This is a genomic window from Halovibrio variabilis (assembly GCF_007991175.1).
GTDB lineage: Bacteria > Pseudomonadota > Gammaproteobacteria > Pseudomonadales > Halomonadaceae > Vreelandella > Vreelandella variabilis.
In genome coordinates, this window is record NZ_BJXV01000010.1 from 57,672 (window position 1) to 115,342 (window position 57,671).

Below are 57,671 nucleotides of genomic sequence, written 5' to 3' on the forward strand. Positions count from 1 at the left end.
ACTCGACGGTGGTATGGCACCCCAACAACGACCTGCCCAGCGACACCCCCGCCGACGCCGCGCGCCGCTTTATCTGTGTGGAAGCCGCCAATACGCGCCTGGATCCGGTCTGGCTGGTACCTGGTGCTCAGCATTTGCTAGGCACCAACCTCAGCCGCGGTTAATCGTCGGTTCATCCATACTTTGCTATCGTACGCCCATCATGACTTGAGCTAGGGAGATCCGATGGATCCGCAACAATGGCTAGAAGCCGCCACGCTGGCGTTTAATTTAATCGGTATGGTGGTGTGCTTGTTCGGCCTTACCCTGGCGCAAAAGATGACCCGCCGCTGGCCAGGCTACACGCTCGCGGGGGTCGGTTTTTTGATCGCCACCCTGCCAATGCTGTCACAACTGGTATTAATGTTTAGTCAATGAAGGCTAGTCAAGAGCCGCAAAGGGATCGAAAGGATGCGCCAGCCGTTAAGTCGCGAACTGAGCAATTTGTTGGAGCGTGGAAGGGATCGCCAGTTGCGCTTAGCGGTCACCGGTCTCTCCCAAGCGGGGAAAACCGCTTTTTTGACCTCGCTGGTTAATCAGCTGCGCCATGCAGGCGTCGAGGCGCGGCTCGATTTACTCCCCGCTGCCCGGGAAGGCCGCTTGTTGGGTGCCCAGCGGCTTAACCAACCCGACCTGGGTGTACCGCGGTTTCCCTACGACCCCGGCATGGCCGCGCTACGCGATTCGCCGCCGCGCTGGCCGGAACCCACACGTGGTATCAGCGAGTTACGCTTACAGCTGCGCTACCGCCCGGCCCGCAGCGGCTGGCTAACCCCTGAAATTGCCCACCTTACGCTGGACCTATTTGACTACCCCGGCGAGTGGCTGCTCGACTTACCGCTGCTGCAGCACGACTTTTACAGCTGGAGCCAAGCCCAAGCCCTGCATCAAGGCGAACAGCGCCGTGGCCTATTTAGCGAGTGGCTGGCGGCGGTAGAACAGCTCGACCCCGCTGGCGAAGCCGATGAAGCCCAGCTCGCTGCCCTAGCTGACGATTACGCCCAGGGTTTGCGCCGCGCCAAACAGGCGGGGTTTTCCGACTTACAGCCAGGGCGTTTTTTACTCCCCGGCGAACTGGAAGGCGCGCCGGTGCTGCAGTTTTTTCCACTGCCGCAGCTCGACGCCTCTCAAGAAGCGCTGGAAGCACTGCCCGCCAGCAGCCTTTACGCTACCCTGGCGGCACGCTTTCGCTACTATCAGCAGCAGGTGGTTAAGCCCTTTTATCGCGATCACTTCCGCCGTTTTGACCGCCAGATTGTGCTGGTGGATGTGCTTGGCGCGCTCAATGCCGGGCCTGAGCGGTTCGAAGACCTTTCCCGCGCGCTGCGCCAGTTAATGCACAGCTTTGACTACGGCAAGCGCAGCCTGCTCACGCGAATGTTCGCGCCTAAAATTGATCGCCTCGCGATTGCCGCCACCAAAGCGGACCACGTGACACCTGATCAGCACGGTCACCTGGTGCAGCTGTTAGAGGCCTTGCTGGCTGAACCGCTTAAAGACCTGCGCTTTGCCAATGTGCCGGTCAAAGCGCTCTCGCTGGCAGCCATTCGCGCCACCGAAGCCCGCGAGGTGACCCATGAAGGTAAGCGCTCACCAGCGCTACGCGGCACCACTCTGGAAGGCGAAGAGGTGCTGGTCTACCCCGGCGATGTGCCTAGCCGCCTGCCTAAAGCCGACTTTTGGCAGCAGCAGGGCTTCGACTTCCCCGGCTTTCGCCCCATGCACACCCCCTCAGAAGACCTGGATCATATCCGTATGGATGCCGCCATCGACTGGCTGATTGGAGATAAACTGACATGACCGACCCACAGCCGCGTCGTCACTTTAAATTGGACGACAGCGACAGCCCCAAAGAAGCGGCTGACCCAGCGTCATCCCTGCGCCAGCGCGAGGCCTTTGCCAGCGCCAACGAGAGCCACCCCCTGGCCCCACTTCCGGAAGACAACGCGCTGCCAGCGGCCAGTTTAGGGGCGCCGCGCAAACGCCGCTGGGGGCTAATATTTGCCCTGGTTGGCGGTGCTGGGCTGGGTACCGCTGAGCTGATCACCGGCTTACCAGATGCCATGGCGCAATCACAATGGCTCACCATGGCCTGGCAGCTGTTCGGCATCAGCCTGATCGGTCTGGGGGGAATCTCGTTGCTCAAAGAGCTGGGCCGTTTGCGCCGCCTGAAACGCCACGACAAACTGCGCGGCGATCTTGCCGAGCTGCCACAGCGCTCTCCAAAACAAGCCCAGGCTATGGCCGGGCAGCTTAAGCGCCAACTCAAACTCGCCGACGATGACCCCCACTGGCTGGCCTTTCAACGCGCCAGCCAGCCCCACCATAGTGGGGAGGAGATTCAGACGCTGCTGCGTTATCATCTGCTGGCACCACGTGACCGCGAAGCCCAGCGTTTAATAACCCGCATGTCCGGCGAAACCGCGATTATGGTGGCGATCAGCCCGCTAACGCTAGTGGATATGGCGCTGGTGGCCTGGCGCAGCTTAGCAATGGTCGATCGGCTCTGCCGCCTTTATGGGCTTGAACTAGGCTACGCCAGCCGACTGCGGCTGTTTCGAAACGTGCTTCACAATATGGCCTTTGCCGGGGCCAGCGAACTGGCCACCGACGCCAGTATGGATATGCTCTCGCTGGATTTAGCCGGGCGCCTTTCCGCCCGTGCGGGGCAGGGCTTGGCTACCGGCCTGCTGAGCGCGCGCTTAGGCCTGCGCGCCCAGCGCCTCTGCCGTCCGGTGCCCTTCAGCGCCGATGAGCAGCCCAAAATCGCTGATTTACGCCAAGATTTATGGCGGCAGATTAAACGACTCGATAAAGAGCCTGCCCCCGCCCAACGCGCGTAGCGGTTAACTGGCTAATCACACGCTAAGGCGCCCCATCGTGGGCGCTTACGCGATACGCTGCTCGGTCTCGGCATCAAATAAGATCGCGCGGCCCATATCGACACGCAGCGACAAGCGCTCCCCGGCGACTACCGCGCATTTCGGTCCAACGCGAGCGGTTACTTCCTGTTCACCCAGCGGTAAGCGCAACAGTATATCGGCGCCGGTTGGCTCTACCACTGCAACGCTGGCGCTCAGCAGCGTTCCTTCGGCTTGCGAGGTTAACCGCTCATCTTCTTCGCTGAAGTGCTCCGGGCGCAGGCCAAGAATGACCGGCTGGTTAAGCCGCTCGGCCATGTCGGGAGCGATACGCGCCTCCGGCCAGGGCAACACCAGTTCCTCCTCACCCGGCGTGGCAATCCGCAGTTGATAACCGCCGTTGCTATCTTCAAGCGTGGCGCGAATAAAGTTCATCGACGGCGAGCCCATAAAGCCGGCCACAAACATATCCACCGGGTTGTTGTAGACCTCATCCGGCGAGCCCAGCTGTAGAATATGACCGTCACGCATCACCGCGATGCAGTCGGCCAGGGTCATGGCTTCGACCTGGTCGTGGGTGACGTAAACAATGGTGGTACCCAGGCGCTGGTGAAGCTTTTTGATTTCGGTGCGCATGTCCACGCGCAGCTTGGCGTCCAGGTTGGAGAGCGGCTCATCAAACAGATACACCTTTGGCTCCCGAGCCAGCGCCCGCCCCATGGCTACCCGCTGACGTTGCCCGCCGGAAAGCTGAGCAGGCTTACGCTCCAGCAGGTGAGTAATCTGCAGCAGATCGGCTACCCGCTCTACGGCGGCCTCCCGCTCGGCTTTGGGCACCTTGCGCATTTCCAGCCCAAAGCTGATGTTCTGGCGCACGCTCATGCTGGGATAGAGGGCGTAGGACTGAAATACCATGGCGATATCGCGATCCGCGGGGGGGCGCCAGGTGACGTCTTCACCATCGATATAGATATTGCCGGACGTCACCGGCTCTAGTCCGGCGATAGCGTTCATCAGCGTGGACTTACCGCAGCCAGACGGCCCGACCAGAATCAAAAACTCGCCGGAATCGATTGAGATGCTGACGTCTTTGAGCACCCGCTCGCTACCGAACTCTTTGCGCACGTTGTGTATTTCTAACGCTGCCATAATGAAAATCCTATTTTTGTTAGGCTGTTAAAAACTAGCCTTTAACGGAACCGGCAGTCAGCCCGCGCACGAAGTATTTTCCCGCCAGCACATACACCACCAGGGTGGGCAGCGCGGCAATCATCGCCGCCGCCATATCCACGTTGTACTCGCGCACGCCAGTGGAAGTATTGACCAAATTATTGAGTGCCACGGTAACGGGCTGAGTGTTGTGGGCCGAAAACGCCACACCGAATAAGAAGTCGTTCCAGATCTGGGTAAACTGCCAAATCACTGAAACCACAATAATCGGCGCGGAAACCGGCAGCAGAATGCGCCAGAAGATGCGGAAAAAGCCCGCGCCATCCAACTTCGCCGCCGATACCAGCTCGTTAGGGATACCCACATAGAAGTTGCGGAAAAACAGCGTGGTGAAGGCAATACCAAATACCACATGCACCAGAATTAACCCGGCGCGGGAGCTGGAGATACCCAGCCAGCCCAGCGTTTGCGCCATGGGCAGCAGTACCACTTGGAAGGGAATAAAACAGCCAAACAGCATCAGCGCAAAGACTAATTCCGAGCCTTTAAAACGCCATTTGGTCAGCGCGTAGCCGTTGAGGGCACCAATCGTGGTGGAAATCAGCACCGCCGGAATCACAATCGCAAAGGAGTTCCAGAAGTAGCCACCGACGCCATCGCAGCGCATGCCGGTGCAGGCTTCTCCCCAGGCTTTCGTCCACGGCGCAAGGGTCGGGTTTTGCGGCAGCGACAGCAGCGACCCAGCACTGATTTCACTGAGAGGCTTCACCGAGGTCATCAGCATTACCACCAGCGGCAGGATATAAAACAGTGCGGCGAGTATTAGTACGCCGTAAAGCAGCCCTCGACTTAGCCGCGCAGCGGGCGTCTGACGACGAATCACATTAGCCATGCTTGCGGCTCCTTAATTCGGAGTAGAGGTAAGGAATTAAAATCGCCAACACGCCACCCAGCATTAGCATGGCACTGGCGGAGCCTAGGCCAATCTGAGCGCGGGTAAAGGCGTGGGCATACATAAAGGTGGCGGGTAGATCGGTGGCGTAGCCAGGCCCGCCGCCAGTGAGCGCCACGACCAAGTCAAAGCTCTTAATCGCGATATGGGCCAAAATCATCACTGCGCTAAACACTACCGGGCGCAGGCACGGCATCACCACGCGCAGATAAATCCGCGGCAGGCTGGCGCCATCCAACTGGGCCGCTTTGATAATGCTGTCGTCGATACCTCTGAGCCCGGCTAAAAATAGCGCCATCACAAAGCCTGACGCCTGCCACACGGCGGCAATCACCAAGGTATAAATCGCCATGTCCGGGTCAGTAATCCAATCGAACCGAAATGACTCAAACCCCCAGCTCTGCACCATGGCCTGGATACCTAACTGCGGGTTCAGCAGCCATTTCCACACCACACCGGTGACAATAAAAGAGAGCGCCATGGGGTAGAGGTAGATCGTGCGCAGCGCGCCCTCCTGACGAATTTTCTGATCGAGCAGTATCGCCAGCAGCGCGCCAATCGCCAGGCAAATAACGACGAACAGCACGCCAAAAATCATCAGGTTGGTAGACGCCACCCACCAGCGTTCGTTTTGCATTAGCCGGGCATACTGACCAAAGCCGACAAAGTCATAGCTGGGCAGCATGCGCGAACTGGTGAGCGAGAGTACAAAGGTCCACAACATAAAGCCGTACACAAAGAACAGCGAAATCGCCACCGACGGTGCCAGCACCAAGCGTGGCAGCCACGCCTGAAAACCGCCGGATGGCGTCGGCCGTTTAGCGACAGGAGCCAAGTCCGTCGCAGGGGTATTTTTCATGGGAGGTGTCTCTAATGGAGAAGTGTCCTTGCCAAGCAGCATAGGCGCCGCCGTTGCGACGGCGCCTACTAAAACGGCGGTAAGCTTAGCGCTAGAAAGAGGCCGCTTGGGCAGCACTCACCATCCGTTCTGCTGCTTCTTCAGCGGGCATATCGGCATCGTTGAAGTAGTTGGTCACCACGTCGAAAATAGCACCCTGAATATCCGCGCGAACCGCCATACCGTGGGCCATACTCGGCACTAAGCCACCCTCTTCGGCGGTACGCTGGAAATCGGCCAGGGACTGCTGGGCACAGCTATCGAATTCGCTCATGTCCAGATCAGGACGCGCCGGAATCGAACCTTTGGCAAGGTTGAACGCTTCTTGGAAGGTGGGTTCAAGCACTAAACGCGCCAACGCTTGCTGCGCTTCACGCTCCTCGTCGTCGCTGACCCGGAACATGGCCAGGCTATCGATATTGAAGGTAAACGCATTTTGGGTGCCCGGCGCTGCCGCGCACAGGTAATCTTCCCCGGCGGTTAGTCCAGCCGCGGTGAACTCCCCTTTCGCCCAATCGCCCATCAGCTGAAAACCGGCCACTCCCTGAATTACCATGGCGGTGGCAATGTTCCAGTCACGCCCGGGCATACCTTCGTCCATCAGCTCACGCGTCCGTTTGAAGTCCTCAAGGGCATCGATCATTTGTTCGCCGCCCAGTGCTTCAGGGTCTAGCTCTACCAATGCCTGCTGATAAAACTCACTGCCCTGACCACCTAATAGCACGCTTTCAAATACCGTCGCGTCCTGCCACGCTTGGCCACCGTGAGCCAGCGGCACGAAGCCTGCTTCGCGGATAGCCTCGCCTGCTTCGAAAAACTCATCCAGCGTGGTGGGCATTTCTACCCCTGCTGCTTCCAGCACTTCCGGGTTGGCCCACAGCCAGTTTACCCGGTGCACGTTGACGGGTACGGCCACGTATTGGCCGTCGTGGCGCATGATATCGGCCACCACGTCAGGGAGTAATTCATCCCAACCTTCCGCATCGGCAACGCTATTCAGGTCACCTAGCAACCCCAGCTCACCCCACTCCTGAATCTCGGGGCCTTTGATTTGGGCGGCGGAGGGTGGGTTACCCGACATAGCGCGGGATTTAAGCACCGTCATGGCGGTTTCACCGCCCCCACCGGCCACGGCAAAATCTTGCCAGCCGTAGCCTTCGGCTTCCATTAGCTCTTTAAGCACATTGGCAGCACGGGCTTCGCCACCTGATGTCCACCAGTGGAGTACTTCCACTTCATTAGCGTGAGCAGTAGTGGCGAGCGTAGCGCCTGCCAGGGCAAGCGCAAGGGTAGTTTTCTGCAACGTCGACATGGAGTCACTCCTTATATTGTTATTGTCCTCTCGGACGTTTGACAGCATAGAGGTTACGCCAAGACTGACCGTAACGGGAGTTACCGTTTACTGCATAGTGTTGAAGGTTTATTACAAACCGGTAATAGTTTCCTGACGAGGGAGCGTTAAGGTCACTACCAGCCCTTTTACCGCATGGTTGGCAAGCGCAATGTCGCCACCATGTGCCCGGGCAATATGGCGGGCGATGCCTAATCCCAGGCCACTGCCGCCGGTGTGACGGCTGCGTGAGGGCTCAAGGCGAACAAAGGGTGAAAACACCCGCCCTAGCTGGTCTTCGGGAATGCCGGGGCCGTCATCGCGAATTTGCAGGGTGACAGACGTACCCTGGTCGCTTAGCTGCACATCGGCCTGTTTGCCATAGAACACTGCGTTCTCAAGCAGATTTGCCAGACAGCGTTTAAGCGCTAGCGGCTTGGCGATTAGCGGTGCAACAGGGTGAGCTTTTTTCTCAACCGTTACCTGTCCTCCCTGCAGGCTAAGCTCTTCGGCCAGCTCTTCAAGTAGGAGTGTTAAGTCAACGGGCGCTGGCTCTTCGTGTAGATCCAAGCCTTTCACCGAGGCCAAGGCGCCCTTCACTAAGCTGTCTAATTCATCCAGCGAGGCGCAAAAGCGCTCGCGCTGGTGGTCGTCATCGAGCATTTCGGCGCGCAGGCGCATCCGGGTTAAGGGCGTTTTTAAATCATGGGAAATCGCCGAAAACAGCCGTTCACGCTCCTCAATCTGCTCGCGGATCCGCCGCTGCATACGATTGAACGCCACTGCCGTGGCGGCAACTTCCTTGGGGCCGCTCTCTTTTAGCGGCGGCATATCCAAATCATCGCCCAGTTGATTCGCTGCCCGTGAAAGCCGCGCCAGCGGTCGAGTCACGCTAGTGATGCCCAACAGCGAGAGTGCCAGTACGCTCAGCAGTACCAATAGCCCGACCAGCAAACGCTCCTCAGAGAGCCAGCGATAACCGCTGAAAATATCCGGCACGCCCAGCAGCGTGGCAACGTAAAGCCAAGTGTTCGGGGCAAGCTCCAGTTGGACCACTAGAATCGGCGGCGAGAGCGGCTCCATCAGCAGGCTGTGCTGCCCCCAGCGAGGCGGCAGGTCGTAAAGGAGCACTTCATTATTGAACACCCGCAGATCTTCCGGGCGGGAAAACTCGACAATGACATCGTCAATATTGAGTTGTTGGGTGAGCACCGAACGCACATTATTTACTACCACCTCTTTTTCCGGCCCCGAGCCGATATCGTCGACGATCAGCCTGCGTTCGTTAACGCTGACAAAAAAGCGCGTACCGCCCATATTGCGCAGTTGATCCAGCACGATATGGCGATAATCGACGGGCAACGAGCGGAAAAATTTCATGGTGGAGGCGATGCTAAACGCCATATTGGTGGAAAGCTCATCAAGCTGTGCCAAGTGGCTGGAGCGTACCTGGGACGTCCAAATCGCGTAGCTGGCCCCCTGAGCGGCCAGCACCCCGGCAATCATGATGATCACGAAGCGTCCGCGTAGCGAAGCCGGCAGCCAGCGGGCCAGCCTACGACGTATTTTTACCCACTTCACGGGTTTCACGTTAATGCATCTACCTGGGCGGTTAATACGTAACCCGCGCCGCGCACTGTTCGAATCAGCTGGGAGTGCTGGGCATCTTCTCCCAGCCGCTGGCGCAGACGACACACATGAACATCGATGGAGCGGTCTAGCGGCGGCGCATCACGCCCGCGGGTAAGCGCGTAGAGATCATCACGTGTCAGCACCGTTGCGGGGTGGTCTAAAAATACCTGCAGTAGCTGAAAATCAGCGCCCGAAAGCGCCGCACGCTCCCCTTGAAGGCCGATCAGTTCGCGGGTCATGCGATCAAGCTGCCAATTGCCAAAACTGACCCAACGCGCCTGCCCGGCAGGCAGTACAGGTGGTGTACTGCGGGTGCGGCGCAGCACCGCTTTGATGCGCGCCAGCAATTCGCGGGGATTAAACGGCTTGCCCAAATAGTCATCAGCACCCAGCTCAAGGCCAAGGATACGGTCAGTCTCATCGGCACTGGCGGTGAGCATGATAATCGGCACGTCGCTGTGCTTTCTGACATCGCGGCAGATGGTAAAACCGTCGTCACCGGGGAGCATTAGATCAACAATCAGCAGGTCGGCGGTGTGTTCAGCACGCAGTGCGTGCAGCGCTTGGGCACCGTCCGCCGTGAATACCCGGTAGCCATGACGCCCCAGGTAGTCAGCGAGCAGTTCACAAATTTCCGGGTCGTCATCGACCACAATCAAAGTAGCAGGGGGTGTCGTCATCGCAGCGGTTTTCGCCCTACGCTATTGTCGTTTTGGGCCTTGATGATGGTGGAGGGAACAGTGCATCTCAAGCCCTCTTCGACTAATGATGAAATCACCTGTGGCTACGCTATTTCTGAATACTAATAAGAATGCTAACAAAAAAATACAATATTTACTTAACGCTTTTGTTTGCTTAGCCGATTAATAATGTAGATATAGAGCAATAACCAGCGCTTTCGTCACTATCATCGGCCACATATTTGATGGCGATGAAGCAAAGCCACAAGGAGGTATCGCAATGACAATCGGTATTGGTTCATCTACCCCGGCGACGTCGCAAACGACTTCTGGTAGCCGCACCCAGGATGTATCAACCAAGGGAGCTGAACAAGGCGAAAACGCAACGCCTACTTCTGGTTCATCGAAGCCATCAAGCCAACTTTCCACTTTGGCTCAGCAGTTAAGCGACAGCGCCCTGCGAGCCGAAGAGCGTGATGCCAGCCTGGATCGTAAAGCACTAGGCCAAAAAGCAGATGCGTTGCTTCAGCCAATAACTCGGGACTTTCATCTGCACCGTGCAAAATATGATGCTGAAGTACCTAACACCGATGACCCCGAGCTACTGGAAAGAGCAAAACAAGCCACCTCGTTTGTAAGCGGCAAAGGCAGCAACCCCTTTAGCGGCCTATCGCAAGATCAACTAGCATTGGTTATTTATGATGATAGCGGCACGTTTACTGCCAATGAGCAACGGGCGGCTTGGCTAGAGGGGCGTGCACAAGAAACTGCATGGAAACAGGCGGTTGTTGCTCGAGGCAAGCTGGAGTATGAACAAACCGGCAAGATGACCGAATTCTTCAAAGAAGTGCTAGGTAATTACAACGAGCTGCCCCCTATCATGCAGGCACAATACCCCGACTTCTATGCCCCACGTCTTGAGCACCTGATCGAGATGGACTTCAACTTTATGACCCACCGCGCCGAAGGCAAGGGTGCCCCTGAAGATATTTTTGAAATATTAATGTCAAGTGAAGACTTTGCCAATCTTGGTAAACGCTTTGCTAACTCATCGGTTAGTTGAAAAGAGATAATTGGGGTTTGATTGGTAAGAACGATAAAAAAGTTAACGAGTGCAGCGTATTACCGCAATTGAATTGATGCGCTATGAGTGAAGTAAGTAGCTCGAAAAACCACTTGCAATGACAGGCATTAGCTTTCGGGCATCGGTTTCAGCCCTAGACTCATCCCGCCCGTTAAGTGCCTACGCAAAATAAAATCAGGCATAAATTACTGTTAAGCTACTGATTTATAAAACACTCTATACGAAGGACCTTATACATAGACACTTAATAAGAAAATCTACATAAAGATACAAAATATTCTTAACATTTTGGGTTAAACTGCCGATAGTAACTATAATCATTAATAAACACATAGGGCTTCTACCTAGTGCATCTACACACGTAATGACTATTAAGCAAAGCCACAAGGAGGTATTGCAATGACAATCGGTATTGGTTCATCTACCCCGGCGACGTCGCAAACGACTGCTGGTAGCCGCACCCAGGATGTATCAACCAAGGGAACGGAACAAGGCGGAAGCACAACGCCTACTTTTGGTTCTTCGAAGCCATCAAGCCAACTTTCCACTTTGGCTCAGCAGTTAAGCGACAGCGCACTACGTGCTGAAGAGCGTGATGCCAGTTTGGATCGTAAAGCACTAGGCCAAAAAGCCGATGCGTTGCTTCAGCCAATAACTCGGGACTTTCATCTTCACCGTGCAAAATATGATGCTGAAGTACCTAACACCGATGACCCCGAACTACTGGAAAGAGCAAAACAAGCCACCTCGTTTGTAAGCGGCAGAGGCAGCAACCCCTTTAGCGGCCTATCGCAAGATCAGCTTGCACTGATTATTTATGACGATAGCGGCACGTTTACGACCAATGAGCGAAAAGCCGCTTGGAAAGAAGAGTATGACCAGGAAACAGCAAGAAGATTAGCGGTTATAGCTCGCGGTAAATTGGAGTATGAACAAACCGGCAAGATGACCGAATTCTTCAAAGAAGTGCTGGGTAATTACAACGAGCTGCCCCCTATCATGCAGGCGCAGTATCCCGATTTCTATGCGCCGCGCCTTGAGCACCTGATCGAGATGGACTTCAACTTTATGACCCACCGCGCCGAAGGCAAGGGGGCTCCTGAAGATATTTTTGAAATACTGATGTCGAGTGAAGACTTCGCCAACCTTGGCAAACGCTTTGCTAACTCATCGGTTAGTTGACCAGAGACAATAGCAAAGGCGAGACAATTAAATCCTTAATGATATGTCTCGACCATTTGCACTAAGGAGGCTATTCGACAACGGAGTTATATCAGATCCAAAACAATTATTTTCCAATGGATTAATGACTGTTGCGGCAATGATATAGCAATGTCGTATTTTGTTTTAAAACGGGGTCACTATAAAGTGAAAAACCATTATTTTATTGAGGGAAGATAGATCATGAAAATACGCAAAATTACGCTAGCTCTACTTGCAGTAGGCTCATTGGCTATATCTGCAACAGCCTATGCTGGGCCACCCGTTAATATTACTTTCAAGCACTTAGGAGCGAGCAACTCACCCGCTGCTGAATACACCATAATTAGCCAAAATGAATCGCTAACCTATGCTTACTCTAGCCCCAAACCCAGAGAATCAGTAGATCCAGGAGATATTGATGCATATACTGTTACCAATACACTCTCCCCCACCATCAACATGGCGGCTGTGCGCTACCGCATGGGTAGCAAAAGCTGCGAGTTTTACACTGCCTATGTTCCAGGAGTAGGTTCAATGCCTCCTACGTGGAGCAAGCAGGCACGTTCTAGCGGAGGAGCCAGATGCCAAGCCAATATTACTCGTACGAATTTTAATGACCACTCTTGGGATATTGAATTCACGATGAGGTAAGCTAAAAAACCAACAGGCTCTGCTTATGCTTAAATTTGCAGAGCCTTTTCCTGTGAAGCCAGGCATTCGAATGGAATAAATCCTTACATTCCACTGATTTTTATCTTGAAGGCCACCAAGCCTTATAACTGGCAACTTTTTTACATCTTCTTCAGCAGTTATGACTCCATTAAAACCATATACTCTGTATATTTATACTGAAGTGGATAAGCTACAGTAAATATGGAAGCAATGTGAAGCCATCAGAACCAGTTGATGCCGTTGAAAAATATATGAGACGAGATAAACCGGTGATCATTTCTTTGGATGGCATCACCTATAGTCATCGAACAGGAGAGCAAGAGCTTTGCGTATTGAAGGATGTCACCCTTGATATAATGCGTGGCCAGTCATGCGCCATTGTTGGAAGCTCGGGATCCGGAAAGAGCACGTTGCTCAATATTCTTGGCCTTCTCAGCCGCCCTGACTCTGGCGAATTCCATTTTGTTGGTTACGATATGTGCTCAGCGAGCTCAGATGTCTTGGCATCAATCCGCAATCAGGAAATCGGCTTTGTCTTTCAGTCCTTTAATTTACTATCACGCCTAACCGCTTTAGATAATGTGGCATTGCCGCTCTCCTACCGCGGCTTTTCTCGTAACAAAGCGCGTCAGCATGCCTTGGATCATCTCAAGCAAGTGGGTTTGGAGGATCGCGTTACACACCTGCCCAGTGAGCTTTCAGGCGGACAGTGCCAACGCGTAGCCATTGCCAGAGCATTGGTCGGCAACCCCAGCTTGATACTTGCAGATGAACCAACGGGAAACCTTGATAGCCAAACTGCTACCGAAATACTAGACATTTTACTTGCCTTAAACCGAGAACAGTCAGTCACACTTATCGTAGTGACACACGATATAGCCATGGCCAACCACTTTGATAGAAAGTTAGAAATCCGCCAGGGGAAAATGCACGAAGTCGCTGTAGCTAGAGACGACAAACATGTATAAGGCAAGTAGTCATATCAAGGTTACTCAGATATTCAGCGAATCTATCGACAATCTAAACCTGTCGAAGCGACGCTCTATTTTAGCGCTCCTCGGCATTATAGTGGGGAGCTCATCAATCATTGCGCTACTCACCATCGGTGGAAATGCCGCCGATGAAGCCGTTCGCATTTTCAAAAATATGGGAACAGATATATTAGTCGTCGGTTTTCCCTACTCACACCAGAATCGCCAGCCTTTACCTTCAACGCTTGACTCCCAAGCACTGCGTAAGGCCGTACCGGGCATCAGTCAGATTGCACCTATCACTTTGCATTCGGCACAGCTAAGCCATAATGGGCAAAATACCGATGCCAGCCTCGTTGGAACAACCCAAGGTTTGGCTGATGCCATAGGGCTTAAATTTAATGCTGGTCGCGATCTCTCCAGGTATGACCATAGAGAAACTTTTGCGGTGGTTGGTGCCCGAGTAGCCAAGGATTTAGGTTCATTAGGTAATCCTCTAAGAGTAGGCGATTTAATAAGGATTGATAATTACCTGTTTAATGTCATCGGCATTGCAGAGAGTTTGCCCGCTACTCCCTTGATCCCCATCGTACTGGATGAGTCAATACTCATCCCCATCGAAGGAATGAAACGCTTGCGCCCTGCCCCTGAAATCACCGGCATTATCATCAAGGCAGATGAAGCTGATTTGGCCGCTTTAGCTGAGGTGCTAAATAGCTATTTGACTCAAACTTTTAATGGTAGAGAGGTTGATGTACAGATACCTCAGCAGTTGTTGGATGGTTTAAGGCACCAAGCCAGCACGTTTTCTTACTTACTCGCTGCGCTAGGAGGCATCTCATTGTTAGTGGGCGGCGTAGGGGTCATGAACGTCATGCTGATGAGCGTGGCCGAGCGTAAACGAGAGATTGGCATCCGTATGGCATTAGGTGCTCGCCAGCGAGATATCCGAACACTATTTCTACTGGAAGCAGTCAATCTATCGATTGTTGGCGCAATAGCCGGCGCACTGCTTGGCGTTGCCATTGCTTTCTCATTCACACACTTTTCCGGTTGGGAATTTACCTTATCGATAATGGCGTTACCGTTAGGTGTAGGCTGCTCTCTTTTGACAGGGATTTTTTTTGGATTATACCCAGCAATATCAGCTTCTAAACTTCAGCCAGCGGAGGCACTGCGTGCTGAATGAATCACGATACCTGAAAGCAGCCACAGCAATGTTGATGATGTTTAGTCTTTCCGCTGGAGCCTGGACGGATGACGTTTTACTGCCATCAACACCCGTAATGAATACTACAGCAACTATACCTAAGCTACCTGCCAGCGAGATACTGGAGCTGACATTGACAGAAGCAGTAGCCCTAGGGCTTCAACAGAACCGCACTATCCGCAGCGCCTATTTGCAACGTATTTCTCAGCGTTTCGATTTGATAGTGGCGGAGGATCAGTTTGATCCTCAGTTGAGCCTTCAGGGACGTTATATCGCCACTCAGCGTGATGATGACCATGAACAGCTTGGAGAAGTATCTCCTACAGTATCAATCAGCGGATCGCTGGGTACACGCTTTAGCCTTTCCTGGACGGAAGCCCTAAATCAAAGTGGGGAAGTGGGGAGCAATCATAGCCGAGGTGTCACCTTCACGGTTGTTCAACCACTTTTGCGTGATGCTGGAAAGGATGTGGCGACCGCCCCTCTACGTCTTGCACGTCTAAGTGAACAAGTGCACCTCTTGGGATTGCAGTCCACTGTCTCGCAGGTGGTAACGCAAATTGTGCTTTCCTACCGTGAGTTGCTACGCGCACAGGAGCAATTAATTATTGCTAAGGAAGCACTTGCTCGTTCACAACAACTAGCCGAGGTGAATGAAGCGCTAATTGCTGCAGGTCAGATGGCAGAGTTTGACATCCTGCAAACACAGGCCGATATGGCGAACAGGGAATTAGAGGTAGATGAAGCGATTAACCAACGTGAAGCACGCCGTTTAGAATTGCTGCACCTACTCGGTCTTGATATCAATACAGAGCTCCAGGCCAGTGATCCGCTCACAGCGCAACAGGTAAGCCTTGATTCAGAAGAAGCCCAACACATAGCTAAAGAGCACCAGCCGGAGTATTTAACTCAACTGATTGCACGGGAACAGGTTGATATTCAAGCGGAATTAGCACACAACCAGCGTTTGTGGGATATCTCCCTGGTGGGTGGCGCTAGCCAGTTGCAAAATCGATTTGATAATAGCGACTATGCTAGTGATCGGCGCTGGGATGCCTACGCAGGAGTGCAAATGGAAATCCCCATCGGCGATGCAGGCCAGCGCCGCGACGAGGTACAAGCACGAGTGAATGTTCTCGATCAAGCGTTACGCCTCACTGAAACCGAGCAAGCGCTCGCACGGGACATTGATGATGCCGTTCGAAGCCTGGATGCTCAATGGCGACAATACCAACTCGCACAGCGCGCTGCTGAGCTCTCGCGGAGAGCGCTGGAGCTAGAGCGTGAGAAGCTTTCAGTTGGTCGCTCCAGTAATTTTCAAGTATTGAGCCAGGAGGCAGATTTGCGAAATGCTCAATATGCCAGCCTCAACACTCTAATCGCTTATCTCAACGCACAAACCCAGCTCGATTTGCGGTTGGGCATGACTTTGGAGAGCTGGGACATTGCGCTCAATGACTAAATCCCTTTGGAAGAAAACACCCTGGCTGCTGCTTCCCGTGGCGATAGTAGCTTTATACTGGCTGAGTGAGCAGAGCAATCCAGCAATAGCGCAAGAGCAAGCCACTTGGCTGCCGGTGGAACCGCAACCAATCGTGCAGCAAATCGGATTGGTGGGACGGGTAGAGCCTGCTGAGCTACTCAGCCTAAATGCCCCCTTCGAAGGCGATGTGTTGGAACTGGCGGTGGCAGAAGGCAGCCAGATGACAGAAGGTGATGTTCTGCTAAAACTGGATACCACTCAGATCAATATTCAATTGCGCGAGGCATTAGCACAACGCTTGCAGGCACAGCGCGCATTCAATGATTTGCAGAACTGGGAACAGGGGCAAGAAGTCGCTCGAGCGCGGCGGACGCTCTCCAGCGTTCGTCTCAATCTCAACGACACCGTACGGCGTTTAAGCGAGAGCCGTACTTTGCTTGAAAAGGGCATAGTGCCGCGCATGGAGGTGGAGTCTCTGGAACAGCAAGCCACCATACAACAGCTCGATCTTGAAGCCGCCGAGTCTGAGCTGGCTTCCACACTTGCCCAAGGGCTAGGCGAGAACCGGCTCATCGCAGAAATGGAGTTGGAGAACGCCACAGCACGTCACGAAGCTTTGTTAGCCCTGCATGAAAAGCGCACACTGCATGCTCCATTTTCAGGGGTTGTTATACCTCCATCCAGCCAAGATAGAGAGGTGAAACACGAGCTGTTACAGAACGGCACTCATGTCACTCAGGGCCAACCTCTGTTCACTCTAGCTAGCACAGAGAGAGTTCGTATCGTTGCTCAGGCCGAAGAAGTTGATATCAATATACTTGAGCCGGGGCAGCCAGTAACCATTACTGGAGACGCCTTCCCGGATTTTGAACTGCAAGGCGAGCTCTCTTTTATCGGCGTACAGCGTATGGAGTCCCAAGGCTATGAGAACGGCGCTAGCTATCTGATCAATGTCAGCGTACCGCCTCTTACGCTTGAACAGCAGCGCTATATACGCCTAGGCATGAGCGCTCACTTACACATCAATACCTACCTGAATGACGCAGCCATGATCGTGCCTCCAGAATCCATTCGCCAGGACAAAAATGGCAGCTACATCGAATTCCGAGCCTCTTCGCAAGACGAGCCCAAGAGAGTTGAAATTGAGATCGGCCAAAGCACACCTAGCGGGGTTGAGGTATTTGGTCTATCACACGGGCTGGTGAGGCTATAAATGGGTATTTCAGATTTACACACTGCAATAGGAGGGCGACAGTGCCTCAATCGACCGTTGTCATGGCGCTAGCGCCTTCCTCTGGAACAGAAACCGCCCACAGCGGATGACCTTGTTCTTATTTTAGCTCTCGGCTTGGGCAAACGAGACCTGATTCATCGGGAGACCATGATTAGGCTTTGGCAGGAGGATCAAATTCTACACCGCTCATAACTGTCAGACAGCTACTAGGGGATTTATGCCGCGTTTCCCTAATATTGGACGCGGGGAATTAGCAGAAGATAAACGGCAGTCACTGAAAAAATAATAATATTTACTTAACTTTTTGACTTGCCTGCCGATACTTTATGTAGGCATCAAGAAATAGTCGACGTCTTGATCGCTCAACCAGCCATCTAGTATTGGTGAAAGAAAAATACTTGGGGAAAATCATGAAAATCCAACGTAACTTGTTTTATCTTGCGCTATTGCTCACGCTCTTCTTTATCTCTGGCATAGTGAGTGCTTCGTCACGCGGGGGAACATCGGAGATTACTATAGTAAATCACTCTCCTTACCCTCTTCAAAAAACTTCTGGATCGTGGGATGCACCCAGCACTATTCCAGCAGGGGGTACCGAGACTATTGCTCTAAGACACAGCTTTATTGTCATTGACGATGAGTTCGAAGCGACTTACAAGCGAGTGGGTGGCACAGGAAGCTGTGAGTTCACTTCCCGGCTCTATACGGTGGCAGCAGGCTCATATTATGTTCCCGCTTACGAAAGCAGCTCCAATAGAGTGGGAAGCGGCCCTAGTTGCATGGATAGGCTGAGTAGACAAAAGTGGTCCGAGCCTTACCAATATACCGCAACTTTTACTGTTTACTGATCACCGACTGCCCTCGGATCGGTAAAGCCGAGGGCACTATTCGTCAATTTATAAGCGGAGACAAGTCGTGAAAACACACTCTTACGCCTTTAGCCTTTTGAACACCAATAATCATTATAACGAAAAAGTGCTAGGGCGCGGCACCATGAGCGCCAGCCATATCAATTCACCAAATTATTATGGATTTCAGGCTGGCGATTCTCCTCTGATAGAGGGCTCATCCAGAATAGGCAGTAGCCATTCCCTGACCAAGAGCGAAGAAAAAAGCGCCGTGGTCAACCTCTCTTCCATGGCGATGGAGATGTCAAAGATCCTCTCGAAGGAAAATACAGCAACCGTCTCTCCCGCCGAATTTGATGCTTTTCTAGAAAAAATGCATGGGCAGCTTCAGGAAATGGTCGGACAGGAAGCGGGCAAGGTAGCGGAGGTACTGCTGGAGCGCCCGGACAGCTTCGACAAAACCCGGCTTTCTATCGCCGAGCAGGCGGCCAACCACTTGATGTCGAAATTTTATAATAGCGACGAGCCGTACCCGCAAGCATCTTCCGAAAACCCTTTTGCCGAACTGGATAGACATTCGCTCTCCAAAATCGCCTTTGATGACTCTGGCGATTTTACATCGGCAGAGCGCTATCTAGCGTTTCTACAGATGACGGAAAACGATACTGACTTCAGAAACCAGGCGTTTGAATTGCGTGACAACGCCTATGCAGCGGAAGGTGACTACGCCGGCGCCTCCATGGCTCACATGGCCAGGCAGACAGATGCCAAGTTGATCTCCGGAATGACAGAGGCAGAGAGAGCTTGGCGCGGTGTGTCGGCAGTTCCCGAAGAAAACAAGCTAGCTCAAGCAGATAATGGGAACCTTCCTGAATTACCCGCCTATACGAATGGAGTAAAAGCATCGCTGGAAAGTTTTTTCGTCGTAGAGGGCGATGAAAACGGGGGTGTGTTGCGCAGCATCGACATCAGAACAGTGCTTGAAAACGAAGAAGAAGGCATGAGCCTGCTAAAGATGGCGCTGCGTAGCCTTGAGGAAGAACGTTAGTAAGACAGCCTCTTCATCACATGGAAAGGCATATCAACTAGGGAGAGTTAAACGATGAAAGTCGAAGACCATAGGCCATATTTCTACATACAATCAAGGAGCTAAGCAAGTATCCAACACCCAAGGTAATAGTTAACAGTAACAAGCGTGCCGATGATGTTAAGACGCTCCAGCATAGCGAGAGTACTAATGTCACCATTAGTGGTAAAGCCTTACTATTGTCACGGCTTTTTCTTACTGAAGACATCACCAGCGAGCCACCAGTGCTGTCTTGCTCTAAAGGTATGAATGAATATGTAATGATGCTTCCTCCTCATTTTCTGACTCAGGATGATCGAAACCTATTGGCGGAGATATATGAGTTTACTCAGGAGCAAGGGGCAGATCTAAAGCATGTGGACAGGCTAGCAACGGATCTTGGATGGTATCGGAAATGTAATGATGGTGTAGCAGTAGCAAACTTTAACGATGGTCGTAGCTATGATCTCGAAGGCCGAGTGCGAACCGCCAGCTTTACCGATGCAGATGCTGCCACCGTAGACCGCATCCAGAGCAGCGGCGATATTAGCTCTACAAGGTTAGACAAAGGTTTTCTGAATTATATTCTTGATCCTGGCTACGGCTTTACTCACAGCAGTGACTTTGAGTTTCTTGAGCAGATGGTCTCTAGATTTTCAACTAATGGCAGCGACACCACCCCTCTCGACCCTAAGTTCCCTAACTTTGCGTATAAGGCAAACAACTACGTCATACATACTTCCGATGAGCCAGCAGCTGATTTTTTTCGAGAAACGTCCAATGCTGAGGAAGATGCTTCACGCGAAGCACTCATGGCCGATGCCAAAGCTCTCCCTCAACAGCTTAATCAAAGTCTGCTTGAGGCTTTTATTGGCAAGAACGATGAAAAACCCACTGAACGTAGCTTTATAATGAAAATGTTTGATTGGCTGAAACCGTCGGCGAATAAGTAAAGCGTCACGTCAGTTTTTAAACAACTCATCAAGGGAGTTGGCAGTCAAGATGGTAGCCGACCACTCCTCCAGCTACGCAGGCGTCGCTTGTCCCAAACGCTGTTCTACCCATATAGGAAGCTCACCAAATTTGAGGCCAAGCTGCTTGCGCAGAATGCGTTGGGCTTCTTCTTGCCGCACTTCCAAACGCCCTTTTTTGACCAATTTCTCTAAGTTCTCTGCCAACATATCTTTATCTTCCACCAAACTAGTGCTAAGTATTCTAAAATCCACACACCGGGATAAACGTCACTAGCACCTAAAGCCCAAACCGCTCGCGCAACAGCACCGCTACGGCCGCTTCGCCGTGATGGCCTATCTGGCGTGCGGTACTCAGATGCCCGGCCATCTCCGGATGCGAGTTCAACATGAAGTGCGGCTCGCCCACCAGGCTCAGCATCTCGACATCGTTGAGGTTGTCGCCAAAGGCCAGGCAGTCTTCAGGCTCAATCAAGAGTCGTTTAAGCAGGGCCGACAGCGCCACACCTTTGTTGACGCCCCCCGCCATGATCTCCAGAGACTCGCTGGTTGAGTAGGTCACGTGCAGCGAGCCGTCGCTGGTCTCACGGATCATAGTCTCGATCTTGAGCAGCGCATCGGGAGGTCCACCATAGAGAATTTTGCCGATCCCCTCGGTAGGCATCTTTTCAGGAGGCACGACCTGATAGACAAAGCCTGTGGCGGCGTGCATTTCCAGATGGCTTGGTGACTCGGCGTCGATATACCAGGCGTCATCCATATAGAGGCTTAAACGCACGCCCTCCGGGCGCGGTAGTTGAATCAACGCCGCGGCCTGCCGGGGGTCCACATGGTTGGCATCCAGCAACTGATCGTCCGGGTCGTGGGTGTAGGCGCCGTTACTGCTGATCAGATGCGCGTGCACGTCAAGCTGATCTCTGAACACCCGCATGTCGGCATAGTGGCGGCCCGAGGCGAGCACTAAATGGTGCCCGTGGCTCACCAGCGTTCTCAGGACCTCAATGGTGTCTGCGTGTAATCGATGATCGCTGCCCAGCAGCGTGCCATCCAGGTCAGAAACAATCAATCGCGGCGTCATAACATGCTCCCCTAAGTGAATGGTTAGCTTAACCGATCCCGCTCTGGCGGTGTAAAGCGTTAGCGTTGATGTGGGTTAATCACCATCAACTTCCGTAGCGGACAATTGGCGCAGCCTGCGGGAATCCGTATAGTGGCACCCTAACTCTCGCCAACTGATTGAGCTCATGCTTCAGAACAACGCCATGCTTGCCCAGCTCAAGCAACAGATTCGTCAAACCACCCCCCGCGCTGAAGGGGTGATCAAAGCTACCGACAAAGGTTTCGGTTTTCTCGAAACCGACGACGGTGAATCCTATTTCGTGCCGCCCCCCGCCATGAAGCAAGTGCTTCACGGTGATCGGGTGGAAGCGGTTATCCACGAGAACGGTGACAAAAAGTCCGTTGCGCCCGAAAAGCTGATTGAAGCTGGGTTGGATCGGTTTGTCGCCCGCGTGCAGAAGCGCGAAGGACACCTAGCCGTGGTGCCCGACCATCCGTCGATTAAAAATGTGATCAAGGCGCGGCTTAAGAACAGCCTTGATGAAGCGACCATTGCCGATGGCGACTGGATAGTGGCCCGCTTGGTACGCCATCCGCTGAAAACCGACGACCGCGCCTTCTTTGCCCAGATCGACGAGCTGGTTGCTAAAAGCGACGACCCGGCGGTGCCGTGGCGCGTTACGCTGGCCCGCCATGCGCTGGAGCAAGAGTGCCCTGATGCGGGCACCGACTGGCCGCTAATGGATGAAGGCCTTACCCGCGAAGACCTGACCGCCACGCCGTTTTTCACCATTGATGGTGAAAAGACCCGCGATATGGACGATGCGCTGCACGTCGCGACTCGCGCCGAAGGCGGCTGGCAGTTGAGCGTGGCAATTGCCGACCCCACCGCCTATGTGGAAGAGGGCCATGCGGCCGATTTAGAAGCTCGCACCCGCGCCTTTACCGTCTACCTGCCCGGCCAGAACGTTACCATGCTGCCGGAGCAGTTAGCGGACGATCTCTGCTCGCTATGGGAAGGTAAAGAGCGCCCCGCGCTGGCCTGTACGCTGAATATTAACGCCGACGGCAGCCTGGGCGATTACCGCTTTTTTGCGGCCAACGTTAAGTCTCACGCCAAGCTCGTTTACGACAACGTTTCAGACTGGATCGAAGGTCAAGGTGACTGGGCGCCCGCGGATGATATCGCCGAGCAGCTCACTGCACTGCGTGATTTGACCGAAGCGCGTACCGCGTGGCGTAACGAACACGCCCTGGTGTTTAAAGACCGCCCCGATTATGTATTTGATCTGGATCCTGCGGGTAACGTATTGGCAGTGCGCACCGAAGAGCGCCGCATTGCCAATCGCATGATCGAAGAGTCGATGATTGTGGCCAATGCCTGCTGCGCAGATTTCCTGGCTCAGCATATCGGACACGGTATCTTTAATGTGCATCGCGCCTTTGAGCCCGAAAAAGCCGAGGCTGCCCAGGAATTCCTGGCTGGTCAGGAGATCGTGGTTGAGCGCGAAGCGCTGACTGAGCTTGCCCGCTACACCGAGCTTAAGCGTGCGCTGGAAAGCCGCGATGACGCTTGGCTGGACGCACGCCTGCGCCGCTTCCAGGGCTTCACCATGATGTCCGCCCAACCTGGCCCGCACTTTGGTTTAGGCTTGGCCGCCTACGCCACTTGGACCTCGCCGATTCGTAAGTACGGCGACATGGTCAACCACCGCCTGATCAAGCGCGTATTGAAAGGCGAACAGGCGCCTGCCGAAGCTACCCAGCAGCTCACCGAGCAGTTGACGGAGCGTCGCCGCCTGAACCGTATGGCCGAGCGCGATGTAAAAGATTGGCTCTACGTGCGTTACCTGACGCCTGCCGCGCAGAACCAGGACACTTTTGAGGCTGAGATCATGGCCATCAATCGTGGCGGTATGCGCGTGCGGTTACTGGAAAATGGCGCAACGGCGTTTGTGCCCGCCCCCTTGATGCACAGTGACCGCAGTAAAGTGGTGATTGACGATAAAGAGGGCCGTATCCAGATCGAAGGCGAAGAACGTTACAAGCTAGGCGATCCGCTACGCGTAGTGCTCACCGAAGCCCGCGAAGAGACTCGCTCGCTGGTGGCGCGCCCCGTCGTTTAAGCTCTCAAGCGTTTGCCCTAATAACAACGGCGCCTTAGGGCGCCGTTGTTGTTTCAGGGATTACCACTCAGTTTTCGATTGAATTAGAACTCAGCTTGTTTGACAGCTGGGGACAAGGCTATGGCGGGTTTGTGCCCTGATGCCTTGTTCAAGATTGCCTCATCTATTTGGAAAGAAGCCACCAGTTCGCGCAGCCGCCCAGCCTGCTCCTCTAGTGAAAATGCCGCCGTCGTCGACTGTTGAACCAGCGTACTATTTTGCTGAGTAGTAGAGTCCATTTCGGTAATCGCCGTATTAATCTGCTCAATGCCACTACTTTGTTCGCGAGTAGCAGAGGACACCTCGGCCATCAGCATGGCGAGGCGCTGGATCATCGCTTCCGTTTCTCCAATCGTTGTTGCTCCGCGCTCCGCTTGATCAGAACACAGCTTTATTTTGCTACGCGTATCATCCAGCATGCTGCGAATCTCGCTGGCTGACGCGGCACTGCGGCTTGCCAGCGAACGAACTTCGGTTGCCACTACCGCAAACCCACGACCTTTCTCACCGGCACGCGCTGCTTCCACGGAGGCATTCAGGGCCAGAATATTGGTCTGAAAGGCGATCGCATCGATGGCCTCAACGATCTTGTTCATACTGAGCGAGGCGGCCGTCACTTCACGCATCAACTCCACGCTAAGCGCGACTTCCTCACCGCCACTCTGCATCTGCTGTGACGCACTATGGGCCAGCGTATCGGCCTCTTTGGTTGAATCGCTGTTCTGGCGAACCGTTGCCGTCATCTCTTCCATGCTGGAAGCTGTTTCTTGCAAGGCAGCCGCTTGCTGCTCAGTACGAGCGGCGAGCTCCTGCCCGCCTTGGGCTATCTCATTGGCCCCGTTCAGGACATTTTCGCTCGAGTCGCGCAGTGAAGCGACCAGAGTAGTGAGTTCCTTGCTCATTTCGGCCATGGAGACCAATAGCTGAGTGGTTTCATCACGCCCTGTGGCAACGATATCGTGGCGCAGATCGCCTTCCGCTACGCGCTGGGCAACCTCAACCGCTCGCCGCAAGGGCAGCACGATACTACGCGTAATGGCAATGGCCAGTGCCGCAGCCATCAACAGCGCCACCCCGGCGAAGATACACAGTTGCCAAAGTGCCAAGCGGTACTCCGCGTTTATCGCCTCGTTCGCGGCGTTAACGCCCGAATCAGCCACCAGGCTGATTTCGTCCGCCAGCTCCGCCAGCCGGTAAATACTTTCTTTATGCTCACCGAAAGCCTGGTTGGCTTGGGAGGTATCAGCAATGCTACCTCGCTCAATCTGACGATACACCGCCATGAAGCCCTCTTCGTAACCCTGAAGAGCATTTTGTGCCTGTTGGTACAGTGCCCCCAGGCTTTCTTGATCAGCAATTTGGCTGCCTAACTGAAAGGCGGTCTGGATGTCCTCTACTGTCGTAGCCCAACGCTGCTGATAGTCCACTACCCGCTCGGGACTGTCGATATTGATAAAGATATCCTTTTCAAAGCGTCGTGCAAGCAACGCCAACCGCTGAATCTCCGCAGCATTGCTGGCTAGGGCCACATCCGTGTCCAAGGTTTTTTGAGCCGTATCCTTAGTGACGGTGATCCCTACCACCCCCGCCACTAACGTGCCCAAGAGAAATAGCGAAACCAAGCCAAAAGCCAATGCTAGTCGTGTACCGATCTTGAAACGTGAAAGCATAGAAACTTCCTAGTGAATAAGAGAGGTATAGATATCGGCCCCCCAAAAGTAACCTTTAATTCTATATATATAACAAATATTACTAATATATAGCTCCCTTACCCTGGTTGGAGGAAGTATCCACCCTTGCAGCGCTCGGTTTTCACACTGCTGCTTGCAAACGCCGCTGTCGCCAAACTGACTTATTTCTCCCCTATGGTGAAACGATGACACTTTTAGGTTTGGAGGTTAGCTTGCACATTGCCGACGTGACGATGTTTTATGCCCCCGCCAGCGGCGGCGTGCGTACGTATTTACAGGCCAAGCACCGCGTTTTTTCGCGCCTCCCTCAACTGCGTACCAGCCTGCTGGTGCCGGGCGCTGAGCGGGATAGTCTGGGCGACCATCACACTTTACCGGCGCTCCACCTGCCCCTAGGCCAGGGCTATCGATTCCCGCTGCGGCGCACGCCCTGGCGCGATGCGTTGATTGATTTAAAGCCCGATATTATCGAGGCGGGGGACCCTTACGTGACCGCCTGGGCGACGCTGGAAGCGGGCCAGCGACTGGGTGTGCCGGTAGTCGGTTTTTACCACTCAGACCTACCGCGCTTAATGGGCGACCGCTTTGGCCGCTACGCTGAGAAACGCTTAATTCGCTACGTGGCTCATCTCTATCGCCAGTTTGATAGCGTGCTGGCGCCCTGTCACGCGATGGCCAACCGGTTAGAGGAATGGGGTGTACACAACGTTCGCGTTCAGCCATTAGGTGTCGACTTAAGCCAATTTCACCCGCAGCAATACGACGCTACTTTTCGCCACAGCATGGGCATACCCAACGATAAAAGGCTGCTGATCTTTGTAGGCCGCAATTCCCGCGAGAAAAATATTGATGTGCTGCTGGAGACAATGCGGCAGCTAGGCCGCGCTTATCATTTATTGCTGATGGGCCCTGGTATGCCGCATCAGGTTCCCAGCAACGTTACCGTCGTGGATCGCTGTTGCGGCGCTCACGAGGTGGCAAAAGCACTCGCCAGTAGCGATGCACTGGTCCACGCGGGCACCCGCGAAACCTTCGGCTTAATCGCCCAGGAAGCGATGGCCAGTGGGATTCCCGTGGTGGCCGCACGCGCCGGGGCACTGGCAGAAAATGTGCCGCTGGGAGCAGGCATTCTGTGTCGACCGCTTGACCCTAGCGCCATGACCGAGGCTTGCCTGGCACTGTTCAGCAACGACGTCGCCGCTAGCGGGCGCTATGCACGCCGCCATGTGGAGCGTCATTTCAACTGGGATAGCGTTATCTACGCATTGCTTGATCACTATCATTCTCTTTGTCACGGTAGCCAGCAGTATGCTCTCCCCCAACACCGATAATCGTCGGCTGTTCAAATGGCGCCCAGTGCATGGCGTGATGATCGCCATAGCGCTGATGGCGCCGCTACTGCTCACCGCTTGGCTGGGTGGTGCTGAGGCACTGCAGCGCGTCAAACACTTCCCGCTTAGCTTGCTCGTACTCATGCTGGCGCTTGCTTTTACTTGCTGGAACCTCAATGCGGCAAGGTTACGGCTAATGCTGGGCGGCCGTGCCGGGCCACTTGGCCAACGCGGCGCGCTAGGCATTGAGCTGGCCTCCAAATTCGCCCTTTGCGCCACCCCAGGCGGCAGCGGTGGCCCCGCCACGCTGCTTTTGCTGCTGGCCCAGCGAGGCTTTCCAGCGGCCAAAGGTGCCGGGGTATTTTTGGTTGATCAAGGCTGCGACCTGCTGTTCTTTATTGCCATGTTGAGTGGACTGGTGCTGTTTTCATTGGTCAGCGACACCCAGTGGCCCCATCAAGCCTTGGTACAGTGGGCGCTGGTCGGCTTAGCCTTAGTCGCAGCGCTGGTCAGCATTGTGATGGGCTTTTTACCCCGCCTATTACGCTCAAGAAGCCTGAAAGCCCCTTGGCCAAGCCGTTATCGTCGCCGTTGGTTGGTGCGCCGTTTATTGAGGTGTCGCTATGCGCTAAAGATCACGCTTTCGCTGCCACGTACCACGCTGCTTGCCATGATGCTGCTGACCACAGCCCACTGGCTAATGCGCTATAGCTTGCTCTATTTAGCGGTGCTGGGAGTGGGTGGTCATGCCGATTGGATGTGGACGTTTCTAACCCAGATGCTGGCCATGGCCGCCAGTCAGTTTAGTTTTCTACCCGGCGGCGCGGGGGCGGCTGAAGTCGGTGTGGGCGGCCTATTGTTACCTTTGATGGAGCGTGACCAGGCCGCCGCCGCGGTATTGGTGTGGCGGCTAGTGAGTTACCACCTCTACTTAGCGGCGGGCGCACCGCTGTTTATTTTATATAGCTACCGACTGCTACGCCGCTCGCCGACAGCGTAGCGGTGATCCGACAAGACAGGCAGGCGTAGCACTTTCTAAGGGCACGGGGTTGCCAATAATGCTGAAATATGTGTAAATATACGAATAAGCATATTTATATATTTCTATATGTATAGAGGAAAACAGCATGTCAACACCCGAACAAGCGTTAGCCGCTCCCCTTTTTGAATCCTTCACCATGGGGCCAGTCACCCTGGCTAACCGCATCGTCATGGCCCCCATGACACGCAACCAGTCACCCAATGGCATACCGGGCGACAACGTGGCGGCCTACTATCGCAGTCGCGCCGAAGGGGGCGTTGGGCTGATCATTACTGAGGGCACCTATATTGATCATCCCGGCGCCAACGGCTACCCGGACGTCCCCGCCTTTCATGGCGAGCAGTCACTGGCTGGCTGGCAGCGCGTTGTAGAGGGTGTTCACGCCGCCGGTGGAAAGATTGTTCCGCAACTATGGCACGTAGGCCGTGAACGCCGCCCAGGCGTCGAGCCGGATACTAGCGTACCCGGTTTTGGCCCGATGGCGATCAGTGAAGACGGCGTAGAAGTTGTCCGCGCCATGACCGAACAGGACATGCTTGACGTGGCGGCTTCCTTTGCTCGCGCCGCGAGCGATGCTCAACGCCTTGGCTTTGATGGCATCGAGCTACATGGCGCCCACGGCTATTTGATTGACCAGTTCCTATGGTCTGAGAGCAATCAGCGTACAGATGCCTATGGCGGTAGCCCGGAAAATCGACTGCGCTTTCCACGCATGATCGTACGCGCCGTGCGTAAGGCAGTTGGTCCGGATTTTCCCATCCTCTTCCGCTTCTCTCAATGGAAGCTGTCTGATTACACGGCCATCATTGCTGAAACGCCCGAGGCGCTGGGCGAGCTCCTCAAGCCGTTAGCCGATGACGGTGTCGACATCTTTCATGCCAGTACGCGCCGCGTCTGGGAACCCGGCTTTGCAGGCAGTGACAAAACGCTGGCGAGCTTGACCCGGGAATTGACCGGCAAGCCGGTTATCGCCGTGGGTAGCGTGGGGCTGGACAAGACGTTCCGCACCGGCCACTTCACGCGCACGGAAGACCCGACCTCGAAAAGCCGCGTCAATGTCGAAGAGCTGGCAATGTGGCGCTCGCGCAATGATTTTGATCTGATCGCCATTGGCCGCGCCCTGCTCTCTGACCCTCAATGGGCCAACAAAGTGCGTGATGGGCGTCTTCAAGAGCTTTCGGATTTTGACAGCAGCGCCCTTGAAGAACTGGTGAGTTGATACACGTTGGTCAGGCTGCCTCGGCAGCCTGACCGTTAAAGCGTATACTGATCGGGCTCTCAACGCCTGGACGTTTTCATGGATATCAATACCGTTTTAAGTGCGCTTGCTAACCCGGTGCGCCTCGACATTCTATCCTGGCTCAAGGAGCCAGAGCGCCACTTTCCGCAGCAGAAGGATACCGCGCCGGCAGGGGGAATCTGTGTCAGTCACATTCGTGAAAAGACCGGCCTTTCCCAGCCGACCATTTCGCTGTATCTCTCGACGCTCTCCCGCGCCGGCCTCGTCTCATCCGAACGGGTTGGACAGTGGACCTATTACCGCTATGAGCGTGACGTTGTCGACGCCTTTTTAAATGAGCTGAGCCAACGGCTGTAGGATCAATAAACATTGGCTAAAAAATAAGGGCGCCCCGAGGGGCGCCCTTATAGCGTGCGACTAACGTCAGTGGCTAACTTACCAGCCAGTCACTTTTTTCAGCGCATCGCCGATTTCAGCCAACGAACGCACGGTTTGAACGCCGGCGTCTTCAAGGGCAGCAAACTTCTCGTCAGCGGTGCCTTTACCGCCAGAAATGATTGCGCCCGCGTGGCCCATACGCTTGCCAGGAGGAGCAGTCACACCGGCAATGTAGGCAATCACTGGCTTAGAAACGTTGGCTTTAATATAAGCCGCTGCTTCTTCTTCCGCCGTGCCGCCGATTTCACCGATCATAACGATGGCTTCGGTTTTCGGGTCTTTTTCGAACATCTCAAGGATGTCGATAAAGTTGGAACCTGGAATCGGATCGCCACCGATACCCACACAGGTCGACTGACCAAAACCGTGATCAGTGGTCTGCTTAACCGCTTCATAGGTCAAAGTACCTGAACGCGATACGATGCCGACACGGCCCGGCTGGTGAATGTGGCCCGGCATAATGCCGATTTTGCATTCGCCCGGGGTGATAACACCGGGGCAGTTCGGGCCGATCAGGCGTACGCCTAGCTCGTCGCACTTCACTTTGGCTTCGAGCATGTCTAGCGTGGCGATGCCTTCGGTAATGCACACAATCAGCTTGATACCGGCGTTGGCCGCTTCAAGGATGGAGTCTTTACAGAACGGTGCTGGCACGTAAATCACGCTAGCTTCCGCGCCGGTTTTCTCTACCGCTTCTTTCACGGTGTTGAAAACAGGCAGACCAAGGTGCTGTTGGCCGCCTTTGCCCGGCGTCACACCACCGACCATTTGCGTACCGTAGGCAATCGCCTGCTCGGAGTGGAACGTGCCTTGGCCACCGGTAAAGCCCTGGCAGATGACCTTGGTGTTCTTATCGATCAGGATGCTCATTACTTGCCCTCCGCCGCTTTAACGACCTGCTGAGCCGCGTCGGTCAGACTGGTAGCCGCGATGATGTTCAAACCGCTAGACGCTAGTTTTTCAGTGCCTAGCTCGGCGTTGTTACCTTCCAGACGTACGACAACCGGTACATTGACACCCACTTGCTCAACGGCACCGATAATGCCTTCAGCAATCATGTCGCAACGTACGATACCGCCGAAAATGTTAACCAGTACGGCTTTAACATTGTCATCCGACAGGATGATTTTGAACGCTTCTGCCACGCGCTCCTTGGTAGCGCCACCGCCAACGTCCAAGAAGTTAGCGGGCTTGCCGCCGCTCAGGTTGACGATGTCCATGGTGCCCATGGCCAAACCTGCGCCGTTAACCATGCAGCCGATGTTGCCATCAAGCGCTACGTAGTTAAGTTCCCACTTCGCCGCATCGGCTTCACGAGAGTCTTCTTGAGACGGGTCACGCATCGCCTGCAGGTCTGGGTGGCGGTACAGCGCATTGCTATCAAGGCCCAGCTTGGCGTCGAGGCAGTGTAGGTTGCCTTCGTCGGTTACTACCAGCGGGTTAATTTCCAGCAGCGCGAGGTCTTTCTCATGGAACAGTTTGGACAGACCCAAGAAAATCTTGGTGAACTGCTTAATCTGGTCGCCTTTCAGGCCTAGCGCAAACGCCATCTCACGCGCTTGGTAGGGCTGTGCGCCGACCAACGGATCAATTTCGGCTTTAAGGATCTTCTCTGGGGTTTCTTCTGCAACCGTCTCAATTTCTACACCGCCTTCAGTCGAGGCCATGAAGACAACGCGACGGGTGGTACGGTCAACCACTGCACCGAGATAAAGCTCATCGGCGATGTCAGTGCAGGTTTCAACCAGAATTTTAGCAACCGGCTGACCTTTTTCGTCAGTCTGGAACGTCACCAAGTTCTTGCCCAACCACTTCTCAGCAAAAGCTTTGGCTTCAGCGGGGTCTTTAATCAGCTTAACCCCACCCGCTTTACCGCGGCCACCAGCGTGCACCTGGGCTTTCACCACCCACATGTCACCGCCGATTTTTTTGCAAGCCTCTTCCGCTTCTTCGGGCGTGTCAACCGCAAAGCCTTTAGACACTGGTAGACCGTAATCGGCAAACAGCTGTTTACCTTGATACTCGTGAAGATTCATCGATTCATGCCATTGGTTGCATGTGACTCGAACGATGGCCAGTTATCTTACAAGAACGGTCTTATAAGAACGCTCTTAGAAGCACTGGCCACCCCCGTTCTTTCGATCTTTGTGTATTACGACAAGGCCGAAAGTGTTGCGCCACCCAGAGGTGGCGCTTAGTTGTTGCTGACTAAATTACTTACGCTTTTTGCGATTGGCCATATGAATAGCGTGACCATCGACTGCCAGTGCTGCTTCGTGCACGGCTTCCGACATGGTCGGGTGCGCGTAGCAGGTTAGTGCCAGGTCTTCAGCGCTGGAGCCAAACTCCATGGCAATAACACCCTGAGCGATCATCTCACCGGCGTGCTGACCCACGATGTGCATACCCAGAATACGGTCAGTTTCCGCATCGGCGATGATTTTGGCGCTGCCTTCGGTGGCGTTGTTGGCCATCGCGCGGCCGCTAGCCGCGAAGGGGAAGGTGCCGGTTTTAACGTCGATGCCTTTCGCTTTGGCATCCTGCTCGGTCATCCCCACCCATGCCACTTCGGGAAAGGTATAGATCACGTTTGGAATGGCATCGTAATTCATTTCGGCTTTGTGGCCCGCGATGATATCCGCCACCATAATGCCCTCTTCAGAGGCTTTATGTGCCAGCATCGGGCCACGTACGCAGTCGCCGATCGCGTAAACGCCCGGGACATTGGTGCGGCACTGGTCGTCAACAAAGATGAAGCCGCGCTCGTCCAGCTCAATGCTAACGCCGTCGGCAATCACGCCTTTGGTGTAAGGACGACGGCCGACACAAACGATGAGCTTATCGAAGGTCATCTCCTGCTCACCGTTGCTATCGGTGTACTTGACGACCACTTCTTCGCCATTGGTTTCCGAACCGGTGACACGCGCGCCGAGCTTGATATCCAGGCCCTGCTTTTTAAGCAGCTTTTGGGTTTCTTTGGCGACGGTGGTATCCACCATCGGCAGGAAGGAGTCCATGGCTTCCAACACGGTGACCTCAGACCCCAAACGGCTCCAAACGCTGCCTAGCTCCAAACCAATGATACCGGCACCGATAACGCCTAAACGCTTGGGCGTTTCGGTAAATTCCAGCGCCCCGGTGGAGTCAACGACCAGGCCTTCGGTGAGCGGCGTCGGCGGAATTTCTACCGGTACCGAGCCTGCGGCGATAACGATGTTATCGGCGTCATAGGTGGTTGTTTCACCATCTTGACCGGTAACTTCGACCTGCTTACCCGAAATGACTTTACCGGTGCCTTCCAGGGCGGTCACGCCATTGGCTTTAAACAGCCCTGAGATGCCGCCGGTCAAGTTCTTAACGATCTTGTCCTTACGCGCCATCATCTTGGTAACGTCCATGGAGACGTCGCCCGCCTGGATACCTATGTCGTCGAAATCGTGCTTGGCTTCAACGAACTTGTGCGACGCTTCAAGCAACGCTTTGGACGGGATACAGCCAACGTTCAAGCAAGTGCCACCGTGGACAACGTTGCCTTCTTTACCGATCCATTTTTCGACACAGGCGGCTTTAAGGCCCATCTGTGCGGCACGAATAGCGGCGACGTAACCGCCAGGTCCGGCACCGATTACAATCACATCAAACTTATCAGCCATGTTGGCTCCTTTAGCTTGCTCGCCTCCCCCGCTATTAAGTAAACGGGCGGGAGGCTGTGTTCCATTGCAGGTAAATCCTGGTTAAGCAGTAGCGTACTTTATCAATATGACGCTTATGCTTTAGACGTCCAGCAGCAGGCGTGCCGGGTCTTCCAGCAATTCTTTCAAGGTGACCAAGAATTGAACGGCGTCTTTGCCGTCGATCATACGGTGGTCGTATGAGAGCGCCAGATACATCATCGGGCGAATCTCGACCTTGCCGTTGACTGCCATTGGACGTTCCTGGATTTTGTGCATGCCCAGGATGGCGGTTTGCGGCGGGTTAATAATGGGGGTCGACAACAAGGAGCCAAAGGTGCCGCCATTGGTGATGGTGAACGTGCCACCGATCATGTCGTCCATGCCCAGCTTGCCGTCACGGCCACGCTTACCGAAGTCGACAATCTTGCGCTCGACATCGGCGATTTTCATGCTGTCGGTATCGCGCAGTACCGGAACAACCAAACCACGGTCGGTGGATACCGCGACACCGATATCCTGATAGCCGTGATAGACGATGTCGGTGCCGTCGATAGAAGCGTTGACGTCGGGGAACCGCTTGAGCGCTTCAGAGGCTGCTTTAACAAAGAAGCCCATAAAGCCCAATTTAATATCATGCGTTTTTAAGAACGTCTCTTTGTACTGCGCACGCAGGGCCATGATTTCGGTCATGTCCACTTCATTATACGTGGTTAGCATCGCCGCGGTTTGCTGGGCCTGAACCAAGCGCTTGGCGATGGTTTGGCGCAGGCGGCTCATGGGCACACGTTTTTCTACACGCTCACCCTCAACGGCCGGAGCGCTAGGTGCAGCGGCCGCTTTTTCCGGTGCCGCCGATTTCGCAGCCTTCTTGGCAGAGCCGTCTTTAACCGCTTTCTGAACGTCTTCTTTCAAGATGCGGCCACCTTTGCCGGTGCCCTCAATTTTGGCCACGTCCAGGTCATGTTCGGCCACCATCTTACGGGCCGACGGGGCGAGAATCTTGTCACCGACTTTTTCATCGGCGCTATCGTCGCCGCCGCTGTCGGCTTTTTCCGGTGCGGAATCGCCACCGCTTTCACCGCCGCCGCTATCGCTGCCGCCGCCTTCGGTGAAGGTGGCCAGGACAGCTTCGGATTCAACCTGGCTGCCTTCTTCGGCCTTGATTTCAGACAAGGCGCCATCGGCCGGTGCTACAACCTCAAGCACGACTTTGTCGGTTTCAATATCGGCCAGCACTTCATCGCGCTTGACCGCTTCGCCGACTTTTTTGTGCCACGTCGCTACGGTGCCTTCCTGGATCGATTCAGGGAAGCTGGGGGCTTTGACGTCGTGCTGCTTGCCACCACCACCGCTGGCTTTCTTGTCTTCTTGCTTGTCTTCTTGCTTGTCTTCTTGCTTGTCTTCTTGCTTGTCGTCCGCTTTCTCTGCGGACTTTTCAGCGCTGTCATCGCTAGATTGCGCTTCTTTTTTGCCGCTGTCGCCGGAGGCACTGCCCTCGCCGATTTTACCCAGTACCTGCTCTGACTGAACGGTATCGCCTTCTTCGGCCATCACGTCGGTCAAGGTACCCGCTTCCGGTGCGACGACTTCAAGCACCACTTTGTCGGTTTCAATTTCAACAATCAGCTCGTCACGTTCAACGCTATCACCCGGCTTTTTATGCCACGCCGCCACTGAGCCTTCAGCAACGGATTCCGGAAAGGTTGGCGCTTTGATCTCGGTAGCCATGTCGTTTCCCTTGTGTGTTCTCTAAATCCAGTGGCCGCTTACAGATTAAAAGCGTCTTCCACCAGCTGGCGCTGCTGTTCAGTATGGACGGACATATAGCCAGCTGCTGGTGCAGCAGAGGCAGGACGTCCTGCAAATTTCAAATCGCGTCCGAGGCCATCTTTCAACATATCGGCCACTGTCCGCATATGGTGCTGACTGGAATACCAGGCGCCTTGGTTCAACGGCTCTTCCTGGCACCACACGATGTCGTCCACATTGGTGTAGTCTTTTAGCGCTTCCAGAAGCTCTTCTTTCGGGAAGGGATAGAGCTGCTCAAGACGCAGGATCGCCGTGTCATGACGCTCGTTGTCAGCACGCCACGCGGCCAAGTCATAGTAGACCTTGCCAGCGCATAGCACCACGCGGGTGACCTTCGCCGGGGCAAGCTCGGCTTGATCGGCGATGACCATGTGGAACTTGCCATGCGCCAAATCCTCAAGGCTCGACACCGCTTCTTTATGGCGCAGCAGCGATTTCGGTGTCATGACCACCAGCGGCTTACGCAGCGGACGAATCACCTGACGACGCAGCAAATGGTAAATTTGCGCGGGCGTCGTAGGTACACACACCTGCATATTGTGCTCGGCGCACATCTGCAGGAAGCGTTCCAGGCGTGCCGAGGAGTGCTCAGGGCCCTGACCTTCGTAGCCATGGGGCAGCAGCATGGTTAAACCACACACCCGGCCCCACTTGGTCTCACCCGAGGAGATGAACTGATCCACCACCACTTGTGCGCCATTAAAGAAGTCGCCGAACTGGGCTTCCCAGATCACCAAGTCTTTGGGGGCGGTGGTTGAGTAGCCATACTCAAAGGCCAGCACCGCCTCTTCTGACAGGATAGAGTCATGAATGGTAAAACGCGGCTGGCCATCGGCCATATTCTGCAGCGGCACGTAGGTGCTGCCGTCTTTCTGGTTATGTACCACCGCATGGCGGTGGGAGAAAGTACCGCGCCCCACGTCTTGCCCAGTAATACGAATTGGGTGGCCCTGTTCCAGCAGCGTGGCGTAAGCGAGCGTTTCCGCAAAGCCCCAGTTAAGTGCCAAACCACCGGCCTGCATTTTACGCCGATCTTCATAAATCTTGGCCACTTGGCGCTGGACTTCGACGCCGTCCGGCACCTCGCACATGCGGGCGGCTAATTGCTGCAGACGCTTCATATCAAACGTGGTGTCTGCATTGCCCGACCACTCGTGACCCAGGTAAGGCGTCCAGTCAACAAACAAGGACTCATTCGGCTCTTGGACTAACGCGTTAGCAACGTGATTGCCTTCCACCAGATCATTGCGATAGGTCTCAATCATCGCTTTGGCGGACTCTTCCGAAATCACCCCCTCTTCGACCAAACGCTTAACGTACAAAGAGCGCGAAGAGGGATGATCTTTAATCTTGGCGTACATCATCGGCTGCGTGCCTGACGGCTCGTCAGCTTCGTTGTGACCCCGACGGCGGTAACAAACCAGGTCGATCACCACGTCTTTTTTGAACTGCTGGCGATAGTCGAGAGCAACTTGGGTGGCGTGCAGTACGGCATCCGGGTCATCGCCATTGACATGAAAAATAGGCGCTTGAACCATCTTGGCAATATCAGTGCAGTATTCGGTCGAACGCGCATCCAGCGGATGTGACGTGGTAAAGCCCACTTGGTTGTTAATCACAATGTGGACCGTACCGCCGGTTTTATAAGCACGGGTCTGGGACATCTGGAATGTCTCCATGACCACGCCTTGACCGGCAAACGCCGCATCACCGTGGACGTTGATCGGCAGAACTTTATTGCCCTCTTCGTCATTACGGCGGTCCTGACGGGCGCGTACTGAACCCACCACTACCGGGGCAACGATTTCCAGGTGCGAGGGATTGAACGACATCGCCAAGTGCACTTCGCCGCCTGGCGACATGACGTTCGAACTAAAGCCCTGGTGGTACTTCACATCGCCAGAACCCCGCTCGATGACTTTTTTGCCATCAAACTCGTCGATCAAGTCAGTGGGGTTTTTGCCCAAAATATTGACCAACAGGTTCAGCCGCCCACGGTGCGCCATGCCGATGACCACTTCCTTGGTGCCATAACCGCCGGCACGCTGGATCAGCTCATCCATCATCGGCACGAACGTTTCGCCGCCTTCAAGGCCGAAGCGCTTGGTACCTGGATATTTGGATGCCAGGTAATTCTCTAAGCCTTCGGCCGCCGTCAAACGCTCCAATACGTGCTTGCGCACGTCGGCGCTGAACTCCGGCGCACTGCGTACCGACTCAAAACGCCGTTGCAACCAGCGCTTTTCTTCGGTATCGACAATATGCATGATCTCGCAGCCGATGGAGCGGCAGTAAGTGCGCTCCAACGCATCCACGATGTCACGCAAGGGCGCTTTGTCGATGCCCAAAAAGAAAGAACCGGTTTGAAACTCTGTGTCCAAATCAGCTTTTGAGAGCTGATGAAAGGACAGATCGAGATCGGGAACGGGGGTGGGATTACGCAGCCCTAGCGGGTCAATATTGGCCTTTTGATGGCCACGGAAGCGGTAGGCGTTTATCAGCTGCAGGACTTTCACCTGCTTTTTGTTTTCACCGCTATCGGCAGCGGCAACTACGCGGCCCGGGCGATTTTCACGCCCCAACTGGTAGAACTGATCACGCACGGGGCTTAGTGGGACATCGTGGGAGGGACTGCCCTCGGGACGCGGCAGCTGGTCAAAATAGCTGCGCCATTCGTCAGGGACAGACTCTGGATCTGCGAGGTACTGTTCGTAAAGCGCTTCCACGTAGTGAACATTGCCGCCACTAACGTGAGAGGAACGCCACATCAACTCCATTATGCCTTGTTGCATCTCTCGGTCACCCTGCACTGATGGGGTGGTATCGGTATCGTCGCAAACGTGCGGCGACATCGCTATTGCCCTGCCGGCGGGGCGGGACATTTGCCGGCGGCGCCAGCCAACGGCTGGCAACCCTGTTCGTCTAGCTATTCATCTAACTGTTCATCTAGCTATCCGTCATTCAACGGATCTTACCGTGTTTCGCCTTCAGTTCATGCTCGAAAGCCGGTACCCAAGGCACCGGCTTTCAAACTTGTCTGATCAGCAGTGCGACTCGACGCCGCACCACGTGACAAACCCTATGATAACAAGCGAAGCGCCATGATTTAAGTGGCATTATCACCCAACTTAAGTGGCACTCGCTTTTTTATCAGTATGTCATAGGCTTAGGTAGCTTCTGCAAGTAACATTTCGCGGATTTTACCGATTGCCCGGGTGGGGTTGAGGCCTTTTGGGCATACCGCCACACAGTTCATGATGCCACGGCAGCGGAAAACCGAGAACGGATCTTCCAAATCGCTCAAGCGTTCGCTGGTAGCCGTATCCCGCGAATCGGCCAAAAAGCGATAAGACTGTAGCAGACCGGCCGGGCCGACGAACTTCTCTGGGTTCCACCAGAACGACGGGCAAGCCGTTGAACAGCAGGCGCACAGAATACACTCATACAGGCCGTCTAGCTTGTCGCGTTCTTCCGGCGATTGCAGGCGCTCAATGGCCGGCGCGGGCGTATCGTTTTTCAGGTACGGCTGAATACGCTCGTACTGCTTATAGAACAAGCCCATATCCACGACCATATCGCGAATAACCGGCAGACCCGGCAGCGGACGCAGCGTCAGCTTGTTGTTTTTGACAACGTCTGACAGCGGCGTGATACACGCCAAGCCGTTTTTACCGTTCATGTTCATGCCGTCGGAACCGCAGACGCCTTCACGACAGCTGCGACGAAACGCCAGCGCGCTGTCTTGCTCTTTCATCATATGAAGAACGTCCAGCACCATTACATCGCGGCCCTTGGTATCGACCTGGAACTCCTGCATGTAAGGTGCGGAGTCGGTTTCCGGGTTGTAGCGGTATATGGATACCTGAAGATTGGACATGTTGACTCCCTCTCGTCAATGCGAAGTTTAGTAGGTACGAACCTTAGGCTCGAAGGTATCGACCGTTTTCGGCTTAAAGTTAACGTCGCGCTTCTTGAGTTCTTTTGTCAACGGGAAGTAGAGCGAGTGCTTCAACCAGTTGACATCATCACGGTCTGGATAGTCGTAACGCGAATGCGCGCCGCGGCTCTCATTACGCTTAAGGGCAGCGATCGCCGTCGCTTCGGCCACTTCCATCAAGTTATCAAGCTCTAGCGCTTCGACACGCGCAGTGTTGAAAGCGTTGGACTTATCAGGCAAGTAGGCATTTGCAATACGCTCACGCAGTTGCGCTAGCTTATCGACGCCATCCAGCATGTTTTTCTCTTCGCGGAAAACACCGAAAGAGCTTTGCATGATTTCCTGCAGCTCAGCTTTCAGCTCAGGAATACTCTCGCCACCTTCCGACTCATTCCAACGCGTGATGCGCTGCATGGCTGACTCAACGTCAGACTCGGAAGCATCCAGGTACTCGATGCCTTCGTTCAGCGCGCCTTCGATAAACATGCCAGCAGCACGACCAAAGACCACCAAATCCAGCAGTGAGTTCCCGCCCAAGCGGTTAGCACCGTGCACGGAAACACACGCCGCTTCACCACAGGCAAATAGGCCGTTAACGATATGATCGTTACCGCTTTCATCCATGGTAATCGCCTGACCATGAATGTTGGTTGGAATACCGCCCATCATGTAGTGGCAGGTGGGTACCACGGGGATCGGATCTTTGGCCGGATCAACATGGGCAAACGTCTTGGAAAGCTCAACGATACCCGGCAGGCGCTTGCCGAGCACTTCTTCGCCTAGATGGTCGAGCTTCAAGAAGACGTGATCGCCCTTATCGCCGCAGCCGCGACCTTCGAGAATTTCCATCACCATCGAACGAGCGACGACGTCGCGGCCCGCCAGATCTTTGGCGTTTGGCGCATAACGCTCCATAAAGCGTTCGCCATCTTTATTGATCAGATAGCCCCCTTCACCACGGCAGCCTTCGGTCACCAGGGTGCCCGCACCGTAAATACCGGTCGGGTGGAACTGCCACATTTCCATGTCTTGCATCGGGAAGCCGGCACGCATCGCCATGCCGATACCGTCACCGGTGTTAATCAGCGCATTGGTCGTAGAGGCGTAAATACGGCCGGCACCACCGGTAGCCAGCACCGTGGCCTTGGATTTAACGTGTACCACTTCGCCGGTTTCGATACACATGGCGATACAGCCGACCACGTCACCGCTGGCATTTTTGACCAGGTCGACCGCGTACCACTCGTTAAGAAACACGGTATCGTTTTTCAAATTGTTTTGATAAAGCGTGTGCAACAGCGCGTGACCGGTACGGTCGGCCGCCGCACAGGTGCGCGCCGCCTGGCCGCCTTCACCAAAGTTCTTTGACTGACCACCAAACGGGCGCTGATAGATGCGGCCGTTGTCCAAGCGCGAGAACGGCAGGCCCATGTGCTCGAGCTCAAAGACCGCTTTGGGGCCTTCGGAGCACATATACTCAGCCGCGTCTTGGTCAGCGATGTAATCGCCGCCTTTAACGGTGTCGTACATGTGCCAGCGCCAGTCGTCATTGGGGTCGTCAGACGCAATCGCGCAGGTAATACCGCCCTGGGCAGACACAGTGTGAGAGCGCGTCGGGAACACTTTTGATAACACGGCCGTTTTTTTACCGGACTTGGCTAGCTCCAGAGCGGCTCGCAGGCCGGAGCCACCGCCACCGATAATAATGGCGTCAAACGTCAGGCTACGCAGGTTAGACATGTATCAAGCTCCCCAAAGAATTTGAATGCCCCACACCAAGTACACGAAAATGCCCAAAATAATCACAGATTGGGCACCTACGCGCAGGCGAGTAGACTTGAGATAGTCGGTGGTGACGGTCCATAGACCGACCCAGGCGTGGGCCGCTAAAGCAATAAATGCCAATAGCGAGAAAATACGCATCCACGTCTGATTGAAAAGGCCACTCCACGCGTAATAGTCGAGGTTCGGATTAAACAGCAGGAAGGCAACGATAAAGACCGTATAGAGGGCCATGATCACAGCGGATGCGCGCTGCATCAGCCAGTCAGAAAGCCCGCTACGACCAAAACTTGTGATGTTAGTTACCATACCCAAACTCCTGCCAAAATAATTAGAACGACACTGACCACCACGGTGATCTGGGCCTTTTTCACGCCACCCTCAAGGGTCACGCCGATATTGACATCCATCAGCAGGTGTTTAATACCTGCCACGAAATGGAATGCCAGGGCGGACAGCAGCCCCCACGCGATCAACTTGGCCAAGAAGTTATTGGCTAGAACATCGCTAACGGCGTCAAAACCGGCTGGAGATGACAAGGATTTACCCAGCGCCCAAAAAGCGAAGATCAGGCCGACGAACAGGATGACACCCGTGATGCGGTGTGTGATCGACGTCAGTGCCGGCAGTGGGAAATGTATTGTAGTGAGGTCTAGGTTTACGGGTCGTTTGCTATTCACGGCTTTGTACACACTCTCTTGGCCCGCTCTGCGACAGGTCGGGCATGGCCCGAGCGGGCGGTGGTTGCTGGAAGGGGCTCGGCCGTTGCCAAGTCGGGCACGACCACCTTACCTGCCGGTCGCGCGCCGTGGATTATAAGAACCTTCGCCCTCGCTTACAAACCGAACGCAGGTCTAACTCGACTATGGTCCAAGGAAATTGCCTCCATTCTGAGTCGATTTTGCGCTGCAGCATGGTTATAGTGACAGTAGATCAGCATATTGATAAGCCTGATAACGTATCGTGTTAACCTATCGCCGATCTTTTGACGCTAAAACACATTATAAGCTTTTTTACCTTATACAAAAACTATCCACAACAATAATATTTGCATAATATCTGCCTAGCGCTTTGGCTAATTGACAAAATGTCGCACACTTCTATAGTGGGCTAGCTTTTTCGCCGGCGCGGCATGCGCAGCAACGACTTTACGTCCCATCCAGAATTCGAAAGGAGGCCAGCATGGCTGACAGGAAAGCGACATTGACGGTAGACGGTCTCGATAAACCGATCGAGCTACCCATGTATTCCGGCTCACTTGGCCCCGATGTCATCGACGTACGCAGCTTGGTGGCTGAAGGCCTGTTCACCTACGACCCCGGCTTTATGGCCACCTCGTCTTGCCAGTCTGCCATCACCTATATTGATGGCGGCAAGGGCGTGCTGCTGCACCGCGGCTACCCTATTGATCAACTGGCAAAAGAGTCCAACTTTGTTGAGATGTGCTACACCCTGCTGTTTGGCGATCTACCCAACGACGAGCAGTACGCCGATTTCGAATCGCGCATTCGTAACCACACCATGGTTCACGACCAAATCAACAACTTCTTCAAAGGGTTCCGCCGCGACGCGCACCCGATGTCCATCTTGTGTGGCGTAGTGGGCGGCTTAGCGGCTTTCTACCATGACCACATGGATATCACCCAGGAAGAAGACCGCATCATCAGCGCCATTCGCCTGATTGCCAAAATGCCCACGCTGGCGGCAATGTCACACAAATACAATATTGGCCAGCCCTTCAACTACCCGCGCAACGAGCTGAGCTATGCAGAGAACTTCCTCTACATGATGTTCAGCAACCCGTGCGAAGAGTACAAAATCAACCCGGTGTACGCGAAAGCCATGGACCGCATCTTTATGCTGCATGCGGATCACGAGCAGAACGCCTCTACCTCGACTGTACGCTTGGCAGGCTCTACGGGCGCTAACCCCTTCGCCTGCATTAGCGCGGGCATTGCGGCACTCTGGGGGCCCGCTCATGGCGGCGCCAACGAAGCCGTTCTCGCCATGCTTGACGAAATCGGCGAAGACTCCGAAGAGAACATCCAGCGCTTTGTCGATAAAGCCAAGGACAAAGACGACCCGTTCAAGCTGATGGGCTTTGGGCACCGCGTGTATCGTAACTTTGACCCGCGCGCCAAGGTCATGAAAGAGACCTGCGACGAAGTGCTCGCCGAGCTGGGCATGGCCGACGACCCGCAGCTCAAAATCGCCAAACGCCTTGAACAGATCGCGCTTGAAGACGACTACTTTATTGAGCGCAAGCTGTACCCGAACGTTGACTTCTACTCAGGCATTATCCTGAAAGCGATGGGCATCCCTACCAACATGTTCACCGTGATTTTCGCGGTGTCACGCACCATTGGCTGGATATCCCATTGGAACGAAATGCTCAGCGAAGGCTACAAGATTGGTCGTCCGCGTCAGCTTTACATCGGCCACGACAAGCGTGACTACCCCAAAAAATAAGACTCCCCGCTTGATAGCAGCAAAAGAGGCCACCTTCGGGTGGCCTTTTGCGTAGGGCCGTATGCCAAAACGCACCAATGGTGGCGATAGTTACTGCAGGCGATAGTCACTGCAGATAATCACTGCAAGCGCCTGACGCTATTTCCAACCGATACAAGCCCTAATAGCGCTTGACTTTTTTGCTTCTGGGTCTTGAACAGGGTTTTCCACACTATCTGTGGATAACCCTGTTCACAACCACTTTAAAACGTCCCAGAATCGCCATGGGGAGCGGGCCTGTCTTAAATTGGTTATTTTTTGACCTATTGTAAGTCTTTGTTTTTAAAAGAATTAAGTTATATTCAAGATTTTTTGTGTCAACAACAACAGGTTGTGCACAACCTCAAAGCCAGAATTGGAAAAGTGGACAAGTCAAGCACAAAATCGTCTCAAAGCTGGCGATTTCTAGCGCTTTTGTTAGCAATTCTGCAAACAACAGGAACGCAGAAATTGGCAAATGAGAAAGCTCATTGCCAGAGGAATAAACGATGGGGAAAGGTACTGCTAATAAACAAGCAGTGGCGTCCCATAGGGGGTTCGAACCCCTGTTACCGCCGTGAAAGGGCGGTGTCCTAGACCACTAGACGAATGGGACGTATATCACTAAATGCGCTACGCTAAAAAGCGCGACTTCTTGAGCTGCTATTCACAGGCTATTTAACCATAGCCGCGAATTGGTGGAGCCTAGCGGGATCGAACCGCTGACCTCAACACTGCCAGTGTTGCGCTCTCCCAGCTGAGCTAAGGCCCCACATGTCGCGAAGACGGAGCGTATAGTACTGATTATGCCGCCCTTAGTCAACAAGGGAAAACGCCTATTTGTTAGGTTAAAACACCTTTAGTCAAAATAGACGCCCGCCTGTTGTTTGTATCACATTGCTCGTATCACATTACCTGGGTCAAACCGAGCGATGGTCGACCTGCGCTCGGGCAAGTCGTGGTTAGGCAATTTCCCGAAACTCTTTCTCAAAGCGCTTCGCCTGTTTCTTGGACACTCCGCCCAGCACTTCTATTGCATTGCGTAACCGCGCCCGGGTGACGTCGGAGCCTAGAATCGCCATGGCGTCCATGACGGAGGTGCTCGAACTGCTGCCGGTAATGGCTATAAACACCGGGGCCAGAAACTCTTTCATTTTCAGCTCAAAATACGCAGCCAGCGTTTTGACTTCATTCAGAAGCGCCTCTTTGTGCCACGCCGAAACGCCCTCGAAACGCCAGACAAGGAACTGGAGCAGTTTGACCAGCTCCTCTTCCTCAAGCTTCACGCTATCAAATGACGCTTTTGTTAGCGTCGGCAGGCCCGAGAAGAAGTGCCCTGCCAGCGGCATTACCTCGGAGAGCGTCTCTACCCGTGGCCGTATCTGCGGCAGTATTTGCTTCACATAGGCTTCATTGAAGGCCCAGTCGCGCAGTGCGTTCAACAGTGCATCGTCGTCCAGATCCTCGCGGATATACACGCCGTTCAACCAGGTCAGCTTCTCCAGGTCAAACACCGGGCCACCCAAGGAGACACGCTGAATATCAAACTCCGCCATCATCTCTTGCAGGCTGAATTTCTCGCGCTCATCGGGCATCGACCACCCCATGCGCCCCAAATAATTGGTAACGGCCTGGGGTAAAAAGCCCATCCGACGGTAGTAGTTGATGGAGGTCGGGTTCTTGCGTTTGGAGAGTTTGGATTTATCCGGGTTGCGCAGCAGCGGCATATGGCAAAGTTCGGGCATTTCCCAACCAAAATACTCATACAACAACTGATGCTTAGGGGCTGAATTTATCCACTCTTCCCCGCGCAGCACATGGGTAATTGCCATGAGATGATCATCGACCACATTGGCCAAATGATAGGTGGGCATACCGTCCGACTTAAGCAGAATTTGCGCGTCCACCTGCGCCCATTCCACCTCTATACTGCCACGCAGCATGTCGTTGACCACACAAACACCTTCGCTGGGCACGTTCATCCGCACCACATAAGGCCAGCCTTCTTGCTCGCGGCGTGCCTGCTCTTGGCCGTCCAGCGCTAGGTCCGCGGGCTTTAACGCCAACTGCATGCCCGCTGCTTTGCGCGCCTCGCGAAGCTCATCTAACTCTTCACTGGTGCGATAGCACTTAAACGCATGCCCGGCGTCCAGCAACTGCTGAGCGTACTGGGCGTAAATTTCGCCACGCTCGCTTTGCCGATAAGGGCCGTGGGGCCCGCCAACGTCGGGGCCCTCGTCCCACTCAATCCCCAGCCAATGCAACGAATCAAGAATCATCTGTTCCGACTCAGGCGTAGAACGCACCCGATCAGTATCTTCAATGCGTAAGATAAACTGGCCGCCATGTTGACGCGCAAAACAGAGGTTAAACAGCGCTATATAAGCGGTACCGACGTGGGGATCCCCTGTCGGCGAGGGTGCGATGCGAGTACGTACAGTCATGAAAACGTCCTATTGGCAAAAAAGCATAGTCATATTATACGCACCTTAAGCGCGACCAACAGCGCTGGCCAGGGAACAACTGGCGCTAAAAAACATCAGAGAACTTAACTCAACGCTATTTGTCCATTAATGCGCGGTCAAGCACAATCGATTAAAATGATTTAGTCGTAATGACCTTGGGTATATAACTCAAAATGAGCCACAATTTATGTTACATGCTCATCGCACCACCGTGACGGTGGATAACATTCACCTAGCTTATTTAGCTCATCAAAGGAAGACGAAATGGAATCGCTAGGCTCACGTATCAAGCAACTGAGGCTTAGGGCAAAGCTCAACAAAGCTGCCCTCGCACGTAAAGTTGGCGTGTCGGACGTCACCATTTCTTATTGGGAATCCGGGGCGATCAAGCAGATCGGACACGAACGCTTAGTGGCGCTTGCTGACGCACTTGACTGCTCCTTGGCGACGCTACTGGAAGGTGAGAGCGCCCCAGAGCTATTGACGTTGACCCATACCGGCCCCCTCCCCTGGGAACAGGTACAAGCAACGACCATCAAGGTGCCCAGTCATCTGCCGTTGAACATTGATTGGAAAGCACCTTGCGTAATGGCAACACCCGGCCCTGATACAGATTTTTCGCCGCTTGCCGCGGGCGATTTGCTGTTACTCGGCCCGACTCATGTGTTCCATAAGGCGGGGCATTACGTGGTGCAACGTGACGAACGTTACGTCATTGAGCACTTCGCCAAAGCCCCCAGTGATACGTCAATTCACGCTGTGCTGCTAGCCCACTGGCATCCTGCCTAAAGCATCATCTACTCCCCGGTCTTTCTAACACCTCCACCTGGTCACGCGTTCGTCTTGGCTCACTCCCCACCAAGAAGCGTCGTGAGTAGGTGGCCACTTGGCCCAGCCCATGACGGGATTGTCGTACCAACTCTCCTGTCAGGTGCTGGCCCTCACGGCCAATACGCGCCTGCACGGCTTCCGGCTGCACGCTGCCTTCAGAAACCTCAACCCTCACCGTATAGCCGCCATCGGGCAAGCCACTGCCAGAACCGAAGGGCCCGGCTGCAAAAGTCCCGTCTTCTATACGCGTACGCTCTCGCCAATTCACGCCGCTAACCTCACGTTCGACAATAACCTGCACCAGTGTCTCGTCGGGTAGGTTGCTCTCGCCTTCCACCATTAACCGGCGGTCGTTGCGCAGCGATACCTGTGCGGATATCGCCACCTCAAGAGGGTCTATTTGCTCCTCAACAACTTCAGGCTCAGGGTCAGGCGCCTGCTCAACCTGCGCTGTTGATACCGTTTCATCGGGTTGCTCCTCTTCCGCTCCGCCACACCCTGCCAGTAGCGCAATCATCACGATCAACACACCAGAGTTATTCATCATATTGCGCATACGAACTCCAAAATATTACTTACGCTGCAGCTTAACACTGCCCAGCCGCTGCCACAGCGGAATAGTCATCTTCATCAGTGTCAGATCGCCCCGCCACCAACACACACCTTCCGGTACACTGTGCTATCAATTAACAAACTACCTTGGGGAGCCGTAGCTTTGGACATTATTTGGTGGTTGGCATATATAGCACTGGGCGGTTTTGTTGGCCTAATGGCGGGCCTATTAGGCATCGGTGGCGGCGGCATTATGGTGCCAATCCTTACGTCGCTTTTCGTACTCCAGGGGGTTCCCCATGAGCATCTCGCCCACTTGGCGTTGGGCACCGCGATGGCGGCTATCATTCCCGCCTCCATCGCCAGCTTGCTTTCCCACCATCGCCATGGCGCCGTTCGCTGGGACATTGTGCGCTTTATTACCCCGGGTATTTTAGCCGGTACCTTTTTAGCCACCTTTATCGCCGCACAGATCCCTACCCGTGGCCTAGCCATCTTTTTTGCCTGCTTTATGCTGCTAATGTCGCTGCAAATGCTGGCCAATATCAAGCCCAAACCCAACCGCGGCTTACCCAGGCCGATTGGGGTCAGCGGCGTTGGCCTTGGCATCGGCGGCATTTCAGCGCTCGTCGCCATTGGCGGTGGCTCGCTAACGGTGCCATTTTTAACGTGGTGCAATATCAAGCTGCCCCGCGCAATAGGCACCTCAGCAGCCGTCGGGCTACCCATCGCGGTTGCCGGGGCGCTAGGCTACATCATCAACGGGTGGTCTATCCAAGGGCTGCCCAGTGCAGCGCTAGGCTACGTTTACCTGCCTGCGTTCCTTCTAATGGCGCCCTTTAGCATTCTCACCGCACCCATCGGTGCAAAGTTAGCGCATAGACTACCTGTCAAACTGCTGAAGCGGGTATTCGCTTTTATGCTGATGGGGTTAGCGCTGCAGATGGTGTATACGGTGTTTACGGCGTGAGGGGGCACGCGAGCCGCAAGGACTTTTGGGCTAGCTCGCACGTAAAGTGAAAAATTTCAGGTGAGATCACTTAACTCAACATTCAGTGCTTGGGCGATACGCTGGATCACACTTAGTGGATTGAGCATTTACCTGTTTCTATTTCGGAGAAACATCCTTGCTATGTGCGTGATGCCCTTTCTTACGTACAATGGCGCGCATACCATGCCACCTCTGAAAAAGCTCTCAAGATGTACCAAGTTTTTTAGGCATCAGCCAATATCACTGCTTGGTACAATTCGCTACAACAGATGCATTAATTACTGTATTAAGAGGCAATATGGCTGTATTGAATACAGCTATATAATTACTAAATGACTAATTTAATTAAAGAAAATAATGCAGATCGGGGCAGGCTTTTTTCTGTGGCCCCCATGATGGACTGGACCACAAAGGACTACAGAGCGCTAGCACGCACGTTAACCAAGCGGGCGCTGCTGTATACCGAGATGGTCACTACCGGTGCGATTCTGTACGGGACGCCTCGTGAGCGCTTTTTGGGCTATAGCGAGGTGGAGCATCCACTGGCGCTGCAGTTAGGCGGCAGCGATGCCGGTGAGCTGGCTGAGTGCGCGGCAATTGCCGAGGCGTGGGGCTATGACGAGGTGAACCTGAACGTAGGTTGCCCCAGCGACCGGGTGCAGAACAACCTGATTGGCGCGTGCTTGATGGGCTACCCTGAAAAGGTCGCCGAGGCAGTACGGGCGATGCAGGCCGCGGTGTCAATTCCGGTCACGGTGAAGTGCCGTATTGGGATTGATGACCAGGACGAAGACGCCGACCTTGAGCGGTTTATCGCTATCGTCGCTGACGCAGGCTGCGAGGTGTTTACCGTTCATGCCCGGAAGGCGTGGCTTCAGGGGCTATCACCTAAACAGAACCGCGACGTGCCGCCGCTTAACTACCCTCGGGTTCATCGGTTAAAGCAGAGCCGACCGGACTTGCATATCGGCATTAACGGCGGCATTAAAACGCTGTTGGAGTGCAAAGAACAGCTCAACCATGTGGATAGCGTAATGGTAGGCCGTGAGGCGTATCAAAACCCGTGGCTGCTCGCCGGTGTCGATGAGCAGCTGTTTGGTGAGCAAGGCCCAGCAGCAAGCCGCATGGATGCCGCGATGGCTTTCCGGCCGTATATTCAGCAGCGCTTGGATGAAGGCGCGAAGCTGAATCATATTACCCGTCACCTGCTGGGTTTGTTCCAGGGCTGCCCGGGTGGCAGGCGCTTTCGGCGGCATTTGTCGGAACACGCGCATAAAGAAGGCGCAGGATTGCGCTTATTTGATGACGCGCTTAGCTTGGTGAACGAACCCGAATGCGTCGCATAAAAACCCGCTACGTTTGCGTAGCGGGTTAGTTTTGCTAACAGCGTAAGCTTACTGACCGTTTTCCCGGCGGTTCGCCATTACGCCCTGCTCGACACGTTCGCCGATAGTCTGGTCGACGTTTTTCCAGTACTCAAATACCCGCGAAAGTACCGGCTCTTCAACACCGTCGGAAACGTGGCCCACAATGTTGTTGACCAGTCGGTCGCGCGCAGCGTCGTCCATTACCTTATTGACCAGATCATTGGCCTGATTGAAGTCGCCATCACCCGAACGCAGCGTGTAGGCGGAGCGAACAAACTCGCCGTCAGTCTGCCATACCGCATCTTCCGGGTACCTTTCCGGGTTGGCGTGAGCGCCCCCTTTGCTATTAGGCGCGTACACCGGGTCGGTAGAGTGGGAGATACGCATCCGACCACCTTGCGAGTAGCTGTGGAACGGGCACTTGGGGGCGTTGACAGGGATATCGGCGTAGTTCACCCCCAAACGTGCGCGGTGCGCATCGGCGTAAGATATGGTCCGCGCCAGCAGCATTTTATCAGGCGAGAAACCGGTGCCCGGCACGGCATTGTTGGGCTGGAACGCCGCCTGTTCGATTTGAGTGTGGAAATCGACGGGGTTGCGATCCAACGTCATCTTACCTACTTCTGTCAGCGGGTAGTCGTCGTGCGGCCACACCTTGGTCAAATCGAAGGGGTTGATGTGGTAGGTCTTGGCATCTTCAAAGGGCATAATCTGAACTTTCAGCGTCCAGGTAGGATACTCACCACGCTCGATGGCACCGAACAAGTCGCGGCGATGGTAGTCGGCATCCGCCCCCGCCATATGATCGGCCTGTTCCTGGGTCATGCACTTGATGCCCTGGTCCGTCTTAAAGTGGTACTTGACCCAGAAGCGCTCGCCTTCGGCGTTAACCCACATATAAGTATGGCTTGAATAGCCGTTCATATGTCGCCAAGTGGCGGGGATACCACGATCGCCCATCAGCCAAGTTACTTGGTGGGCAGATTCCGGCGAGAGTGTCCAGAAGTCCCACTGCATATCGTGATCACGCAAGCCGTTATCCGCCCGGCGCTTTTGTGAGTGGATAAAGTGCTGGAACTTGAGCGGGTCGCGAACGAAGAAGATAGGGGTATTATTACCCACCATATCGAAGTTGCCTTCTTCGGTGTAGAACTTCAACGAGAAGCCACGGGGATCGCGCCAGGTGTCCGGGCTACCAGACTCACCGGCCACTGTTGAGAAACGGGCCAACATCTCGGTTTTCTTACCCGGCTGGAGAAAATTCGCCTTGGTGTATTGGCTGACGTCCTGAGTCACTTGGAAGTGACCAAAGGCGCCGCTCCCTTTCGCATGGGGCTGGCGGTCCGGAATCATTTCCCGATTAAAAGCCGCCATCTGCTCCATCAAGTAGTGATCGTGCATAACGATAGGCCCATTTGGACCTACCGTGAGCGAATCTTCATCACTGTTAACCGGTATACCTGCATCCGTCGTCGTATACTTAGGTGTATCGATCGTCATCGCTGTTCCTCCATGTCACGGTAGACGTGGCGTTTGAACGCCACTCGTTCGAGTACGATGAAAGCTTCGCTATTGAGTCTAGTTATTATCATTTTAGCAGCTGCTTACAAAGCCCACTCATAGGTATAGACAAACAGCCGATAACTTGCCATTGACAGTAGCGACCTCTTAACTATCAAAGCGATAGTTTTTGCTTATCAAAAACGACTAATAAAACGAATCGGTCGGCGGCACCAGGCTTGAGTTAAAGCTCTCGATAGCGGTTTCAGCCTCTTCGATTTCATCAAAACGAGCGATATGAAACAAAGCCTCGCCTTCGTTCGCCAGCGGCAAGCGGCTCATGCCAATCACGATACCGTCGGCAACGGCGCGCACTTCGCCCTCATCATTGCCAAAGGGGTCAGCGACTTTACCCAGCACTTCACCTTTGGCGACACGCGCGCCTAGCCGCACCTTGGGGCGCAAAATGCCATCAATAGGCGCCCGCGCCCAGCTTGAGCCATTGGCCAATTCAGCAGGTGCGGGCGTGCGCCGACGCTGCTCGCCGGTCAGCATGCCTAAACGCCGCATAACACGCAGCACGCCGCGCACCCCGGGGGCAATGGCCCACTCATCAAAGCGCAACGCCTCACCGGCTTCATAGGTGAGAACCGGAATCCCACGCGTCTGGGCGTAGTGACGCAGGCTGCCTTCGCGCAGTTCAGCGTTGAGCACCACTGGTGCCCCAAAGGCATCCGCCATGCGCTCGGTTTCACTGCCGGGGCTTAGCTGAGCACGAATTTGTGGCAGGTTAGTACGATGAATAGCCCCGGTATGCAGGTCAATAATATGCGTGGCGTGATCGACGATTTGTTCGCGAAACAGCGCAGCAATACGACCGCCTAAGGAGCCCGACCCAGTGCCTGGAAAACAGCGATTAAGGTCGCGGCGGTCGGGCAAATAGCGCGTTTGCTGTAAAAAACCAAACACGTTGACTACCGGCACGGCGACTAGGGTACCGCGAATACTATTGACCGCTTTCGCGCGCAGCACTCGGCGGACAATCTCCACCCCATTGATTTCATCACCATGAATGCCGCCACAAACCAGCAACACGGGGCCATCTTTGCGCCCATGGACGACTTCGACGGGGATATGCAGCGGCGTATGGGTATATAAACGCGCCACTGGCACATCAACTTGTAAACGCTGGCCGGGCATAATCGTATGCTCGCCCAGCTGAAAAGGAGCTCGCGCCATGCTTTCTATCCTGTTGTTAAACTGCTCTAGTCGCGTTGTCAGTACGGGTAACGTTGCCGCCTGTTTATACGCCTTAAGCGGTAAAATGACGAATTTGTTAATCTACGTTATGAGACGGATCATTTATCCATACAGTTTTGAATGTAAATACCCGCCTGCATAGGTTAAAATGTGACCATACAGTGTCGATGATGAGGTTGCATTTCCATGGCAAGAAAGACCAAAGCTGAAGCGGCTGCAACTCGGGAAGCACTACTGGAAGCGGCCGAAGAGGAATTTTTTGCCAAAGGTGTGGCGCGCACCTCCCTTGAGCAAATTGCTCGCCATGCGGGCCTCACTCGCGGTGCCGTGTACTGGCACTTCAAAAACAAAGCCGACCTTTTCATGGCGTTGGTCGAACAGGTGCGCATGCCCTTTCAGTCGTTGATGGAAGAGGTCGACAAAGCTGACGCCGAAATGTCACCGCTTGAGTCAATTCGCTTAGCCTGCCATGCCGGTCTAGTGCGCCTTGAACAGCCCTCGTATCAACGGATACTCTCCATCTTATTGCATCGCTGTGAGTTCTTCAGCGATATCAACCCGCTCGACATGCAGGAAGAGATCGGGAACGAATGTTTTGAGGAGATGCTGTCGGTATTTGTGCTCGCTGAGAAGCAGCAGTTATTGCGCGAAGACCTAAGCCCGGCAGTGGCCACGCGGATAATGCAATCCATGCTGGGTGGGCTTTTCCACGATTGGCTGCGTAATCCCAGCGCTTTCTCGATACGTGAACGCGGCGGCGAGTTAATTGATACCGCTATTCGCTTGATGCAGCGGTAAAAAACCAGCTTGAAGCTCGCTGCAATGCAGCAAGTGTGACTATACTCGGCGTATTGCCTCTTCATTATTGATTAAGAGTATCAGCACGCTATGGATGCACTGGAGTTTGTACGGGTACGCGAACTAGAAGTCGCGGTACGCATCTGGAACCCTACCGCCCCTCGCACGCTTGTTGCTTGGCATGGCCTTGCTCGCCACGGCGGCGATTTTAGCGCACTGGCGCAGGAACTCGGCAGCGAATGGCGTATTATCGCCCCGGATACCCCAGGCCGTGGGCTCTCCAGCTGGTCGCTGTTCCCAGCTCACGATTACCTTTACAGTCATTACACAACGGTTGCCATCGCGCTACTGGACCACTTTAAGCTCGATTACGTTGACTGGCTGGGCACCTCAATGGGGGGCCTGCTTGGCATGTTGATCGCCGCTGACCCACAGCACAGTGCGCGCATTTCCCGGCTGATTCTTAACGATGTGGGGCCCGAGCTGAATAAAGACGGCCTCATTGGCCTTTCCAGCTATTTTGGCGTTACCCACCGTTTTTCTACCTTTAGCGAACTACAGCATGAGCTCAAGCAGCATTATGCGGGTTTCGGCATTGCCAGTGATTCCGCCTGGCGTGAATTAGCCCTCAATAGTGCCCGCCGGCTGCCCGATGGCAGCTGGACGTATCACTTTGACCCGCGTATCAGCGAGCAGTTTGTGCACGATACGCCGCGTGACATGTGGGTAGACTGGGCCCATATTCGCTGCCCGGTGATGGTGATTCGCGGCGAGGAGTCGACCCTTTTAGATGCCGAAACCCTACCGCGGATGGCCGAGGTGCAGCCAGAGCTTGTAACCCTGACCGTGCCTAACTGCGGTCATGCCCCCATGCTGGATAGACCTGCACAAGTCGACCCCATGCGCCACTTTCTAGACCGTCCCGCACCGCCCCCTTCAGCACCAGAACCAACGCAAGCCGCCACCGGCTGGCAGCGTGCAGTGCAGTGGCTGGCGCAGCAGTGGCGGCAGTGGAAGAAGTAGGTGTTAATCCATTAGTGAGACGTTGAATAATGCGCCGAATGGGCGTGTTTTTGGTTCAGCCGCAGTTTATTCAAACGAATGCGTGTTTCGAGATACGCTTGCTCCGAGACGCTGCGGTAAGCCCCCTCTTGCGGTAAGTACTTCACCAGTACCCGGCGCTCACCTTCCATCGGCAGGGCATCGCGTTTGCTGAGCAGTTTCACCTTACTGTTGGGCTCATTATCAATCACCGCCAACGCCTGCTCTCCCTCACCTTGGCGCTCTGTTACCACCACCGTTTGTCCTAACAAGCAGCGCCGGGTAAACGGACGATAGCGATGCAGCCCACGGTGCAATGCCTGACAAAGCACGGCGGCCACCGGCGAGGCAATCACCAACGTGCCCCATAGCACCACCACACCTACTGGAATACGTAGCAAACCGAGTGGTAGCCACCGGAGCACCAGCAACTCAATCGCCAGTGAGAGTGCCGCGGCAATGGTCAGAATCACCGTTAATGCCAGCGTCGCTGGCACGCCCGCAAAGCCTAAAGAGACCAAGGTACTGGCAAGGTGATCCTCTTTTAAACTGTCGCGCTCAAACAGCTCTAAAGGGGCTAAGCGAACAATCACGAGTAGCCAATAGAGGGTTAATAAACCCAATAAGAAAACAAAAACGATACTCGGAAATTGCGTAGCGGCGTGCAGTAGATGTTGCATGGAGCCTCCTCCGTCGGTACTTTGCCGACGCTGTGTTATTACTACCAGCTTAGTCTAGATTAGCTTTCCAGTGCTACCCCTACCTTGATCTCAGTCATCACTGATACAAAAACGGGCGCTACCCAAAGGTAGCGCCCGTTTGCTTTTCACCCTTGATGAAAGGGCTCGCTCTTAAAAGCTAGGCATTAATGTTGATGTTGATCCTGCTCCAGCGCTGGCGCCCCGGGCTTAGGCTTATCGCCCTTCATCTTGCGGCCTAGCCAATCTGACACGGTTGCGATCATGGCGTAGAAACTAGGCACAAACAGGCTACCTAAGGTGGCCACAGAGAACATGCCCATCGCCACCGTCGTACCAATGTGATGGCTACTCACATCGCTGGCACCCGTGGCCAGTGCCAATGGCAGCGTACCGAAGATAAACGCCAACGAGGTCATCACAATGGGCCGGAAACGTAGTTCAGCCGCCGTAATCGCCGCCTCACGGATGGATTTACCCTGTTCTTTACGCTGTAGCTCGGCGAACTCGACGATCAAGATGGCGTTCTTCGCCGCCAGCCCGACCACCACCAGCATGCCAATCTGCACATACACACTGGTATCCAGACCGCGCAACACAATACCGCCAATCCCCCCCAGGAAAGCAAAGGGCGTCGCGGTCAATACCGCCAGCGGTAACGACCAGCTTTCATACTGAGCCGCCAGAATCAAAAAGACCATCAACAGCCCGAAAACGATAGCCAGCGTCGCGGCGCTGCCCATGTTGGCCTCTTGAAACGCCGTGCCAGTCCAGCCCATGCCCCAGTCAGAGCCAAGCGTCTCTTGAACGATGCTTTCCATCGCCTCGATCGCCTGGGCTGAGCTATAGCCAGCAGCAGGTTCACCCTGGAACTGAGCACCGGCGTAAACACCAAAGCGGGACACGACCGCTGGACCGGTTTGGCGCTCAAGCTCGACAAACTCGGAAAGCGGTATACGCTCACCGTTGCCGCCGCGGACATAAACGCTACTGACGTCTTCCGGCGTTTTACGGAATTCATCTTCGTTTTGCAGATACACCTGGAAATTACGGTTCTGATAACTAAAGTAGTTCACAAAACCATTACCAAACGTATTCCCCAAGGCTGAGTTAATATTCTCCAACTCAACGCCATAGCTCAACGCTTTCTGCTGGTCAATGTTGGCACTGTATGACGGCACATTAACGTTGAAGGTGGTGAAAACCCGGTTCAAGGCAGGATGCTGGTTAGCCTTTTGCATTATTTGCAACGACGCCTCGTAGAGTTCGCGCGTCGATGCCCCGTCAAATGACTGCAGGTAACCGGTAAACCCGCCGGTGGTTGAAAGCCCCATGATGGGCGGCAGGTTAAAGGCCATTGCGGAGCCGCCATCGATACTCGCACCTAGCCCCATAATGCGCCCGACCAGCTCGGTGGCCGTCAATTCACGCTCTGACCACGAGCTCAAATTGATAAACATCACCCCGCGCGCGGTATTCACGGCGCTGGAAAGGATGTCATAGCCCGCCACCGCAGAGGAGTATTCCACCCCGGGGATATCCTCAATCGCCGTACTGAGTTTCGCCATATAGCGTTGGGTACGGTCAAGCGACGCCGCATCCGGCAGCGACACGCTCACCAGCACTACCCCCTGATCCGTTTCCGGCACCAGCGTTGAAGGTGTATTAGCGTATAGCCAGTAGGAGCCCACGCCGGTAAGCACCGTTAACGCGAGCGCCAGCAGCCAAAAGCGCACCAGACCTTTTACGACCCACATATAAGCGGCAGTAATACCGGCAAACAGGCGGTCAAACAGGCGAAACGGTGTATTCAGGGCGCGCTTGAACTTCGACTGCCCGGCACCGGCGATTTTGTGCTTGATAAAAATCGCTGACAGAGCCGGTGTAAAGGTCAACGCCATTAACGCCGAGATGGCCACCGAGATCGCCACGGTGATCGCAAACTGTTGGTATATCTGGCCAGTAAAGCCACCCAGGAAAGCCACGGGTACAAACACCGCCGCCATAATCAGCGAGGTCGCAATCACCGGCCCGCCGACTTCTTTCATCGCCCGGATGGTGGCATCGCGCACGCTGATATCGTCCTCTTCGCTCAGCACGCGCTCGACGTTTTCCACCACCAGAATGGCATCGTCGACCACGATCCCTATCGACAATACCAGGGCAAACAACGTTAGCAGGTTGATCGAAAAGCCGAACAGGTAGAACCCGGCAAAGGTACCCACCACGGCGACCGGCACCACCGACATGGCAATCACGGTAAAGCGCCAGTTCTGAAGGAAAATAAACAGAATGACGATAACGATCAGAAAGGCTTCGATAAAGGTGTGCAGCACCGTTTCCACGGAAGCATCGATAAACAGCGTGGTATCGTAAGGCGCCACATACTCAAGCCCGGGCGGGAAGCGACTGGCCAAATCGTCCATCGCATCGCGCACGCCCTGAGCCGTTTCCAGCGCGTTTGCACCGGGCTGCTGGTTAATAATGATCGGCGCCATGCTTGAGCCGTTCAAACGCGCGTCGACCCCGTAAGAAGATGCCCCAAGCTCAATGCGCGCAACGTCGTCCAAGCGTAGCGAAGAGCCGTCGTTATTGGTACGCAGGTAAATATTACGGAAGTCGTCGACATTATTAAGGCGACCGCCAGCGGTAATCGTATAGGTATAAGCGCGAGGATCGCTTTGCGGCGGAGCGGCTAGATTACCCGCAGGGACTTCGGTATTTTGCACCCTAATCGCACTGGCTACTTCGCTAGGGGTTAGGTCGTATTGGGCTAACTTATCCGGATCCATCCAGATACGCATGGCAAACTCGCCGCCACCCAGCACTTCTGCATTGCCTACCCCCGGCACCTGACGCAGTTCGTCAAGCACATTGAGGGTAGCGTAGTTCTGCATGAAAATTTTGTCGTAGTCGTCATCCGGCGAGGTCAAGGCAATAAACATCAAAATAGCGTCGGAGCGCAGCTCAACGGTGACGCCTTGCGACTGCACCGCTTCAGGTAGCTGAGAGAGCGCCCCCTGAACGCGGTTGTTGACGTTGATGGTATTGATATCGCCATCGGTGCCGATGTTAAACGCTACACTCAGGCTCATGGTGCCGTTATCAGCGCTGTTGGAGGTCATATAAAGCATGTCCTCAACGCCGTTAATGGCCTCTGCAATGGGTGCTGCCACCGTTTGTGCAACGGTTTCCGCATCTGCGCCGGG

At 54.4% G+C, this 57,671-nt stretch carries 48 protein-coding genes and 2 tRNA genes (2 of these 50 cut by a window edge); 24 read left to right on the forward strand and 26 right to left on the reverse strand.

The window, feature by feature from the left end; translation table 11 throughout:
* The 4 genes from HVA01_RS09635 to HVA01_RS09650 form a co-directional block, all read left to right on the forward strand.
* On the forward strand, nucleotides 1–164 hold the 3' portion of the coding sequence (locus HVA01_RS09635) for a D-hexose-6-phosphate mutarotase (RefSeq protein ID WP_146875107.1). It extends 706 nt beyond the left edge of the window; 164 of the gene's 870 nt are visible here — the last part of the coding sequence; the start codon falls outside the window, past its left edge; the stop codon is at nucleotides 162–164.
* A gap of 61 nt (nucleotides 165–225) precedes the next feature.
* Nucleotides 226–417 (forward strand): hypothetical protein, encoded by a 192-nt coding sequence (locus tag HVA01_RS09640; RefSeq protein ID WP_146875108.1) that lies wholly within the window; start codon nucleotides 226–228, stop codon nucleotides 415–417.
* Nucleotides 418–450: 33 nt separating this feature from the next.
* Nucleotides 451–1,839, forward strand: coding sequence for a YcjX family GTP-binding protein (locus tag HVA01_RS09645; RefSeq protein ID WP_146875109.1), 1,389 nt, complete (start codon nucleotides 451–453; stop codon nucleotides 1,837–1,839).
* On the forward strand, nucleotides 1,836–2,882 hold the full coding sequence (locus HVA01_RS09650) for a YcjF family protein (RefSeq protein WP_146875110.1): 1,047 nt from the start codon (nucleotides 1,836–1,838) through the stop codon (nucleotides 2,880–2,882). The genes HVA01_RS09645 and HVA01_RS09650 overlap by 4 nt, the downstream gene beginning before the upstream one ends.
* A gap of 45 nt (nucleotides 2,883–2,927) precedes the next feature.
* Here HVA01_RS09650 and HVA01_RS09655 read toward each other — a convergent pair whose 3' ends face one another.
* From HVA01_RS09655 to HVA01_RS09680, 6 genes are all read right to left on the reverse strand, one after another.
* Entirely contained in the window at nucleotides 2,928–4,049 is a 1,122-nt protein-coding gene (locus tag HVA01_RS09655; protein WP_146875111.1) for an ABC transporter ATP-binding protein, read from the reverse strand.
* A 34-nt stretch (nucleotides 4,050–4,083) separates the two neighbouring features.
* Complete coding sequence (locus HVA01_RS09660) at nucleotides 4,084–4,962, reverse strand: carbohydrate ABC transporter permease (protein WP_146875112.1); 879 nt, start codon at nucleotides 4,960–4,962, stop codon at nucleotides 4,084–4,086.
* Nucleotides 4,955–5,881 (reverse strand): carbohydrate ABC transporter permease, encoded by a 927-nt coding sequence (locus HVA01_RS09665; RefSeq protein WP_146875113.1) that lies wholly within the window; start codon nucleotides 5,879–5,881, stop codon nucleotides 4,955–4,957. The genes HVA01_RS09660 and HVA01_RS09665 overlap by 8 nt, the downstream gene beginning before the upstream one ends.
* 91 nt (nucleotides 5,882–5,972) lie before the next feature.
* On the reverse strand, nucleotides 5,973–7,232 hold the full coding sequence (locus tag HVA01_RS09670) for an ABC transporter substrate-binding protein (protein ID WP_146875114.1): 1,260 nt from the start codon (nucleotides 7,230–7,232) through the stop codon (nucleotides 5,973–5,975).
* A gap of 111 nt (nucleotides 7,233–7,343) precedes the next feature.
* Complete coding sequence (locus HVA01_RS09675) at nucleotides 7,344–8,756, reverse strand: ATP-binding protein (RefSeq protein ID WP_371860143.1); 1,413 nt, start codon at nucleotides 8,754–8,756, stop codon at nucleotides 7,344–7,346.
* An 80-nt stretch (nucleotides 8,757–8,836) separates the two neighbouring features.
* On the reverse strand, nucleotides 8,837–9,562 hold the full coding sequence (locus tag HVA01_RS09680; RefSeq protein WP_146875116.1) for a response regulator: 726 nt from the start codon (nucleotides 9,560–9,562) through the stop codon (nucleotides 8,837–8,839).
* 280 nt (nucleotides 9,563–9,842) lie between these two features.
* On the opposite strand from HVA01_RS09680, the gene HVA01_RS09685 reads away from it, so the two are divergent.
* The 9 genes from HVA01_RS09685 (at nucleotide 9,843) to HVA01_RS09725 (ending at nucleotide 20,286) form a co-directional block, all read left to right on the forward strand.
* A complete protein-coding gene (locus tag HVA01_RS09685) occupies nucleotides 9,843–10,625 on the forward strand; it encodes a hypothetical protein (protein ID WP_146875117.1) in 783 nt (260 codons plus the stop codon).
* 420 nt (nucleotides 10,626–11,045) lie between these two features.
* Nucleotides 11,046–11,828 carry a hypothetical protein gene (locus HVA01_RS09690; RefSeq protein ID WP_146875118.1) on the forward strand — a complete coding sequence of 261 codons (783 nt, stop codon included), beginning with the start codon at nucleotides 11,046–11,048 and terminating at the stop codon, nucleotides 11,826–11,828.
* A 222-nt stretch (nucleotides 11,829–12,050) separates the two neighbouring features.
* The gene (locus HVA01_RS09695) at nucleotides 12,051–12,500 is read left to right on the forward strand and encodes a hypothetical protein (RefSeq protein WP_146875119.1); all 450 of its coding nucleotides are present in this window, start codon (nucleotides 12,051–12,053) and stop codon (nucleotides 12,498–12,500) included.
* A gap of 233 nt (nucleotides 12,501–12,733) precedes the next feature.
* Nucleotides 12,734–13,489, forward strand: a complete 756-nt coding sequence (locus HVA01_RS09700; protein ID WP_218031549.1) for an ABC transporter ATP-binding protein — start codon at nucleotides 12,734–12,736, stop codon at nucleotides 13,487–13,489.
* Nucleotides 13,482–14,681 carry an ABC transporter permease gene (locus HVA01_RS09705; protein ID WP_146875120.1) on the forward strand — a complete coding sequence of 400 codons (1,200 nt, stop codon included), beginning with the start codon at nucleotides 13,482–13,484 and terminating at the stop codon, nucleotides 14,679–14,681. The genes HVA01_RS09700 and HVA01_RS09705 overlap by 8 nt, the downstream gene beginning before the upstream one ends.
* On the forward strand, nucleotides 14,617–16,164 hold the full coding sequence (locus tag HVA01_RS09710) for a TolC family protein (protein ID WP_218031550.1): 1,548 nt from the start codon (nucleotides 14,617–14,619) through the stop codon (nucleotides 16,162–16,164). The genes HVA01_RS09705 and HVA01_RS09710 overlap by 65 nt, the downstream gene beginning before the upstream one ends.
* Nucleotides 16,157–17,398: an efflux RND transporter periplasmic adaptor subunit gene (locus HVA01_RS09715; RefSeq protein WP_146875121.1), complete on the forward strand. Its 1,242-nt coding sequence runs from the start codon at nucleotides 16,157–16,159 to the stop codon at nucleotides 17,396–17,398. The genes HVA01_RS09710 and HVA01_RS09715 overlap by 8 nt, the downstream gene beginning before the upstream one ends.
* A gap of 936 nt (nucleotides 17,399–18,334) precedes the next feature.
* Nucleotides 18,335–19,315, forward strand: a complete 981-nt coding sequence (locus tag HVA01_RS09720) for a hypothetical protein (RefSeq protein ID WP_146875122.1) — start codon at nucleotides 18,335–18,337, stop codon at nucleotides 19,313–19,315.
* 299 nt (nucleotides 19,316–19,614) lie between these two features.
* A complete protein-coding gene (locus tag HVA01_RS09725; protein WP_146875123.1) occupies nucleotides 19,615–20,286 on the forward strand; it encodes a hypothetical protein in 672 nt (223 codons plus the stop codon).
* Between the two features lie 72 nt (nucleotides 20,287–20,358).
* Here the strand turns inward: HVA01_RS09725 and HVA01_RS09730 are convergent, their stop codons facing one another.
* Nucleotides 20,359–20,514, reverse strand: a complete 156-nt coding sequence (locus HVA01_RS09730; protein ID WP_170243500.1) for a hypothetical protein — start codon at nucleotides 20,512–20,514, stop codon at nucleotides 20,359–20,361.
* Between the two features lie 70 nt (nucleotides 20,515–20,584).
* Entirely contained in the window at nucleotides 20,585–21,382 is a 798-nt protein-coding gene (locus HVA01_RS09735; protein WP_146875125.1) for an HAD family hydrolase, read from the reverse strand.
* A gap of 166 nt (nucleotides 21,383–21,548) precedes the next feature.
* Here HVA01_RS09735 and HVA01_RS09740 point away from each other — a divergent pair, with 166 nt between their 5' ends.
* Nucleotides 21,549–23,489 carry an exoribonuclease II gene (locus HVA01_RS09740; protein WP_146875126.1) on the forward strand — a complete coding sequence of 647 codons (1,941 nt, stop codon included), beginning with the start codon at nucleotides 21,549–21,551 and terminating at the stop codon, nucleotides 23,487–23,489.
* Between the two features lie 83 nt (nucleotides 23,490–23,572).
* On the opposite strand, the gene HVA01_RS09745 is transcribed toward HVA01_RS09740, so the two are convergent.
* Entirely contained in the window at nucleotides 23,573–25,198 is a 1,626-nt protein-coding gene (locus HVA01_RS09745) for a methyl-accepting chemotaxis protein (RefSeq protein WP_146875127.1), read from the reverse strand.
* Nucleotides 25,199–25,431: 233 nt separating this feature from the next.
* On the opposite strand from HVA01_RS09745, the gene gpgS reads away from it, so the two are divergent.
* The 4 genes from gpgS to HVA01_RS09765 all read left to right on the forward strand — a co-directional run bounded on the left by gpgS (nucleotide 25,432) and on the right by HVA01_RS09765 (nucleotide 29,189).
* Entirely contained in the window at nucleotides 25,432–26,550 is a 1,119-nt protein-coding gene (gene gpgS / locus HVA01_RS09750) for an N-acetylglucosaminyl phosphatidylglycerol synthase (protein WP_146875357.1), read from the forward strand.
* Entirely contained in the window at nucleotides 26,528–27,550 is a 1,023-nt protein-coding gene (gpgF, locus tag HVA01_RS09755) for a glucosaminyl phosphatidylglycerol flippase (RefSeq protein ID WP_146875128.1), read from the forward strand. The genes gpgS and gpgF overlap by 23 nt, the downstream gene beginning before the upstream one ends.
* A gap of 127 nt (nucleotides 27,551–27,677) precedes the next feature.
* Complete coding sequence (locus HVA01_RS09760; RefSeq protein ID WP_146875129.1) at nucleotides 27,678–28,811, forward strand: NADH:flavin oxidoreductase; 1,134 nt, start codon at nucleotides 27,678–27,680, stop codon at nucleotides 28,809–28,811.
* A gap of 78 nt (nucleotides 28,812–28,889) precedes the next feature.
* Complete coding sequence (locus HVA01_RS09765; protein ID WP_146875130.1) at nucleotides 28,890–29,189, forward strand: ArsR/SmtB family transcription factor; 300 nt, start codon at nucleotides 28,890–28,892, stop codon at nucleotides 29,187–29,189.
* Nucleotides 29,190–29,267: 78 nt separating this feature from the next.
* On the opposite strand, the gene sucD is transcribed toward HVA01_RS09765, so the two are convergent.
* The 9 genes from sucD to sdhC form a co-directional block, all read right to left on the reverse strand.
* The gene (sucD, locus tag HVA01_RS09770; RefSeq protein WP_146875132.1) at nucleotides 29,268–30,140 is read right to left on the reverse strand and encodes a succinate--CoA ligase subunit alpha; all 873 of its coding nucleotides are present in this window, start codon (nucleotides 30,138–30,140) and stop codon (nucleotides 29,268–29,270) included.
* Nucleotides 30,140–31,306 carry an ADP-forming succinate--CoA ligase subunit beta gene (gene sucC, locus HVA01_RS09775; protein WP_146875133.1) on the reverse strand — a complete coding sequence of 389 codons (1,167 nt, stop codon included), beginning with the start codon at nucleotides 31,304–31,306 and terminating at the stop codon, nucleotides 30,140–30,142. The genes sucD and sucC overlap by 1 nt, the downstream gene beginning before the upstream one ends.
* Nucleotides 31,307–31,483: 177 nt before the next feature.
* Nucleotides 31,484–32,923, reverse strand: coding sequence for a dihydrolipoyl dehydrogenase (gene lpdA / locus HVA01_RS09780; protein ID WP_146875135.1), 1,440 nt, complete (start codon nucleotides 32,921–32,923; stop codon nucleotides 31,484–31,486).
* A gap of 120 nt (nucleotides 32,924–33,043) precedes the next feature.
* Complete coding sequence (gene odhB, locus HVA01_RS09785; protein WP_146875138.1) at nucleotides 33,044–34,672, reverse strand: 2-oxoglutarate dehydrogenase complex dihydrolipoyllysine-residue succinyltransferase; 1,629 nt, start codon at nucleotides 34,670–34,672, stop codon at nucleotides 33,044–33,046.
* Nucleotides 34,673–34,710: 38 nt separating this feature from the next.
* Complete coding sequence (locus tag HVA01_RS09790) at nucleotides 34,711–37,545, reverse strand: 2-oxoglutarate dehydrogenase E1 component (protein ID WP_146875358.1); 2,835 nt, start codon at nucleotides 37,543–37,545, stop codon at nucleotides 34,711–34,713.
* Between the two features lie 374 nt (nucleotides 37,546–37,919).
* Nucleotides 37,920–38,630 (reverse strand): succinate dehydrogenase iron-sulfur subunit, encoded by a 711-nt coding sequence (locus HVA01_RS09795; RefSeq protein WP_146875140.1) that lies wholly within the window; start codon nucleotides 38,628–38,630, stop codon nucleotides 37,920–37,922.
* Nucleotides 38,631–38,657: 27 nt separating this feature from the next.
* Nucleotides 38,658–40,430 (reverse strand): succinate dehydrogenase flavoprotein subunit, encoded by a 1,773-nt coding sequence (gene sdhA, locus HVA01_RS09800; RefSeq protein WP_146875142.1) that lies wholly within the window; start codon nucleotides 40,428–40,430, stop codon nucleotides 38,658–38,660.
* A gap of 3 nt (nucleotides 40,431–40,433) precedes the next feature.
* On the reverse strand, nucleotides 40,434–40,781 hold the full coding sequence (sdhD, locus tag HVA01_RS09805) for a succinate dehydrogenase, hydrophobic membrane anchor protein (RefSeq protein WP_146875144.1): 348 nt from the start codon (nucleotides 40,779–40,781) through the stop codon (nucleotides 40,434–40,436).
* Nucleotides 40,775–41,152, reverse strand: coding sequence for a succinate dehydrogenase, cytochrome b556 subunit (sdhC, locus tag HVA01_RS09810; RefSeq protein ID WP_218031555.1), 378 nt, complete (start codon nucleotides 41,150–41,152; stop codon nucleotides 40,775–40,777). The genes sdhD and sdhC overlap by 7 nt, the downstream gene beginning before the upstream one ends.
* A gap of 502 nt (nucleotides 41,153–41,654) precedes the next feature.
* Here sdhC and gltA point away from each other — a divergent pair.
* Nucleotides 41,655–42,941 carry a citrate synthase gene (gltA, locus tag HVA01_RS09815; RefSeq protein ID WP_146875147.1) on the forward strand — a complete coding sequence of 429 codons (1,287 nt, stop codon included), beginning with the start codon at nucleotides 41,655–41,657 and terminating at the stop codon, nucleotides 42,939–42,941.
* A 558-nt stretch (nucleotides 42,942–43,499) separates the two neighbouring features.
* On the opposite strand, the gene HVA01_RS09820 is transcribed toward gltA, so the two are convergent.
* The 3 genes from HVA01_RS09820 to gltX form a co-directional block, all read right to left on the reverse strand.
* Nucleotides 43,500–43,575, reverse strand: a tRNA-Glu gene (locus HVA01_RS09820).
* Nucleotides 43,576–43,655: 80 nt separating this feature from the next.
* Nucleotides 43,656–43,731, reverse strand: a tRNA-Ala gene (locus HVA01_RS09825).
* 190 nt (nucleotides 43,732–43,921) lie between these two features.
* On the reverse strand, nucleotides 43,922–45,403 hold the full coding sequence (gene gltX / locus HVA01_RS09830; protein ID WP_146875149.1) for a glutamate--tRNA ligase: 1,482 nt from the start codon (nucleotides 45,401–45,403) through the stop codon (nucleotides 43,922–43,924).
* Nucleotides 45,404–45,688: 285 nt separating this feature from the next.
* Here gltX and HVA01_RS09835 point away from each other — a divergent pair, with 285 nt between their 5' ends.
* A complete protein-coding gene (locus HVA01_RS09835; protein ID WP_146875151.1) occupies nucleotides 45,689–46,213 on the forward strand; it encodes a helix-turn-helix domain-containing protein in 525 nt (174 codons plus the stop codon).
* A 4-nt stretch (nucleotides 46,214–46,217) separates the two neighbouring features.
* Here the strand turns inward: HVA01_RS09835 and HVA01_RS09840 are convergent, their stop codons facing one another.
* Nucleotides 46,218–46,811 carry a hypothetical protein gene (locus tag HVA01_RS09840; RefSeq protein ID WP_146875153.1) on the reverse strand — a complete coding sequence of 198 codons (594 nt, stop codon included), beginning with the start codon at nucleotides 46,809–46,811 and terminating at the stop codon, nucleotides 46,218–46,220.
* Between the two features lie 159 nt (nucleotides 46,812–46,970).
* Here HVA01_RS09840 and HVA01_RS09845 point away from each other — a divergent pair, with 159 nt between their 5' ends.
* Together HVA01_RS09845 and dusA are read left to right on the forward strand one after the other, a co-directional pair.
* Nucleotides 46,971–47,777 (forward strand): sulfite exporter TauE/SafE family protein, encoded by an 807-nt coding sequence (locus HVA01_RS09845; protein ID WP_146875155.1) that lies wholly within the window; start codon nucleotides 46,971–46,973, stop codon nucleotides 47,775–47,777.
* Between the two features lie 353 nt (nucleotides 47,778–48,130).
* Entirely contained in the window at nucleotides 48,131–49,144 is a 1,014-nt protein-coding gene (dusA, locus tag HVA01_RS09850; protein ID WP_146875157.1) for a tRNA dihydrouridine(20/20a) synthase DusA, read from the forward strand.
* A gap of 48 nt (nucleotides 49,145–49,192) precedes the next feature.
* Here the strand turns inward: dusA and HVA01_RS09855 are convergent, their stop codons facing one another.
* Nucleotides 49,193–50,665 carry a catalase gene (locus HVA01_RS09855; protein WP_146875159.1) on the reverse strand — a complete coding sequence of 491 codons (1,473 nt, stop codon included), beginning with the start codon at nucleotides 50,663–50,665 and terminating at the stop codon, nucleotides 49,193–49,195.
* A gap of 207 nt (nucleotides 50,666–50,872) precedes the next feature.
* A complete protein-coding gene (locus HVA01_RS09860) occupies nucleotides 50,873–51,904 on the reverse strand; it encodes a succinylglutamate desuccinylase/aspartoacylase family protein (RefSeq protein WP_146875161.1) in 1,032 nt (343 codons plus the stop codon).
* 207 nt (nucleotides 51,905–52,111) lie between these two features.
* On the opposite strand from HVA01_RS09860, the gene HVA01_RS09865 reads away from it, so the two are divergent.
* Together HVA01_RS09865 and HVA01_RS09870 are read left to right on the forward strand one after the other, a co-directional pair.
* Nucleotides 52,112–52,723 carry a TetR family transcriptional regulator gene (locus tag HVA01_RS09865; RefSeq protein WP_146875163.1) on the forward strand — a complete coding sequence of 204 codons (612 nt, stop codon included), beginning with the start codon at nucleotides 52,112–52,114 and terminating at the stop codon, nucleotides 52,721–52,723.
* Nucleotides 52,724–52,813: 90 nt separating this feature from the next.
* Nucleotides 52,814–53,746, forward strand: a complete 933-nt coding sequence (locus HVA01_RS09870) for an alpha/beta fold hydrolase (RefSeq protein ID WP_146875164.1) — start codon at nucleotides 52,814–52,816, stop codon at nucleotides 53,744–53,746.
* Between the two features lie 11 nt (nucleotides 53,747–53,757).
* Here the strand turns inward: HVA01_RS09870 and HVA01_RS09875 are convergent, their stop codons facing one another.
* On the reverse strand, nucleotides 53,758–54,444 hold the full coding sequence (locus HVA01_RS09875; RefSeq protein ID WP_146875165.1) for a hypothetical protein: 687 nt from the start codon (nucleotides 54,442–54,444) through the stop codon (nucleotides 53,758–53,760).
* A 185-nt stretch (nucleotides 54,445–54,629) separates the two neighbouring features.
* Nucleotides 54,630–57,671, reverse strand: the 3' portion of a protein-coding gene (locus tag HVA01_RS09880) for an efflux RND transporter permease subunit (RefSeq protein WP_146875167.1). 153 nt of this gene lie beyond the right edge of the window; the window shows 3,042 of its 3,195 coding nt (coding positions 154–3,195); its start codon lies beyond the right edge, outside the window — the gene reads right to left on this strand; the stop codon is at nucleotides 54,630–54,632.

What these genes read in the sequence shown, in the direction of transcription:
- HVA01_RS09640 (WP_146875108.1), top strand. Translation starts at nt 226, where the DNA reads ATGGATCCGCAACAATGGCTAGAAGCCGCCACGCTGGCGTTTAATTTA.
- HVA01_RS09645 (WP_146875109.1), top strand. Translation starts at nt 451, where the DNA reads ATGCGCCAGCCGTTAAGTCGCGAACTGAGCAATTTGTTGGAGCGTGGA.
- HVA01_RS09650 (WP_146875110.1), top strand. Translation starts at nt 1,836, where the DNA reads ATGACCGACCCACAGCCGCGTCGTCACTTTAAATTGGACGACAGCGAC.
- HVA01_RS09655 (WP_146875111.1), bottom strand. Translation starts at nt 4,049, where the DNA reads ATGGCAGCGTTAGAAATACACAACGTGCGCAAAGAGTTCGGTAGCGAG.
- HVA01_RS09660 (WP_146875112.1), bottom strand. Translation starts at nt 4,962, where the DNA reads ATGGCTAATGTGATTCGTCGTCAGACGCCCGCTGCGCGGCTAAGTCGA.
- HVA01_RS09665 (WP_146875113.1), bottom strand. Translation starts at nt 5,881, where the DNA reads ATGAAAAATACCCCTGCGACGGACTTGGCTCCTGTCGCTAAACGGCCG.
- HVA01_RS09670 (WP_146875114.1), bottom strand. Translation starts at nt 7,232, where the DNA reads ATGTCGACGTTGCAGAAAACTACCCTTGCGCTTGCCCTGGCAGGCGCT.
- HVA01_RS09675 (WP_371860143.1), bottom strand. Translation starts at nt 8,756, where the DNA reads ATGATTGCCGGGGTGCTGGCCGCTCAGGGGGCCAGCTACGCGATTTGG.
- HVA01_RS09680 (WP_146875116.1), bottom strand. Translation starts at nt 9,562, where the DNA reads ATGACGACACCCCCTGCTACTTTGATTGTGGTCGATGACGACCCGGAA.
- HVA01_RS09685 (WP_146875117.1), top strand. Translation starts at nt 9,843, where the DNA reads ATGACAATCGGTATTGGTTCATCTACCCCGGCGACGTCGCAAACGACT.
- HVA01_RS09690 (WP_146875118.1), top strand. Translation starts at nt 11,046, where the DNA reads ATGACAATCGGTATTGGTTCATCTACCCCGGCGACGTCGCAAACGACT.
- HVA01_RS09695 (WP_146875119.1), top strand. Translation starts at nt 12,051, where the DNA reads ATGAAAATACGCAAAATTACGCTAGCTCTACTTGCAGTAGGCTCATTG.
- HVA01_RS09705 (WP_146875120.1), top strand. Translation starts at nt 13,482, where the DNA reads ATGTATAAGGCAAGTAGTCATATCAAGGTTACTCAGATATTCAGCGAA.
- HVA01_RS09715 (WP_146875121.1), top strand. Translation starts at nt 16,157, where the DNA reads ATGACTAAATCCCTTTGGAAGAAAACACCCTGGCTGCTGCTTCCCGTG.
- HVA01_RS09725 (WP_146875123.1), top strand. Translation starts at nt 19,615, where the DNA reads ATGATGCTTCCTCCTCATTTTCTGACTCAGGATGATCGAAACCTATTG.
- HVA01_RS09730 (WP_170243500.1), bottom strand. Translation starts at nt 20,514, where the DNA reads ATGTTGGCAGAGAACTTAGAGAAATTGGTCAAAAAAGGGCGTTTGGAA.
- HVA01_RS09735 (WP_146875125.1), bottom strand. Translation starts at nt 21,382, where the DNA reads ATGACGCCGCGATTGATTGTTTCTGACCTGGATGGCACGCTGCTGGGC.
- HVA01_RS09740 (WP_146875126.1), top strand. Translation starts at nt 21,549, where the DNA reads ATGCTTCAGAACAACGCCATGCTTGCCCAGCTCAAGCAACAGATTCGT.
- HVA01_RS09745 (WP_146875127.1), bottom strand. Translation starts at nt 25,198, where the DNA reads ATGCTTTCACGTTTCAAGATCGGTACACGACTAGCATTGGCTTTTGGC.
- gpgF (WP_146875128.1), top strand. Translation starts at nt 26,528, where the DNA reads ATGCTCTCCCCCAACACCGATAATCGTCGGCTGTTCAAATGGCGCCCA.
- HVA01_RS09760 (WP_146875129.1), top strand. Translation starts at nt 27,678, where the DNA reads ATGTCAACACCCGAACAAGCGTTAGCCGCTCCCCTTTTTGAATCCTTC.
- HVA01_RS09765 (WP_146875130.1), top strand. Translation starts at nt 28,890, where the DNA reads ATGGATATCAATACCGTTTTAAGTGCGCTTGCTAACCCGGTGCGCCTC.
- sucD (WP_146875132.1), bottom strand. Translation starts at nt 30,140, where the DNA reads ATGAGCATCCTGATCGATAAGAACACCAAGGTCATCTGCCAGGGCTTT.
- sucC (WP_146875133.1), bottom strand. Translation starts at nt 31,306, where the DNA reads ATGAATCTTCACGAGTATCAAGGTAAACAGCTGTTTGCCGATTACGGT.
- lpdA (WP_146875135.1), bottom strand. Translation starts at nt 32,923, where the DNA reads ATGGCTGATAAGTTTGATGTGATTGTAATCGGTGCCGGACCTGGCGGT.
- odhB (WP_146875138.1), bottom strand. Translation starts at nt 34,672, where the DNA reads ATGGCTACCGAGATCAAAGCGCCAACCTTTCCGGAATCCGTTGCTGAA.
- HVA01_RS09790 (WP_146875358.1), bottom strand. Translation starts at nt 37,545, where the DNA reads ATGCAACAAGGCATAATGGAGTTGATGTGGCGTTCCTCTCACGTTAGT.
- HVA01_RS09795 (WP_146875140.1), bottom strand. Translation starts at nt 38,630, where the DNA reads ATGTCCAATCTTCAGGTATCCATATACCGCTACAACCCGGAAACCGAC.
- sdhA (WP_146875142.1), bottom strand. Translation starts at nt 40,430, where the DNA reads ATGTCTAACCTGCGTAGCCTGACGTTTGACGCCATTATTATCGGTGGC.
- sdhD (WP_146875144.1), bottom strand. Translation starts at nt 40,781, where the DNA reads ATGGTAACTAACATCACAAGTTTTGGTCGTAGCGGGCTTTCTGACTGG.
- gltA (WP_146875147.1), top strand. Translation starts at nt 41,655, where the DNA reads ATGGCTGACAGGAAAGCGACATTGACGGTAGACGGTCTCGATAAACCG.
- gltX (WP_146875149.1), bottom strand. Translation starts at nt 45,403, where the DNA reads ATGACTGTACGTACTCGCATCGCACCCTCGCCGACAGGGGATCCCCAC.
- HVA01_RS09835 (WP_146875151.1), top strand. Translation starts at nt 45,689, where the DNA reads ATGGAATCGCTAGGCTCACGTATCAAGCAACTGAGGCTTAGGGCAAAG.
- HVA01_RS09840 (WP_146875153.1), bottom strand. Translation starts at nt 46,811, where the DNA reads ATGCGCAATATGATGAATAACTCTGGTGTGTTGATCGTGATGATTGCG.
- dusA (WP_146875157.1), top strand. Translation starts at nt 48,131, where the DNA reads ATGACTAATTTAATTAAAGAAAATAATGCAGATCGGGGCAGGCTTTTT.
- HVA01_RS09855 (WP_146875159.1), bottom strand. Translation starts at nt 50,665, where the DNA reads ATGACGATCGATACACCTAAGTATACGACGACGGATGCAGGTATACCG.
- HVA01_RS09860 (WP_146875161.1), bottom strand. Translation starts at nt 51,904, where the DNA reads ATGGCGCGAGCTCCTTTTCAGCTGGGCGAGCATACGATTATGCCCGGC.
- HVA01_RS09865 (WP_146875163.1), top strand. Translation starts at nt 52,112, where the DNA reads ATGGCAAGAAAGACCAAAGCTGAAGCGGCTGCAACTCGGGAAGCACTA.
- HVA01_RS09870 (WP_146875164.1), top strand. Translation starts at nt 52,814, where the DNA reads ATGGATGCACTGGAGTTTGTACGGGTACGCGAACTAGAAGTCGCGGTA.
- HVA01_RS09875 (WP_146875165.1), bottom strand. Translation starts at nt 54,444, where the DNA reads ATGCAACATCTACTGCACGCCGCTACGCAATTTCCGAGTATCGTTTTT.